Origin of the sequence: Chitinasiproducens palmae, from assembly GCF_900095735.1 — a bacterium.
Classification (GTDB): Bacteria; Pseudomonadota; Gammaproteobacteria; order Burkholderiales; family Burkholderiaceae; genus Chitinasiproducens; species Chitinasiproducens palmae.
Genome location: NZ_FNLO01000012.1, coordinates 120,075 through 176,097, shown reverse-complemented (window position 1 = coordinate 176,097; position 56,023 = coordinate 120,075). Strand labels below are relative to the sequence as shown.

The window sequence follows — 56,023 nt, the reverse complement described above, 5'->3', positions numbered from 1 at the left end:
GCAGCATGCGTGGGCCGCGGTCGGACAGCATCCACGAGCCGGCCGCGCCTTTTTCGACGAGTTCCAGGACGGCGGCGGGGTCGAGGCCGAGCGAGCGCGCCAGGCTGAGCGCTTCCGCGGCCGCCACGATATGCACGGAGCACAGATGCTGGTTGACGACCTTGATCGCCTGACCGTCGCCAAGCGCCGTGCCGACGACGCGGACGCTGCCCATCGCCTCCAGCACCGGGCGCACGGTACGGATCTCCGCATCGGCGCCGGCCGCGAAGATGACGAGCGCGCCGGTCTTCGCGCGGGCGGTGCCGCCGGTGACCGGTGCATCGACGACGCGTGCCCCCGCTGCGGCCAGCCGCTGGCCCTGTTCGCGCACGGCGTCCGGGCCAAGGGTCGACATCAGCACCCAGGTCTGGCCGTCCAGCTTGGTGCCGAGGCTGTCGACCAGCGACGCGAGTTGCTGCGGTGTCGCGACCATCGCGACGACCACGTCCGCGTCGGATGCCGCGGCAAAACTGTCGACCGCGGCCAGGCCGCTATCCTGCGCCAGTTGGCGCGCGCTGCTGGCAAGGTCGACACCGGTCACCTCATGGCCAGCTCCCTTGACCTGCAGGGCCATTGGCAGGCCGATGGCGCCGATGCCGATGAATGTCACTTTCATGTCGCGCTCCTCCTACTTGAGCCAATGCTTGATGCGCTCGACGATCGCTGCCGTCGAGATGCCATAGCGTTCGTGCAGCGTCGGCAACGCACCCGCGTCGAGGAACTGGTCGGGTAGCGCGACCTGGCGGAACTCGGGCATGACGCGGTGGCGCAGCAATGCGCTGGCCACTGCGTCGCCGAGACCACCGATCACGCTGTGATTTTCGGCGACGATCACGAGCCGGCCGTCCTTGCGGCATTGTTCGACGATGGTGGCCTCGTCCAGCGGCTTGATGGTCGGGACATGCAGCACGCCGACACTTGCGCTGCCGTCATCGAGCGCCTGCGCGGCCTCGAGCGCGCGCATGGTCATGATGCCCGACGACACGATCAGCACGTCGCGGCCATCGCGCAGCAGCTTTGCCTTGCCCAGTTCGAACGTGTAGTCGTAGTCGTCGAGCACGGCGGGCACCTTGCCGCGCAGCAGCCGCATGTACACCGGACCATCGTGCGCGGCGATCGCGGCGACGGCCTGTTCGGTGTCGAGCGCATCGCACGGGTCGACGACCGTCATGCCGGGAATCGCACGCATCAACGCCAGGTCTTCGGTGGCTTGATGGCTCGGACCATAGCCGGTCGTCAGCCCGGGCAGCGCGGCGCAGATCTTCACGTTCAGGTGCTCTTCCGCGACGATCTGATGGATGAAGTCGTAAGCGCGGCGCGTCGCAAAAACCGCGTAGGTGGTCGCGAACGGGATGAAACCTTCCTTCGCCATGCCGCCCGCGGCGCCGATCAGCAGCTGCTCGGCCATGCCCATCTGGAAATGCCGCTCGGGAAACGCCTGGCCGAAGATGTGCAGGTCGGTGTACTTCGACAGATCGGCGGTCATGCCGACGATGTTCTGACGCTTCTCCGCCTCGGCGACCAACGCGTGGCCGAAAGGGGCCGGGCGCGTCTTCTGTCCTTCCGCGGCGATCGAGGCGATCATCGCGGACGTTGTCAGGCGGGGCTTCTTGTCGATGACCGCGCTCATGCCACGTCTCCTTGTTGCGCTTGCCGGTGATTGCGGTCGAGTATCGCGATGGCCTGCTGCCATTCCTCGCTGTCGACACGGATGAAGTGATTTTTCTCGCGCGCTTCGAGGAACGGCACTCCGCTGCCCATCAGCGTGTCGAGCAGGATGACGCGTGGCTGCGCTGCCTTCAGTGCACGCGCGCGGTCGAACGCTTCGACCAACGCAGGCAGATCGTTGCCATTCACGCGCTCGACGTGCCAGCCAAACGACGTCCATTTGTCGGCCAGCGGCTCGAAGTTCAGCACGTCGTGCGACGGACCGTCAGCCTGCTGCCGGTTGATGTCGACCAATGTGATCAGGTTGCCGAGCCCGTGATGCGCGGCCGACAACGCCGCCTCCCAGGTTGCACCCTCGTCGAGTTCGCCGTCCGACATCGAGTTGTAGACGAACGCGGGGTTGCCCTTCAGCCGCAAAGCCAGCGCCATGCCGACAGCAATGGTCAGCCCCTGGCCCAGCGAACCGCCCGAAATTTCCATGCCGGGCGTGTAGGTCGCCATGCCCGACATCGGCAGACGGCTGTCATCCGAACCGTAGGTTTCGAGTTCCGCCTCGGGGATGACGCCTGCCTCGATCAATGCCGCGTAGAGCGCGATCGCGTAGTGACCGTGCGAGAGCAGAAAGCGGTCGCGGCCTTCCCACTCCGGTTCACCGGGTCGGATATTCATTGCGTGGCACCAGGCGACAGCCAGCGCGTCGGCCAAGCCAAGCGCCTGGCCGATATAGCCCTGACCCTGCACCTCGCCCATGCGAAGCGCAAAGCGGCGGATGCGATAGGCGTGGTCGGCCAGTTTCGCGAGTTGCGTCGACTTCAAGCCGACTGACGGCTCGGTCTCTGTGATTGTTGTCATGGTGGTTCCTGCTGACGACGGGAGGCCTCGCCACGCTGATCGCCTTACTTGTCTCCGGTTCAGCAATCGGGGCCTGCGAGGACGGGTGAGGGTAATGTATGCTCGTGAAAACGCCGCTGACAAAAGAAAAGTTTGCAACAGATCATGAATCCAGTTCACGAGTGCCGCCGATGAACGACTTTCGCAAGGTTCCGCTTTCGTATATCCGGGTTTACGAGGCCGCAGGCCGCCTGCTTTCGTTTGCCGATGCGGCGCGTGAACTGAGCCTTTCGCCGAGCGCGGTCAGCCACTCTGTTCGCAAGCTGGAAATTCTGCTGGGCCAGCGACTATTCCAGCGGAGCACGCGAGAAGTGCGTCTGACACGCGAGGGCGCGATGCTGATCGAGCACATTCAGCGCGGCATGGAGGAAATCGACCGGGGCCTGGCGCTGCTGACCAGTGAGGCGCGCACGCCGCTGCGCCTGCATACCGCGCCCAGCTTCGCGACCCAGTGGCTGCTGCCGCGGCTGGCCGATTTCGTCCGTGACCACCCGAGCATCGATCTGCGCTTCTCGGCCAGCACCGAGTACGCACGCTTCGATGACGACTTCGATCTCGATATCGTTTACGGCGAGCCGAAGCCGTCGCCGCACGAGCGCATTCCGCTGGCCCGCGAGGGACTTGCGCCGCTCTGTACGCCAGCGCTGGCCGAACACATTCGCAAGCCGGAGGACCTGTACCACTTGCCGCTGATCCAATGCGAGGTGCAGATGTATCAATGGAAGGGGTGGTTCGAGGCCAACCAGCTTCCGCCCCCGACGCATTACGGCTTGCGTTTCGACCGCAGTTCGATGGCGATCGCCGCGGCGGTGGACGGTCTGGGGGTGGTGCTGGAGTCGACGCTGCTATCGGAGCGCGAACTGCGGCGCGGCGAGTTGGTCCGGCCGCTGGCCGGGTCCACACGCGAGGTCGAATACGTCGGACACTACCTCGTCCATCCGCGCCGGCAGCATCGCCATGAAGCGTTCGAGACCTTCAAGGCGTGGCTTTTGCAGGCGCTGGGGAACGATCACGAGAAAGCGAGCCCGGCACTCTCCTGAGCGGACGCCGCGTCCATCGTGCGTCGCCAAGCCCTGCGCGGATGCCAGCGAGCCGGCGGCGCAGACGGCGCTGCCGATCGAGTAGGCTATCGCCTCAGCCACGAGCAACCGACGATGCGCAGATGACCGATTCAGCCGATATCCGTTTCCTCCTCGCGATCGAACAAAGCGGCAGTCTGGCCGGCGCGGCCCGTATGCTGGGCCTGACGCCTTCGGCGGTGTCGCAGCGACTGCAGCAGATGGAGCGGCGGCTGGCGACGCGACTCGTCGAACGTACTGCGCGCAAGCTGGTTTTCACCGAGGAGGGCGCCTTGCTGTGTCGGCGCGGGGCGGAACTGGTTCGCCAGTTCGATGCGCTGGTCGAGGACATCCATTTGCGCCACGGCGGCCTGGTCGGCACGTTGAAGGTCAATGCGCCGCTGGGCTTCGGCCGCCGCCATCTCGCACCGGTGATTGCGGATTTCCAGCGTGACAACCCGGAGGTCGATGTCGCGTTGACGCTGTCCGATCAACCGTTGACCGAAACGGCGGACCGCTTCGATGTGGTGGTGCACATCGGCGAATTGCGTTCTTCCAGCTTGATCGGGCACGCGATTGCACCCAATTCAAGATTCGTCTGTGCCTCGCCGGCATTCGTCAGGCGCTTTGGCAATCCGTCGTCGCCGGACGATCTGGCCGCGCTGCCGTGCATCGTACTGCGCGAGAACAATGAGGATGTGTCGCTCTGGCATTTCGGTAAAGGTCGGATCAGCCGCAGCGTCAGGGTCGCATCCAAGCTGAGTTGCAATGACGGCGACGTGATCCGCCGTTGGGCGTGCGAGGGGCGGGGCGTCATGCTGCGTTCGGAGTGGGACGTCGCGGACGACATACGGCAAGGCGCGTTGGTCCGGCTGCTGCCGACCTGGAAGAGCCCGGATGCCAACGTCATCGCGCTGACCCGCGATCGCGCGGGTTTGCCGCGCAGGACCCGCGACTTCATGCAGTTTCTGCAGATGCGTTTCAAGCCGCTGCCGCCCTGGCGTGTCTGAGCAGCGCAACGGGCATGGTTTCGCCGTGTCGCAGACGCTCGAAGCGTCGTTGTTAAGTCCAATTGAATCATTGGATCAGCCACGCTTAACCGCTAGATGCCGTCGCAAACCTATAATCGGCTTACTGTTCAAACGACGGCCGGCGAGGCCGCTGCCATGGAAACGCCGATACCTGCGCCCCGCTATCCGAAGGCCATCCTTTTCGACCTGCTGACCGGGTTGCTCGACTCCTGGACGTTGTGGAATACGTCGGCCGGGTCGGAGGCACACGGGCGGGCGTGGCGCGCCGAGTATCTGCGCCTGACGTACGGCTGCGGGGCGTACGTCGAGTACGAGGCGCTGGTCAGGCGGGCGGCGCAGCACGTTGGTCGGTCGCCGGATGCGCCGAAGGCGCTGGAGGCGAACTGGTCGCGCCTCCGTCCTTGGGAGGGCGCGCTAAGCGCGTTGCAGCACTTGCAGCCTCACTGCAGGTTGGCGGTGGTCACGAACTGTTCGAGCCGGCTCGGCAATCTGGCGGCCGCGAGCCTTCCAGTCAATTGGGACGTGGTGGTGACCGCGGAACAGGCGGGCTTCTATAAACCGCATCCGTCGCCATACCGACTCGCGCTGGACAAGCTGGGCGTCGAGCCGTGCGAAGCGGCGTTCGTGGCGGGGTCGAGCTACGACCTGTTCGGCACCGCCGTAGTCGGTCTCAAAACGTATTGGCACAACCGGGTCGGCCTGCCGAAAGTCGCGGGTGCCGACGCGCCCGCCATGGAATCCGCTAGCCTCGACGCGCTGCTGCCGTGGGCCCGCGGCTTTGGTGCCAGCCACCTCCCAAGCCGGACAACATCATGATGCTCGACTCACTGGACACGCCTGCCGCGCTCGTTGACATCGCTCGCCTGAAGCGGAACATCGATGCGATGCAGCGGCGCATGAATGCGCTGGGCGTGCGCTTCCGCCCGCATGTGAAGACTAGCAAATGTCTCGACGTGGTGCAGGCGCAGTGCCGCGCCGGCGCCCAGGGCATCACCGTTTCGACATTGAAGGAAGCGGAAGCCTTCTTCGCCGCGGGAATCACCGACATTCTCTATGCGGTCAGCGTGGTGCCCAGCAAGCTGCCGCGGGCCATGGCGCTTATCGAGAAAGGCTGTCGGCTGAAACTCGTCGTCGACAATGTCAACGCTGCGGCAGGCATCGTCGCATTCCGTCAGACTGCCGCCGAACCGCTGGAGGTCTGGATCGAGGTCGACACCGACGGCCATCGGTCTGGCATTACACCCGAGGCCGCTACCTTGCTGGAAGTCGGCCGGACCCTCGCGGCCGGTGGCGTGACGGTTGGCGGCGTGCTGACCCACGCGGGATCCAGCTACGACCTGAACACGCCCGAGGCGCTGACGGCGCTGGCCGAGCAGGAGCGCGCCGGCTGCGTGCGCGCGGCGCAGCGGCTGCGTGAAGCCGGCGTGCCGTGCGAGAACGTGAGCGTCGGATCGACGCCGACCGCGTTGATGGCGACGCATCTGGCAGGCGTCACGGAGGTCCGGGCCGGCGTTTATGCCTTTTTCGACCTGGTCATGCACAACGTCGGCGTCTGCGCGATCGACGACATCGCGCTCAGCGTACTCACGACGGTCATCGGTCATCAACCGGAGAAGGGCTGGGTGATCGTCGATGCCGGTTGGATGGCGATGAGCCGCGACCGCGGTACGGCGAAGCAGGCCCGAGATTTTGGCTATGGACTGCCGGTCTCGAGCGACGGCACGGTAATGGACGGCTATGCGCTGATCGCTGCCAACCAGGAGCACGGCATCGTCGCCAGGACGGGCGGCGTCGGCGCGGAAGCCGGTGCCGGCTCTTCGGAAGACCTGGAACGGCGTTTTCCGATCGGCAGCAAGCTGCGCATCCTGCCGAATCACGCTTGCGCCACAGGCGCGCAATTCCCCGCATACCATGCGGTGGACGCGAACGGCGAAGTCGCGACTTGGGGGCGGTTTCATGGCTGGTGACGCGCCACCGCAATTGCCCGCTCACCCGGCGGTAGCGGGCCTGTCGGGGCCGGGCGGACACTACAGCCACGTTACGGTGGCCAACGGTTTCGTGTTCATCTCGGGGCAGTTGCCGATTACCGCCGACGGCGTGCGACTTGCCGAAAGCGCTTTCCCACAGCAGGTGGCGCAAGTGCTAGGCAATTTGCAGCACGCGCTGGACGCAGCGGGCAGCGGAATCGATCGGCTGGTGCAGGTGCGCGTCTATCTCGACGACATTGCGAATTGGCCGATGTTCGACGAAATCTATGCGCGTTGGGCCGGCAGTGCGAAACCGTCCAGGGCGGTCGTGCCGACGGGGCCATTGCACTTCGGATTGAAGATCGAGATCGAAGCGGTGGCGGTGCGTTGATCGTCGGCATGTATGGACATGTAGGGGAATGTAGCGGCAGGTGGCGAGGGGGGCTCCACCTGCCGCTACATGCCAAAGTATCGAAGGTTTTCCAGAGCTGCGAGACGCGTGGCTGGCGACGCTTCACATGTGATGATCTGCGGATTGCGATCGTGCGCGATTGGCCCTCGCGCTGTCGACCGCCAAGGACCCCGCTTGCCGTGTGCGCAAGATCACGGGTGCGAGTCAGCCGTTGGCCGCCCACGTCGGGCCAGCGCACGACCATCTCGTTTCGATTCCTTACTGAATCATTACGGTCGGCGCAGCGCCATCTCAGTTCGTTTGAGCCTATCGCCGCCTTACGCTGGGAAGTCCGGCGGGACGCCAACGCTGCAATGCGTCGCGCCTGCACCGAGAGCACTGTCCACACGATGCGCCGCGCGGCACAAAGACGCCCCATTCCGGTGCAAGAAGCGCACGCTTCCAAACAATTCGTGAACGAGCAAGACGCGGGATGCAGCGTTTGCGCCACAACGTGCGCGGCAAGCCGCAATCACTTGAGACAGTGTTGCGAATCGATAATAATTCTCATTTTTCAAACTTGGCCTCACTCGCCGCGTCACGATCCGCCTTTCTTGCCGCGGCAATAATTATTAGACCTGAATGGACATGCAACCCTCGAAGATGATCAAGCGAACTCCTGTGTCGCGCGCCGTGCAGCGTTTGCTGATCGGCACTTTGGCCGCTGCCGCGCTGCCGGGTCTCGCCTATGCGCAGGCGGGCAAGGTTTCAACGGGCAGCGCGCGAGGCACGAGCGCCGACGTCCAGGCGGATACCGATGCGCTGCCGGCAGTGTCGGTTGGCGCGAGCAGTCTGCAGGACACGACGACCGCACCATACGCCGGGGGGCAAGTGGCGCGCGGCGGCAGCATCGGTATTCTGGGTACGGCGAAGGTAATCGACCAGCCTTTCAGCACCACTAATTACACGGAAGAATTCATTCAGGACACGCAGGCGCGCACGCTCGGCGACGTTGTCATCAACAACGCATCGGTTCGTACGGAGCAAAGCAGCGGCGGCTTCGGCGACGCATTCCAGATCCGGGGCTTCGACGTGTCGTCCAGCGATGTCGCGCTCAATGGCCTGTACGGCATGGTCTCGGCGGCGCGCATGCCGGTCAACCTGTTTGAGCGTATCGAGGTGCTGCAGGGCCCGGGTTCGCTGATGTACGGGATGGGGCCATCCGGCAGCATCGGCGGCGCGATCAACATCGTCACGAAGCGCGCCGACGACGTGCCGCTGACCCGCCTGACCGCCCTCTACCAATCGAAGGGGCAATTCGGTGCCGAGGTCGATGTTGGCCGTCGTTTCGGCGACCAGGGCCAATGGGGCATTCGCGTCAACGGCATGTACAAGGATGGACAGACGGGGATCGCGCACGGCAACCAGAGCCAGGGCGACGGTTCGATCGCGCTGGATTACCGCGGACAGAAGCTGCGCTGGTCGTTCGACGCGTACAACAGCTCGGACAACACCGACGAGTTCCGCTCGCAGATCGGTTTCGGTGCGGCCACTGCATTGCCAAGCGCGCCGTCGGCCTACAGCAATCTGTACCCCGGCACGAAACTGAAGCTGCGCGACACGGCCGCGATGACAAGGCTCGAATACGACTTCAATGAGTACGTGACGGTGTACGGCGCCGCCGGCGAGCACTACGGCACGTCGAAGCAGAACTTCCCGTACACCAGCGGCGTCGACAATGCGGGCAACTTCGACGTCTACAACGGTTACTACGACGCGTACAACCGGACGCGCAGTGCCGACGTCGGCGCCCGATTCCACTTCGACACCTTTGGCGTCAAGCATACGCTGGTGGCGGGCGTGACCTCGCTGAACCAGGAGCAAGGGTATTTCTATGCGCTGTCGGACACGACGGCGGCGTCGAGCATCTACAACCCGTCGCCGCTGCCGGCTGTATCGGTTGCGCGCGGTGATGCCCAGCGCAACAGCCATCTGCGGCTGTTCAGCGAGCAATTGGTCGATACGCTGTCTTTCTGGAATGGCCGGCTGCTGGTGACCGGTGGCTTCCGTCACCAGACCATCGGCTCGGACAATTACGATCCGACCTCGGGCGATCGCACGTCGAGCTATTCGAAGAGCGCGATCTCCCCGCTCGCCGGCATCGTGTTCAAGCCGGTGTCCAATGTCTCCGTGTATGGCAACTTCACGTCGGGGCTGACCGATGGCGGCAGCGCGCCGTCGTACGCGGCGAATCCGAATCAGGCTTTCGCACCGTACAAGTCGAACCAGTACGAGGCGGGCGTGAAGGCGGATTGGGGACGGGTGATGACCACCGTCTCGGTATTCCAGATCGCGCAGCCGAACTACGTGACGAACGCAGTCACCAACATCTACGGTCAGGAAGGCCAGAAGCGCGTGCGCGGCCTGGAATTGGCGGCCTACGGCAACGTCATCGATCGCGTCCGTGTGATGGCGAGCGCCACCTTCTACGACGCGAAACTGCGTGATGTCAGCGACGGCAGCGCCTATGGCGATCATGCGACGAACGTGCCGTCCTACGCGTTCAACCTGGGCGCCGAATACGATCTGCCGTGGGCGACCGGTCTAAGCCTCAACGGCCGCATCATCCACAACGGCTCGCAATACTACGATGGGGCCGCCGAGTTCCGCATCCCGTCGTGGACGCGCTATGACATCGGCGCACGTTATCGCACGCGGATCTTCGACAAGAACGTGGTGTTCCGCGCCAACGTCGAGAACCTGTTCGGCAGCCGCTACTGGCTGCAACAGGGTACGTACCTGACGACGGCGGCGCCGCGCACCGTGTTCCTGTCCGCGCAGTTCGATTTCTGAGACGAACGCGGCGCTTGAGCGGGCGAGGCTGGCTCTCGCCCGGCGGCGTTGTGTCGAGGGACGCGCGGGTGCTTCGTTCCAGCGCTCGCGTTCGGCACAGGCGCACCGCAGTCCCGGCGCGCGTTCTGGCGGCTTAGATCTGCATGCCGCCGGCCACTTCGATACGCTGCGCATTGACCCACCCGAACTCGTCGGAGAGCAGGCCCGCAATCACCGGGCCGACGTCTTCGGGCAGGCCCGCGCGACCCAGGGCCGTGTGCGAGGCGACCAACTTGTTCACCTCCGGATTGTCTCGCACGACGCCGCCGCTGAAATCCGTCGCGATTGCGCCGGGTGCCACGACGTTCACCGCGATGCGTCGGGCACCCAGTTCCAACGCCATGTAGCGCGTCAGCGCCTCGACCGCCGCCTTCATCGGGCCGTAAATCGCGCGGCCGTTCATCGCGACTCTGGCAAGCCCCGACGACACGTTGACGATGCGGCCGCCGTCGTTGATCAACGGCAGCAGCGTTTGCGTGAGCAGAAACACGCCCTTGAAATGCACGGCGAATTGCCGGTCCAGTTCTGCCGCCGTGCCGTTTTCGAGTGTGGCCGTCGAAGCGATGCCGGCGTTGTTGACCAGATAATCGAAACGATCCGCCCCTGTCTGGGCGAGGACCGCGCGGACGCTGTCTGCAAAGCGGTCGAAGGTACTCGCGTCGCCGGTATCGAGCGGGAGGGCGATCGCTGGGGCACCGGCCTGCGCGGCAAGCGCCGCTGTGTTGTCCGCTGCCGCACGGTTGGCGCGATAGGTGAAGATCGAGCGAACGCCGCGTTTTGCGAGACACAGCACGGTATTGCGCCCGATGCCGCGGCTGCCCCCGGTGACGAGTGCGATCCGGGGTGCGATCTGCGACACGGGCGCTTGCGTGTTTTCCATGGTGTTGGCTTCCCTGTGGCTGGTATGAGGTGGCATTCTGCCGACCTCGAGCCATCGCGGTGAATGGGCGAAACGCGCGGATTCTTGCCTATTCTTGCCTATTCTTGCGCGCGTTCGCTTATAGTCGGAAAGCCAGTCCACAGTGGAGCACCGTCATGGCCGAAACGTTGGCGCAGGTCCTGATGCGCTATACGCAGTCCCGCCCCGCGGTCAGCGTGATCCGAACGGTGGCCGGGGAGATCGGCATCCTGCGGTCGGATCATCCGAAGCCGCCGACGCATCTGTTCTCGAAGCCCTCGATATGTATCGTCGCGCAGGGCGCGAAGTGGGCGACCTTCGGGGAGGGACGTCTGGTCTACCGGGCAGGCGAAGCGCTGGTGGTCGGGGTCGCCACGCCCTCGGTCGGGCGCGTGGTGGAAGCCAGCCCGGACAGTCCGTGCCTGGTCCTGGCCATCGAGCTGGACCTGGCGATCATGCGCAGCTTGATCGAGGAGATGGAGGTACCACCGATGCCCAACGATGGCAGCGAACGCAGCGCGTTCGTGGTCGATATCGCGGGTCCGCTGACCGACTGCGCTATCCGCGTGGTCCGTTTGCTCGATACGCCGGATGCGCTGTCGATCCTCTTTCCGATGCTCGTGCGGGAAATCTGCTACTGGCTGTTGGCCGGGCCGGACGGCGCCAAGCTCGTTCGCATCAGTCACGCCGAAGGCGCATCGCAACGCGTGATCGCCGCCGTTCATCATGTGCGGGAACGCTTCGCTGAAACCGTGCGGCTGGAAGCACTGGCAGCCGTTGCGCGCATGAGCCCGTCCGTGTTGCATCGCCGCTTCAAGGCATTGACCGGCCAGACGCCGCTGCAATACCAGAAGCAATTGCGGCTGTTGGAAGCGCGCCGGCTCATGATTGCCGACGGCGTGAGCGTCGAGTCGGCGGCGTTCGGCGTCGGCTACGAGAGCGCGTCCCAATTCAGCCGCGAGTACTCGCGTATGTTCGGCGCATCGCCGAAGCGCGACACGCGCGGGGACGCGCTCTCCGCCGCGGTCCGCCCACCCGCCGGCGACCCGCGTTCCGCCGAGCATGGCGGGGAGCGGCGCGCCGCCTAGCCTGCGCCCTCGTTGCACCGACTGCGCGAGCCCGTTTGCTGCGTAATGCGTAATGCGTAATGCGTAATGCGTAATGCGTAATGCGTAATGCGTAATGCGTAATGCGCGGTGGTTTGGGCTGCCAGCCGGCTGCCCGGCCGCGTCCATCTCAGTCGATGCCAGGCGAATTCATGCGGGCGGTGCGGTGGGGTCGTCGTTCAGCCAGTCGCTCAGTCCCTCGCGCGCGTTGACCTCGACGAACGCCGGCCGCTGTCGCAAGCGCTTGATGTAGATTGCGAGATTCGGCCAGGAAGTCGCGGGCCGCGGCATGTGGCGCGTCCAGCGCATCAGCACCAGGGCAAGCAGGTCGGCCGTGCTCAGTTGTTCGCCAAGCAAATACTGTCGTCCATCGCTCAGGCGGTCGTCGAGCCGCTGCATGCCGGATTCGATCTGACGCCGCGCGAAATCCCTGACGGCATCGGCGCCGGCCGGGTCGCCATCCTTGTCGGCGTAGAACCAGCCGCGCATTGCCGGCAGCACGGAATTCGCCAGAAAGACCATCGTTTCGAGCCATACCGGACGCGCGGCACTGCCGGGCGCCGGCGCAAGGCCCGCTTCAGGGTGGCGTTCGGCGAGCAGCATCAGCAACGCAGCCGACTCGCCGCGCGGCACGCCGTCGACGACCAGCGTCGGCACGCGCCCCGCGGGATTGAGGCGAAGGTAATCTGCCGAACGCTGCGCGCCGGTGGCGAAGTCGATGAGCCTGGCTTCGAAGGGCACGCCCAGTTCAAGCAACATCCAGTGCACCGGCATGCTCGCGGTGCTCGGACTGTAATAGAGAAGGTAGGACATCGTGGTGTGCGCTCCGCGTTGCGTATGCGTGGCATGCAAGGGCCGTCATCGTAACAACGAATGCGGCCCAATCGTCACTTTCTCGCTTCGCCACTTCGTCACCTCATCACTGCACCGCTGCAACTTCGCGTCGCGTGCCGCTCAGGCCGTGGCTGACGTTCAACCGGCCGGCTCGTGCCCGGTGACCACGATCAGGACCTGGGCGTCCGCACCGACGCTGCGGATCCGATGTCTGACCAATCCGGGAAACTGAGCATAGTCGCCTTCGCGCAGGATCAGCGAGTGGTCCGCCAGTTCGATCTCGATTGCGCCACTCAGAACGAAGAAGATTTCGTCGCCCGGATGGAAGGCCGCTTCGCGCACGACGGCATCGGCGGTCAACCGCAACAGCAGGGCGGTCGGACCGTCGCCACCGTTGGCCCGGCTCAGCGGCGCGTATGCATAACCGCCGTCGCCGTCGCTACGGAAGTGTCGTTGCTCGGTGCGCACCGTGTGCAGCACGCTGCGGTCGGTCTGCTCGCCCAGCAGCGTCGCCACCGAGGTGTCGAGCGCTTGCGCGACGCGCATCAGTGCGGCCAATGACACGGTCTTTTCGCCCCGTTCGAAACGGGAAAGATGGCCCTTCGAGAGGCCCGCGTCGCTCGCCAACTGATCGAGCGTCAGGCCGCGCCGCAAGCGCATTGCGCGCGCCACCTCGCCGGCGGGACGTTGCGCTGTCTCGGGTGGCGCCATCTCTTCACCGCGAGTGGGCGCGGTCTGCCTGTCTGCCGACAAAAGTGGCCTCCTCATCCCGTGGTCGGGTAAATGCCTAATTTTTTTCTTTGTTGCGAGGAATTTTAAGCGATTAGACTGCGGCTGGTTGGACAACAAAGTTGTCCACTAGACGAAAGGTCGGACAAATCGGGATGACGCACGGCATCCACAACGCGGCGGCAGCCGCCACCGGAGAGAAAGCGATGAGCGACGTAGCGCGAGACGCGCCCGGCCTGGCCGCCAGTGGCGCGCCGGCCGATCGGCAGTTGGTGAGGGTAGCGGCGGCCTCGATGGCGGGGACGGCCATCGAAGCATTCGATTTTTTGGTATACGGTACGGCCGCCGCACTGGTGTTCAACAAGCTGTTCTTTCCCAGTCTCGATCCGGCGACCGGCACCCTGGCGGCGTTCAGCGCATTTGCTTCGGGCCTGCTGGCTCGACCGCTGGGTGGCGTGATCTTCGGTCACTTCGGCGACCGCATCGGGCGCAAATCGATTCTGATTCTCAGCCTCGTGCTGATGGGCGTGTGTACGACGCTGATCGGGCTGCTACCCACCTACGATTCGATCGGCATCTGGGCCGCTGTGTTGCTGGTTCTGCTCCGCATCGGACAGGGCATCTCCTTTGGCGGCGAACTGGGTGGCGCGATGCTGATGGCGGTCGAACATGCGCCGCCCCGCGCGAAATCGTTTTTTGGCAGCCTGCCGCAAGCAGGCGCGCCGATCGGCATCCTGATGGCAACAGGCGCCTTCGCGCTAGTCAACATGCTGCCGAATGCCAGCTTCCTCAGCTGGGGCTGGCGCATTCCATTCCTCGCCAGCGCGGCGTTGGTCGTGGTCGGCATCTTCATTCGGCTGAAGGTCGATGAAACACCGGATTTCGCGGCGGTCAAGGCGCAACGTCGCATTGCCGCGGTGCCCGCGCGGGACGTGCTGGCGCACCACAAGCGCCCGCTGCTGCTGGCGATCGGCGGCAAGCTGGCTGAAGTCACGCTGGTCTATACGATCGTCGTTTTCTCGATTTCCTATGCGATCGGCAACCTCGGCTTCACGCGTGGCGACGCCCTGAATGCGATCATGATCGGCTCCGCCTGCCAGATCTTCACGATTCCGCTGTTCGGCTGGATCGGCGACAAGATCGGCGCGCGGCGCCTGTACATCATCGGCACCTTGCTGATGGCCGTGATGGCCGTGCCGTTGTTCCATGCGATGGGCAGTGGCTCGCTGTCATCGTTCACCGGCGCCGCCGTGGTCGCGCTGGCGCTGAACTATCCGATTATCTTCGGCCCGCAGTCGAGCCTGTACAGCGCCCAGTTTCCGCCCGAGCTGCGCTACTCCGGAATCTCGATCGGCATCCAGGTGGCGGCCGCGCTCGGTGGTGGCCTCGCGCCCCTGATCGACGCCACGCTGGTGGCCCGGATGGGCGGCATCGGCTCGGTCGGCATCTATCTCGCCGGCCTTGGTCTGATCGGCGCATTGAGCGCATGGTTGATGAAACCCACGGAGGTGGAATGAACCGGTCCGCACGCATCCTCTACGATCATCCGCTGTCCGGAAACTGCCACAAGGTTCGCCTGCTCCTGTCGATGCTGGCCCTCGACTACCGCAGCGAGTTGGTCGATGTGCCGAATGGCGCCCACCACGCGCCGTGGTTCGGACACTTGAATGCGGCGAGGCAGATCCCCGTCTTCGACGACGCAGGTCATGTCGTATGCGACAGCCAGGCGATCCTGACCTATCTGGCGCACCGCTACGGGTCGCAGTGGTTGGGGGCGGACCCATTCGAGGCAGGCGAGGTGGCGCGCTGGCTGTCGTTCGCCGCAAACGAGATCGGCAACAGCCTGCAGCCGGCACGCGTGCACTATCTGCTTGGCGAGGCCGTCGATATTGGCGCGGCCCAGGCGAAGGGACTGCGTGCGCTGCAAGTGCTGGACGGCGCATTGGCAGGCCGATCCTGGCTGGCGGCGGCACGCCCGACGATCGCGGACCTCGCCTGTTTCCCCTACGTTGGGCTGGCGCGCGAAGGCCGCGTGCCGCTGGACGATTTTGGCAACGTGCTGCATTGGATCGCGCGCGTTGCCGCACTGGACGGATATGTGTCGATGCCCGGTCTGCCACCGGCGACTGGCCGAGCGGCAGGCGACACGATCAATGCAATGGAGAGAGATGATGCTTGACGAAGTGAAACAGGCGGTCACCGACCGCGCCGTGGCCGACATGACGAATCGCCTCGATCTCGGCAGCTGGACCGACATCGAGAAGGTTGTCTTGACGTGCCGGATGCTCGCGCTGGAAGGCCATTCCGAGACGCTTGCCGGTCAGATCAGCGTTCGCTGCGACGACGGCAGCTACCTGACCACGCCGATGGCCGTTGGCTTCGACGAAATCGAGCCGCGCCACGTGATTCGCATGGACGAATCGATGAAGGTGCTCGACGGCCCCGGCATGCCGAATCCGGCAGTCCGCTTCCACATGTGGGTCTATCGGCGCCGGCCCGATGTGCGATGCATTGTCCACACGCATCCGCCCTATGTTTCGACCTTGTCGATGACGGGCCGCCCGCTGCGCGTGGCGCACATGGACGCCACGCCGTTCGCGGACGACTGCGCGTTCCTGAAAGAATGGCCGGGACTGCCGATCGCCGACAACGAAGGCGAAATCATTTCCGGCGCGCTTGGCGATCGGCGCACGATCCTGCTGGCCAATCACGGCTTTCTCGCGGCCACCTCATCGATCGAGGAGACCGCCTACCTGTCGGTACTGATCGAGCGTGCCGCGCGCAACCAGTTGATGGCGGAGACGCTGGGTCCGGTGCAGGAGGTGGATCCCGTGCTCGCCAAGGAGTCGCACGACTTTCTGCTGCAGCCCAGCGTGGTCAAGGCGAGCTTCGCGATGTTCGCGCGGCGCACGCTGCGTCGCGCTCCGGACGCCTTGTCCGTGGCTGCAACCGCGCCACGATAGTCGCCCGACGTCGTGTCACGCGCGCGCGAAGGCGTCGCGCAGGCGCAGCACCAGCGTCGTGGCGTCGGCGCGGCTGGCGATATTCGCGAAGCCGAGCAACAGTCCGCCTGGGGCGGCGGCACACTGCCATGCGCCGAGCGCTTGCACGGCCAGCCCGTCCGCCTGCGCCGCGCCGGCCAGTACGATGTCGGGCCGCTGATCGAGCAGATCGACCAGCAGATGAATGCCGCCGGCTTGCGGACGCACCCGCACTCGTGCGCCGAAGGTCTCGGTCAACGCATCGGCGAGCCACGCGCGGCGCGTCGCGTAGAGCGTGCGCATCTTCCGCAGGTGACGGGCGAAGTGGCCGTCCTCGATGAATGCCGCGACGGTCTGCTGCGGCTGGATCGCACCGGGGCCGGGCAGATGCCGGGCTGCTTGCGCGAAGCGTGGTACCAGCGACGCAGGCGCGACCAGATACGCCAACCGCAAACCTGGAAACAGCACCTTGCTGAAGGTTCCGGCGTAAAGCACGCGCTCGTCTCGATCAAGGCTGCGTAACGCCGGCAACGGCCGCCCGCTGTACCGGAATTCGCTGTCGTAGTCGTCCTCGATGACCCATGCGTCGCGCTCGCGCGCCCACTCCAGCAGCGCCAGCCTGCGTCGAAGGGACAGCGCGCAGCCGGTCGGGCTCTGGTGCGTCGGCGTCACCAGCGCGAAGCGCGCATGCTCCGCGCGTTGCCGGCCGAGTTGTACATTCAAGCCCTCGTCGTCGACCGGCACAGGCGTCAGACGCATTCCCGCCCGCGCCAGGAACGCGCTTGCCAGCGGATAGCCTGGATCTTCGTGCCACCCGAGATCGCCGCCGCGCAGCACGGCATGGCAGATCAAATCCAGAGCGCCACGGTAGCCTGCCGTCACGAAGACCTGAGTGGCGCTGCATGCAAAGCCGCGCGAGACGCCGAGATAGCCGGCGATGGCATGCCTCAGCGATGGCAGGCCGGCAGGGTCCGGGTAACGCAACGCGGCGGTGTCCAGACTGCGCGCGGCGCGGCTCGCCAGTCGTGTCCATGTCTTGCGCGGGAACGCGTCGAGCGCGGGCAGGCCGAGCTGGAACGGCCACGGTGCCGCAGCCGCGGCAACGTCGTCGCTCGCCGCGTCGCGCCACGCCGGGTGTTCGGGCTGCGGTTGCGGTTGCGGCTGCTGCGGCGGCGCGGCGAGGTGGGGAGAGACGACCGTGCCGGCCGGGCCGCGTGCCAGGAAGTAGCCTTCGCTGCCCAGCAGTTGATACGCGACTTCGACTGTTCCACGCGCCACACCTAGCTCGCTTGCGAGGCTGCGAACCGATGGCACCCGCTCACCGGGACGCAGTTCGCCAGCCGCGATGGCATCTCGAAAACGCCGGTAGATCTGCAGATGGAGCGGCGTGCCGCCGTCGCGCGCGGCGGCCAGCGACGCGACGAGCGTCTTTGATGTCCCAGTCATCTTCGGCTTTCTTGACCCTGTGCGTTGGGACGTCATTCTCTTAGAGTGCCTGCACCGAGGCAAGTGAACGTCCCGGCTTGAAACGCTCCTGGAGGAATTTCCGTGACACCATTGCGCCTGTCCTATCGGACCCTGTCGCCGAACGCGTATCAAGGCCTGTTGGCCACCAAGAAAGCACTTGACGAGAGCAGTCTGGGCAAGGACCTCATCGAGCTGGTCTATCTGCGCACGTCGCAGATCAATGGCTGCGCGTTCTGTCTTGAAATGCACGGCGCTTCGCTGCGTGCTCGCGGCGTGGCGGACGCCAAGCTCGACTCGCTGGCCGCGTGGCGCTTGAGCGCCCATTTCAGCGAGCAGGAGCGAGCCGCGCTGGCCTGGACCGAAGCGTTGGTCGACGTGGCGACCACGCACGCGCCGGATGCGGATTACGCACCGTTGCGCGCACATTTCAGCGAAGCCGAGATCGCCGATCTGTGTTTCGCAATCGCGTTGATGAGCGCACTGAATCGGATGGCGATCGGCGCGCGCCAGTAGCGCCAAGGGAGGACGCGTAGGCGAGGGCGCATGGCGCGGAGCGTCGCCAGGTGCACAGTGCGGCGCCCGCCGTGTTGCCGCAACACCATCGACGCAGTGCGCCGCGGTGCGCATCGCGAAGCGCCTGCGCGATCGTTGCGCTTACCAAGCGGCCGCGTCGCTGCCCGGCGGCTTCGATGGTCTCGCGAAGGCTGCCGGCGTGCGTTCGAACATCGCGCTGGGGCGTACGGCCTCGAGCGTACCAAAGCCCGAAGCGTAGGTGTCGAGATAGGGCGTGCGGTCGGGCGGGCCGCTGCACTCGGCCGGCGTGATGCGTGGCAGCCGCCGCAGCCACTGTGCGGTCTGAGCCAGCGACACCTCGACATGCCAACTGCCGCCTTCCAGTCGCTGACGTCGCAGCGCCGTTGCCGCGCCGAACGCGATCAGGAAGCCGGTGGCTTGATCCAGTATCTGCATGGGCAGCGCGCGTGGCTTTGCCTCGCCGAAGGCGGCGCCTTCGGCGACGTTGAAGCCGGTGGCCGTTTGCACCAGCGAGTCGAAGCCGCGTTTCGCGGACCACGGGCCGTGTCTGCCATAAGCGGAAAGCGAAACTTGCACAATGCCCGGCCGAAGTGCGGCGATTTCGTGCGGCGCGAAGCCCAGGTGTGCGAGTGCGCCGGGCCGATAGCCTTGCACGAACACGTGCGCGTCGTGTATCAGCCCGCGCAGCCGGTCGACGCCCGCTGGTGTTTTGAGATCGACGTGCACCGAGCGTTTGCCTCGGCTCGTCTCCGCAATCGCATCGATGTTGGGCAGCGTCGGCGAATTGACCAGCATCACATCCGCGCCGAACGCGGCCAGCGTGCGTGTGCCGACCGGTCCGGCAAGTATGCGGGTCAGATCCAGGACCCGTATCCCGCTGAGTACCGGATCGGTGTCGCCGAGCGCAGGCAGAGAGCGGGGCGCGCCGTCGCCGATACGTTCGATCGTCAGCAACGGCGCGGTCGCGAGCACCTGCCCCTGTGGCATCCCGTCCCAGACCTCGAAGCTCCGCAACGCGGATACGACAAGGCCGCGCTCGGTGGCAGCGCTTTCGAACGCCACCGCCTCCCAGTCGCGCAACGCTGCCTCGGCGTCCGCGCGCGTCGCGGTATCCGGATCGACGCCCAGCAAGCGCAGTGCGCCGTTGCGGTGATGCGCAAAGTTGGCATGGATGCGCACGTAGCCGTCGCGGCACGGATAAAGCCCGGAGAACGCATCCCACAGATCCGGCACCCGGCCGTCGATCGCGAACCAGCCGGCGGCTTCCACCGCGGCATGCGGACTGCTGACTGCGATCCGCTGGCGCGCCGCGCCACGCGTATGCGCGAATTCGCTGGCCGCAAGCGCTGCCGCGGCGACCGTGGTCTGAGCCGCCAGATCGACCGCAAACGACGAGGGGAAAGTCTGTGGATGCGTGTCCAGCGCACAGTACGACAGCGCACCTGCGTCGTGCCCCGCCGCTGTCCAGATTTCCGCCAGATGGTCGATCGCGCGCATGTCGTTTGCTCCGTTGATGATCTCGTCGAATGCCGGACAGGGCGGCGCGCCTTGAACGGATGTTGAACGCGCGTGGTCCCCCGCGAGTCAGTCGTTGCGGTCGCGCGGCTGGCCTGCCGCGCGACCTGGCGACGGCGCGCCGAGGTCATATTAATTCATCCGAGCCGCATTGAAAGTTCGACGTCGGCACCGACTGGGATCGACATGTAGCCGGCATTGCTCGAACGCACCCGCGCGAGATAAGCCGGGCTGTGGTCCGCGTTGTCGGCGACGACAAAGGCACCCGGTCGCAAGCGATCCTCGAGCAGTGCAAGGATTTCGGGATAAAGTGCCTTGGCGCCGTCGAGCAGTACAAGATCGATCGCAGCCGGCAAGTCGGCGGACAGTGTCTGCAGCGCATCGCCAGCCCGCAATTCGACGAGGTCGAGCAGGCGGGCTTCGCTCAAGTTGCGCTGGGCACGCTCGATCTTTGACGGTTCGAATTCGCAACTGATCAGACGTCCGCCGCCGTTGTCGCGGAGCGCGGCGGCGAGATGCAGCGTCGAAACGCCGAACGAGGTTCCGAATTCGACGACGTTCTGCGCCCGCATGCTGCGAGCGAGCATGTACAGCAGCTGGCCGGTCTCGGGCGACACCGCAAGCGGAAAGTCCTTCAGGCGCGTGTAGAAGTCGATGTAGCCGGTCTTGCTGCGCATCTGTCTTTCGAGCTCGTCGTCGGATAAATCGGCAAGGGCCTCAGCGTTGCGTGGGGAGTTCTCCTCCGCCTGGGCAAAAAGCCGGGTCAACAACGGGGCAAGAGGGGCTGTATGCAGGGTGCCGAGGGTCTCTGTGGCAGCGGGAAAATGGCTCATGTCACTCGTGGCTGGAGAAAGGGCGCGATAAGCGAAAGACGTGACTGATCAGTCGCATTCAAGAATACGTGCTGCGTCGCGATCCGACTAATCGCATCCGCGCCGCGCGCCAGTCAGGCCGGGCGCGCCGGCCGGCAGCCCCGCGCGGCAAGACTTTCGTCGTATTGCACAGGCGCTTGCCCGGTGTGCTTCGCGACGCGAGCACGAGAAACATTCGCGTTTTCGGGGGAGGAAAAATACCCAACGCGCGGCAGAGCGCGAACGGAGGGCGATGTCGCCGGGAGGCGGCGCATGGTGCGTCCGTTGCCGCCGATCGTCGAGTCGAGCGCGCATGCGGCGTCAGCCGGCAGGCGCGTCCCGCGCGGCGTCGCTTGCCGAGTGCGGCTTTCTGCATCCGGCCTGAAGCCGGACGGGAGCATCAGCCAGTGCCGCGCGGGCCGCCTAAAGCGACACGTCGTCGAGCGCGGACCAGCGCGCGGGCCAGCCATCGAAATCCGCCGCGCTCCAGATGATTTCGCCCGCAACCGCAAAGAACACGAAGCGCGGCGGATCGGGCCAGCCGTGCCAGAAGCGTTCGCGCACAATCAGACGGCGGCCGTCGCGATCGGCCACGGCGATGGTGTCGTCGCCGAAACGGCCGAACTGCGGATGAGAGTCGATTTCCCTGCGTTCGTCCTCACTGGGGCGACGCCAGACGACCGCGCTCATTCGGTAGCGCCGAAAGCGATGCAGGAAACGGATGTCTTCGAACAGCGTCTGTCCGACGCCTGCGTCGGCATCGGGCTTGGCATCGTAGCGATGCCGTCGAAGCCATCGAAACAACGTCTTCATTGGGCGCATCCAGCACGTCGACGCAACGCTTCGCGCAGCGGATCGGGCGTTGCGGGCAGGGCAGTTGCCCGCAGGCGTGGCACCCAGCGATTTTCGCGACATCGCCGCGGGCGGCGCTCGTCAGGTGCCGGACCGCTGCTCGCGTACCTGTCCGAAGACACCGTATGTGGCGGCGCGCGCGATGTGATCGCGCGTGCGACTATCCGGGCGGGCGGTGTGGCTGCCGCGCGCGCTCGCACACGCATCGCGTGTCAGAAACGCTGGCTTGGCAAGCCGCTGAAGTACTCGCGCGTGCACGTGCCTTCGGCAAGCGTTGCGGTCGAATTCGACCAGCCCATGTAGACATATTCCTTGATCTTGCCGTCGGTGCGCGACAGCGTCGCTTCTGCATCTGCCGGACCGCCGATCGACGCGCGGCTGTCTGGCAGTACGATGGCGTCGGCGCTGATGCTGCCGATCTCGGCGGCCGTCTTGCATGCGCCGCGGCACCAGCGGCGCGCATCCAGATCCACGCGAAAGCGTTCGCTCCATGGTGTGGCTGGCTTGCCGGTGGCCTTTTGTTCCTGGCCTTTGCAGACCAGATCGAACTGGTTCGATGACGCGGCGATGGCGGTGTGCCCAGCGGCACAGCCAGCGAGCAAGGCAAACACCCATGCAGATTTGGACATGGCGCTCCTCGGCAGTTAGGTCGATAACCAGCCTAACATACCGAAAGGTAGCTCGCGTTATCGCGACCCGGTCACCGGCCCGCGTCTTAGCGGACGGACTGCCGCTCGTTGACCGACTGCCGCGCCCAGGTGGTCATCACGCATGATCACGCGTCACGGCGGCGGGGGCAGGATCTCCGCGCAATCCAGTGGATAATCGGCAAACAGCACCGGCAGGTCAGCGGGACGACCCTGTTCGGCCCTGCCTAGCATTTCCGTCAGCCATCCCGCGTAGCGCCAGTCCCTGCCTGCACTGGCGCGCGCGAGCGCGGGAAAGCGCTCGATGAAGCATGTCGCAAGCTCTCGTGCGGTACGCCCGGCCGCGTCGTGCCAGCCGAAGTACGCATCGCCGCTGGCCGACGAATAGCGGACGACCTGACCCGCTTCGCTGCTCACCGGTGTATAGCCATCAGTCATGACATTGCCGGCATGCGTGATCGTGCAACGCCAGTGGACGCCGCTCGGCGCCATGCCCGGAGAGATGCGGAGCCGCTGGTAGCCCGCCTTGTGCAACTCGTGAACCATGCCCAACAAGCGAACGCAGGCCCGTACGGTAGGATCGTCGGCACGCTGGTGCGGCACCTCGCGTGGCGCGGCGTGGCCCTCGGCTGCATTGCGTTCCGGCGACGATGCGGTTCGCAACAAGCCCGACTGCAAGCGTGTCTTCCAACTCATGCCTTTCCTCGATTTGTCCCGCAGGCAAGGTGCTGCACGGTGCGACAGCGTGCAGCGCGTGTGCGACTGTCCGCGCTGGAGCCGTTGCGAGATGTGCGGCGCGGCACCGTCCATATCGCGCGCAGCGTGGCGCAGCGCGCCGCGACCGGTCCGGCGCGACAGCGCCTAACCGCCTAACGCGGGCGACGCCGCGCGCCTGGTGACAGGAGCGGCGGCGTTGTGTCGAGACAGCGTAGCATTCATCTCGCCGGCGCGGATGAAAGGCGCCAGCGCCAGCGCTGCGGGTGTTGGTCGCGGATGGTTGCCGCCCTTGCGGCGAGCGCGTCGCGAGGGCGCTCAGAACCGGTGGCGCAAGCCTATCTGAATCATCGTCTGACTTTTTCCGCTCGACGCCGCGAGACTATAAATCTGCGCGTAGCGTGCGTCGCCGGCGGCGCGCTGATAGACGGCGGTGACGAAGCCGTCGGTGCGCTTGCTGAACGAGTAGAGCGTGCCCACGTCCACCTGATGCCAGCGCGGCTTGTCGCCGCCCGAATATTCGCCGTAGGTGAAGATGTAGGTCGCGCCGATCAGCCAGGAGGGCGTGATGCGCGTGTATGCCGACAACTCGGCATTTTGCAGGCGCAGGCCGGTGGTATCGCTGTAATTGAACAGCACGTTGGTGTAATCGGCGGTGACATTGATGACACCGAAGTCGTAGCCCGCGCCTGCGCCGAAAATGCGTTGCTGATCGGTTCCCGCGCCGCTTTGGCTCAGCACGAAGGGCGAACTGAAGCCCCACCCGGTGCTGTCGACCGCGCCAGCAGTCAGGTTCGCTGGCGTGGCGTTGCTGCGGCGGTTGAACTGTGTCGCCGCGACCCCAAGCTTCAATGGACCGCGCGCGTAGTTGGCGCTGAGACTGAAGCCGTCGTTGTTGGAGAAGGCGGTTGAGTTGGCGAAGGCGAAACTGCTCGCGAACGTCAGACCGTTCAGCGTCGGCGATTGATAGCGCACCGAGTTGTTGAAGCGGTTGGTAAAGAACATGTTGTCGTTGTCGCCGATATGCGCGCCGATTCCGGAGAACACGTTGGCGGACATCGCCCACCACAGCGACGACGTCATCTCCTCATACTGCCTGCCGGCAGTCAGTGTGCCATAGCGGTCGTTGCGCAGCCCCACGAATGCCTGACGTCCAAACATGCCGCCGAGCAGTGCGCCATTGGCGATCGAAAAACCGTTTTCGAGCGTGAAGATGGCATGATTGCCTCCGCCCAGGTCCTCGTCGCCCCGGAAGCCGAAGCGCGGCGGCATCATGCCGCCGTTGGCAAGAGCGAACTGGCGACCGCCGTTGGCATTGCTGACGTACTGTATGCCGGTGGAGATGACGCCGTAGAGTGTCACGGTCTGGGCATGGACGGGGCCCGCGAGCGCGGCCGTGCCCAACAGGGCGGCACGGACAACGCTGCCGGCAAAGCGCGTACGAATCGACATGAGGTCTCCGATCTTTGTTTTTTGTGCGAAAGCGGTGCGACTTGCTCCCGGCCACTGGCGGCACGCGCATGCGATTTGCGCGCACGGACAGGCCCGCACCGCGTGTCAGACGGCAGGCGGGCGCGGCGGCCGTGGCAAAGGGCATGGTTCGACCGGTCGACGCCAGCCGCGCCATGCGCGGCGGCTGTGTCCGGGTTGGACGCTTCACGGCCAAATTTCAGTGGCTGTGTGCGGATTCGGCGTGACTGTCCGTCATGCGCAATGGCCGGGGCGGTCGTGAGGACCAGATGGGGATGGGTAGCAGCTGCAGCGCCGTGGCAGCGATGACCAGGCCGACACGCAAGGTCCAGCCGCCCTCACTGAAGCTCGTGAAGATTGCCGGCGGACCCAGCAGCACGCCAAGATAGGTCGCCTGCGCGACCAGCCCGTTGGTGGCACCGAGCGTCGCCAGGCTTGGCGCGGCCGCCGGCACCAGAGTCCAGATCAGGGCATTGAGGGCGCCGATACCGACAGAGAACACGCAGATCGCGACGATCGCTCCCGCGAACGACGTGGCGGGCAGATAAAGTCCGGCGCCGCCCAGCAAGGACAGCGCGCCTGAGATCAACGCGAGCACGCGGATGTTGTGACCCGCCTTCAGCAATTGGCCTACGCCGATGCATGCCAGCACGACGAACACTTCGGCCATCGTGCCGACGCCCGCCGCCTTGCCGACGCTCACGCCGAAGGTTCGCGCCAGATACACGGTGAGCGCTGCCATGATGCCAGTTTGCACGAACGCCGAAGCCCCGGAAGCGAGCGCCACGCGATACGGAGGCAGGCTGGACAGCACTGTCCAGATGTCGACCAGACGGCGCGGTGCGGCGGCCCCGCGTTTGCCGGGCAGCAGGACCGTGGCGAGCAGCAGGGCGGCCATCAGGACCGCGTGGCCGCCGAAGGCCCAACGCCAACGCTCGCCGTGCTGCGCCAACGGCGCAACGATGCTGAGCGTCATGCCGATGCCGACCGCGGTGTGCGCGGTCCACAGGCCGAGCGCTACGCTGCGCCGTGGGCCGGTTGTCGTGCGCATGATGAGCGTGACCGCGCCGACCGTCAGCGATAGGTAGCCGATGCCCTCGATCAGCCGGCCCGCCAGCAGCATGCCGACGTCGTGCGAGAAGAACACTGCCAGGTTGCCAACGCACGCGCAGGCGGCACCGGCGGCGATGACGCGCCTGTCACCAATGCGGTCCACCAGCCAGCCGCCGAACAACGCGCCAACGGCGGTGATCAGCGAGGGAATCGAGATCACCCAGCCGGCCGCGGCATGGGAGAGATGGAAGTAGCGCGCGATGTCGCCGATCACCGGGACGGCTTGCGTTACGAGCGACGTTGCAACGGTGCCGTAGACGAACAGCAGGATCAGGCACGGCCAACTACCTGGTGTGAACATGATTTGTCTCCGAAATGTCCGCCGGTGCGGGTTGCCCGGCGTGTCGTTTTCGTGGTGGTCTTGGTTGTCGACTGGCGGCCGTGTCAGGGCCAGTCGAGGAGCCGGCACACATTGCCTCCCATGATGCCCTCCAGTTCGTGCTGCGCCAGCCAGGAGAGCGTTTCGCAGAAATGGGTCACGCACTGCCGGTAAGGATGATGAAGCCGCGACAGGTCGCTGCCCCACAGGATACGGTCCGGGCCGAACGCGTCGTACACGCGTCGCAAGGTCGGTGTCAGCGAGCGGAACGGATAGGGGTCGAGCGCATAATCGCCGACGCCGACTGCCTTGACGTACACATTGCGATGGGGCGCCAGCGCGAGCAGGGCCGGCAGATGATCAAATGCGCCCGGGCCGGTGGCGCCGCGCGGCACCCCGAGATGGTCGACGACCAGGCGCAAGTTCGGATGGCGACGCGCGATCTCGTCGACCAGCGGCAGCGCGCCGGGGATCAACAGCGCGACCACCAGCTCGGCCTGCTCCGCAATGGTCCATATCGCGTCGAGCCGTCCTTCGCGCAGCGGCGCGAGACGCTCCGGGGAGTTGAACAGGAAGCGCATGCCGCGCATGCCGCGCATGCCGCGCATGCCGGGCTGACTCTGCCAGCCACGCAGGCATGCGACCGGATCGTCGATGATGCGGGGCAACAGCCCCATCACCGAGAAACGGTTCGGATCCTCTTGCGCGACGCGCAGCGAATAGGCGTTGCCATCCGGGTCCCACAGCGGCGGCACCAGTACCGCTCGCGCAACCCCGGCATCCGCCATCTCGCTTTTCAGAACCTCGGCCGTGATGGGCGCGCGTCGATGATGGCCCGTCGATTCACCGTTCGACCAGGCATGTACTTGAGCGTCTACGATCCGCATGAGAGAAGCCGGTCCTGTGACGAATGAGAAAATTGCGCCGCATCGGCGGCAGGCAGTGTCACGTCGAACAGCCGTCCCGCGTCACGGATGCTGCCACGCCAGCCGGCGAGCGCCAGCACGGCCCAGAGCGCGGCCTGGTTGCTCGTAACGACGGGCACGCCGAGGCTGGCCTCCAGTGGCGCGACGGCTTCGAAGGCGCGGACGTTCGCGCAGGACAACAGCACCGCGCCGATCGCTGCGGCACCGCTGCGTTGTTCGTTGACGCGCGCGTGCACGATGCTGGCCAGTTCGTCGGGCGTCATGCGGGCGGCGACCCGGGCATCGGTGAAATCGAGCGAAACGGTGTTTGCAACGTCGATGCCGCTGCGCGAGAGCGATGCGTGCTCGATGCGGGAAAACGTATCGGTGAACGGGCAGACGTGTAGCACGCGGGTGGCCGACACGGCCCGCAGCGCGGCCTTGATCGCGACCATCGTGTTGGTGGCGGGCACGCCTAGCTGTGCTTCCATGCGTTGCGCCAGCAGCGCGTCGCAGTCGTCCCCATATCCGACGCTCGCGCCGGTACAGTTGAACAGCACTGCGTCGGGCAACAGGTCGGCCACATACTCGCTCTGCTCGATTGCTTCCAGCCAGGCGCGTGCCAGACTCTCCGTGGTGACACGGCCGGCTTCCTTGCGTAGGCGGATGCGATGGACGTGGTAGGCGACCTCGCCAGGGCAGTAGCGCCGGAAATCGTCTTCGGCGATCGTGTTCAGCGAGGGCACGACCATGCCTACGCGCAGTTGCTTCATCGGTTTTCTCTCCTGTCGGATCGTCGCGGCGTTGATTGAGTCTAGTGATGCAATGTGCCCGGTCCCAATCCGAAACACGCACCGGCGATCGGTTTTTGCTGTGCGCCCCGTTCCTCGCGCGGCAGCGTCGCCGCGTGCCAGGCAGATCGCTTTCGGCAGGCGATGCGTGGCAGACGGTGCGGCGCGGGCGGACTTGCCGGACCGTCAGGCGCGATGCCTGCGCCCGTCGTCACGGCCGCGTCGGGCGACGCGCGGTGCGGGTGGCTGGGTTGCGGACCGCGGTGCCGTCGCGAGACGCGCGTGCGCGCCGCGTGTTTCGCTCATTCTCGAAACGCGTGTCGAGCGTTTCCAGCGTTTCGCCGCGCGCCTCGATGCCGATCAACAGATAGGTCAGCCCGCATACGAGCAGACAGAACGCGAGAAACTGGAAGGCCGGCACGATGACATTCAAGGTGGCGCCGGGCATCACGACGCTGCTGGAGCCGGCCACCAGGGCCAAGCCCATCGGCCCCAGCATCTTGCCGACCGAACCCGTCAGACCCGCGAAGCCCGCGCCGCTGCCGCGTAGCCGCGTTGGCCAGATCTCCGTCGAATACACCGCGCATATCGCGAAGCTGCCGTCGGCAAAAACGAAGGCGAGCAGCAGCGGCGCCCAGAACCACGCGGGCGTCAGGAGGTCGCCGTGCCCGACGTAACCGGCCACGAACAGCGCGACCGCCGAGACGATGGCGAAGTAGCCGCCGGTTTTGCGCCTTCCGATGCGGTCGGCCAGCAGCGCCGCGCCGAGACGCGTCCCCATGCCGAGCACGCTGAAGGCGATCATCCACATCGACGCGCGAGCCGGGCTGAGCCGCTGCACCTGTGACAGCAGCGTTGGCGACCACAGCACGATCCCGTAGTAGCCGGAGATCAGCCCCATGTTCACGAGCGTTGCGGTGACGACGCTGCGTGGATAATGGAAGATGTCTCGCCAACGCGGTCTTGCCTGCAACGCCGCGTCGGCGGCGGGTGACGCCGTGGGGGGCGCCGCGGGGGCCGCGACCATGTGCACGGGTTGTGCGAGGGCCCAGGCGACCGCTTCGCGGGCGGCCGCCTGCCGGCCCTGCTGGGCGAGCCAGCGTGGCGATTCGGGAATCAGGAACACGCCTAGCAGTGCGATCAGCGCCGGCGCCGCGCCGAGCCCGAAGGTCCAGCGCCAGCCGAGCGCCGGAATCAGGAAGGCGCCGCTGAAGGCACCCAGCAACAGGCCGCCGGTGGTGATCGCCGACACCACCCCGGTCAAGGTGGCCCGGCGCTGCGGCGGCATGAACTCGTTGACCAGTGCGATCTGGATAAAGTAACCGCCGGTGCAAAAGCCGATCACGATCCGCAGCACGGCCATGTAGATCCAGCCGCCGTCGGGCGTCAGGGCCAGGCCGACGCTCGCCAGCGCAAGCAGGAGCAGGGACGCGACGAAGACCGGCTTGCGGCCAAGCCGGTCCGCGATCGCGCCCCAGACCATGCCGCCGACTACCGCGCCTGCGCCGGACGCGAGCAGCACGGCGCCCATTACGCCATAGGTCAATCCCCACGGCTTGATCAGGAACGCCATGATGAAACCGATCAGGTAGGCGTCCCAGAATTCCAGCATGCTGCCAACGCCGATCAGCACGAGCAGGCCACGCTGCCGGCCTGACAGGACGCGCTGATCTTGAAACGGGCTGCGCCCGCTTTCCGAATGTTGCATGAAGCCTCCGTCTCCCGAGAGCAAGGGTGCGCTCGTCTTTGTCGTCGCTATCGGCGACTTGCCTTCGATCCGACGGAACACGGTTCGTCGAGAATCGGCATGCCGCCGGGCAACGCGAGTTCGCCACTCGATTATAGGAACCGGCTTTTTTAGGAAGGCATAGGAAATCGGCGCGCGACAATCGGATCTTGCTGCGTCGCGTGACCCGAGCTTGTGCGTGCGGCACGCGTTCGAGAATGGCCGATACGCGCGGTCAAGACGGGTCAAGACCCGCGGCCGATACGTACCTTCGATGCGCGAGGCCGCTGCGGGAGGCCGGCACCGTTTGGCGTCCGCGACGGTGTCGGTGGCACAGGTATCGGCACCGCACCGCGCGGACCTTCAACTGGCGTTGATCGCGGCGGCGTTGCGCTGCAGGTTTTCGATGAATGCGGTTTGCAGTTCGTTCGCTTGCCAGCCGTGCCGCGAGGTGATGCCGACCACCGGTCCATTCTCCCAGGGCACGTCCACCTGCAGCGGTGCAAGCAGGCCGAAGCGCCGCTCGCTGAGGACCTCGGTCCAACTGAGCACTGTCAGCATGTCCGAATCGGTCAAGACGATGCGAATCGTCGACAACGAATAGGTTTCGATGCTGGCGGCCGGCGGCAGCCCCTCGGAGAAAACGTGCTCATAGGCCTCGCGCCGCGGCGAACCCTTCGGCGGCAGCACCCACTGATACCGCCGCAAGGTCTCCACGCTGACGTGAGGCGCGCGGGCGAGCGAATGTTCGCGGCTCGCGACCACGCAATAGCGTTCCCGATACAACGGGGTCTCGACGAAATCGAACGCGGCATCGGGCTGCTTGAGCAAGCCAAGCATGAAGTCGATGTCGCCGCGTAGCAGCTTGCTGAGCAGCGCATCGTAGGTGCCGTTGATCACGACCACGCGTGCGTCGGGAAAGGCCTGTCCAAGCTCCCGGATTGCGTTGACGATCAGGATCGTCGGATCGAGCAGCAGAACCCCGAGCGTGACGCATCGGTCTTTCGGCGGTTCGTAGTGCCGCAGGGTGTCGAGCAGCGCGACGATCTGTTCGGAAACCGCGCCTAGTCGCTGCGCGAAGGTCTTGCCGACGTCGGTGGTGGCGACGCCGAGCGCGGTATGGCGGTAGAGCGGCGCGCCGAGATTCTGTTCCAGCGTGCGCGCGGCGCGTTGCAACGAGGCCTCGGTGATGCCCAGCAGCCGCGCCGCGGCGCGGAACGAACCGCACGCCTCGATCGCGATCAGACACCGCATTTGCGTGCGGGTAATGCCGCCGGCCAGTACCGGCGGTGCAACGGAGCGGGTGCTGCCTAGCTCGCCAAGTGCCGATTCCACCGCGTGGAGAATCTTGCGGGTGCGTACAAGTGCGGCAACGCCGGCGGGCGTGAGGTAGGTGCCGGTGGTCGAGCGCTCGAAGAGGGCGATGCCAAGCAGTGTTTCGAGGCTGGCGATGCAGGCGGTGGTGGCGGGCTGGGAACGCAGCAGTTCCTGCGACGCCTGGGTGACGTTCTCGTGTCGCGCGATCGTCTCGAAAACCCTTAGCTGCCAGATGCTCGGCATGCGCGCCGCACCGCCGACGCGCGTGCCGGATGATGCATCGACGCTGGCGGCGGCAGCAGTGGCAGCAGTGGTAGCGGTGGCGGCGAGACGGGGAGCGGCGCGTGACATGGGACGTGGGTCGGCCTGGGCAGGAGAGCAACAGGATTATGCGGTATCGGCCTCGACACGGTTGGCCAGCGTACCGATGCCATCGATCGTGATTTCGCACAGATCGCCTGGCTTCATGAAGACAGGCGGCTTTCGCGAGAAGCCGACGCCGCTCGGAGTGCCGGTGGCCAGCAGGTCGCCGGGACACAGCGGCGCGATCGTCGAGACATACGCGATGAACGCCGGGATCTTGTGAACCATGCTTGCGACGACATCGTCCTGCATCGTCTTGCCGTTGAGCGTGGTGCGGATGCGCAGTGCGTCGACGTCGGCGACGTCACTGCGCGGCACGATCCAAGGGCCGACGGCGCCGCTTCGGAAGAAATTCTTGCCGGGCGTGATCTGACGGGTGTGGAACTGCCAGTCGCGCACGCTGCCTTCGTTCATGATCGTGTAGCCGGCAACATGCGCCATCGCGTCCTCGGCCGCTACCTGGAAGCCGCGCTTGCCAATCACGACGACCAGTTCGCCCTCGAAATCGAACTGTTCGCTGACACCGGGATGGCGTAGCGGCGCGCCGTGCGCGACCAGCGAGTCGCTGGCGCGGGCGAAGAGCGCCGGTGACTTCGGCAGCTCCTGCACGCGTCCGGCGCTTTGCACCTCGGTGTGGTGTTCGACGTAGTTGAGCGCCAGGCACCAGATGTGCACGGGCCGTGCAATCGGCACTTGCCAGGCAATTGCGTCGAGCGGGTAATCGACCGGCTCGGCCGCGGCAGCGGCGACCTCCGCCGGGAAATCGGCTGCCACGAGCGCCTGCAGGTCCGCGAATCGATCGCCGAAGCGTCGCCCGAGGTCGATCACGCCCCGGTCCGTGACAATGCCGTAGCTGGCTTCGCCTTTGATCAGAAAACTTGCGTATCGCACGCTTTTCTCCTTTACACCAGGCCGGCGTAGGAGCCGCCGTCCAGTTGCAGGTTTTGTCCCGAAATGAAGCCGGCCTGGGCGCTGCACAGGAATGCGCACGCATCGCCGAATTCCGACGGCTGGCCCAGCCGCTTGGCGGCGATGGTCGCCGCGATCCGCTGCTTGGCCTCCGCCACCGTGATGCTCTCGCGTTGCGACATGCGATCGGCCATGTAGCGCTGTCGATCGGTGTCGAAGCGCTCGGGCAGCATGTTGTTGATGGTCACGTTGTCAACGACGGAGTCGCGCTGGACCGACTTGCTCAGTGCGGTCAAGCCGGCTCGCACGGCCGCGGACAGACCCATCGTCGCGCTGGGCGACTTGACCATTGCCGAGGTAATGTTGACGATGCGCCCAAAGCGGCGGCTGCGCATGCCCGGCAGGTAAGTCTTGATCAGGAACACCGGGGCGAGCATGTTTGCCTCGACCGCGCCCAACCAGTCTTCCCGTGTCCAGTCCGCGATCTTGCCAGGCTCCGGTCCGGCGTTGTTGTTGACCAGGATGTCGGGTTCCGGGCAGGCTGCGATCAGGGCCGCTCGACCTGCCTCCGTGTTGAGGTCGGCGACGATGCGCTGCACTCGCACGCCGGTGGCATGCTCGATGGCGTGCGCGGCCGCTTCCAGCGCACCCGCGTCGCGGCCATTGATGAAAACGCGACAGCCTTCGCGGGCGAGCGCTGTCGCACATGCCAGCCCCAGGCCGCGCGAGGACGCGCACACCAGGGCGGTCCGGCCAGTGATGCCAAGATCCATCTCGGTATTCTCCTAGATCAGGAAGTGATTCTCGACCGCAGGCCGGGATAGACCTGCATCGCGTTGTTGCAGAAAACGTCCTGTTGATGCGCCGAACAGAGATGGGGCGTGGCTTCGACATAGCGGCGCGTATCGTCGAAGTGATGCCCGGTTTCGGGATCGATGCCCTTGACCGCGCCTATCATTTCGGAACCGAACAGCACGTTGCGATGTGGAATCACGTCGGTCAGCAGGTTGATGCCGGCCTGGTGATAGACACAGGTATCGAAAAAGACATTGTTGAGGATGCCGCCGTCGAGCGCGGCCAGTCCCATATCCTGAGCAAGACCCCGATACCGACCCCAGTGATAGGGGACCGCGCCACCACCATGCGGAATCACGAAGCGCAGCGTCGGAAATGTCTTGAAAAGCTCGGGCGCCAGCAGGAGTTGCATGAAGGCGGAGGTGTCGCCATTCAAGTAGTGCGCCCCGACATGATGGAAGCACGGGTTGCACGAACTGCTCACGTGGATCATCGCCGGCACGTCCAGCTCGACCATCTTTTCGTAGAGCGGGTAGTAGCGGCGGTCGGTGATCGGCGGATCGGTCCAGTAGCCGCCTGATGGGTCCGGGTTCAGATTGCACCCGACGAAGCCCAACTCGCGCACGCAGCGTTCGAGCTCCTCCGCGCAGGCATCGACCGCCTGCCCGGGCGACTGCGGCAGCTGGCAGACCCCGGCGAATCGCGCCGGATACAGCGTGCAGACGCGGTGGATCAGATCGTTGCAGAGCCGCGACCATTCGATGCTCTGGTCCAGCGTGCCGAGATGGTGTCCCATCTGTCCTGCGATCGGGGAGAACAGTGTGAGATCCAGGCCGCGCTCGCGCTGCGCCTTGAGCTGCTGGGTCTCCAGCGCGGCGCGCAGTTCGTCGTCGGAAATGCGCAGCGGTGCGCCGTACCGACGGCCGTGGTGGGCCAATTGTTCGGTGCGCCAGGCGTGCAGCGTCTTGGGCACTGTCGTGAAATGCCCGTGGCAGTCGATGATCATGCCGGATAAGCTCCAGAGGGAACGGATGGAAGCGGACGCGCGTCCGCTTCAGACGTTGGCGGCGACGATCGGCGTGGCCTGCTTGACGAAACGTTCCGATGGACGCTCGCCGGTGTCATGACTCATGCCCTCGCCAATCTTGATGCGGTTGAACTTGCTCTTGGCGTTGAGCTTCTCGTGCGAGATCCAGTGCTCGTGCATCTGTTCGTACGGACTCATCCAATAATTGAAGATCTGGCTGCCGAGCGCATGGCGGCCAATGCCGCGCACATGGCCGTGTTCACGGTCAGTCATGTGATCGAAGCCGAAGAAGATGTCGTCGACGCCTTCGACCTGATAGGACACGTGGTGCATGCCCGCTCGCGGACCGCGCAGCAGGAAGATCACGTGATGATCGACCGGCGCCTCGCCGAGGTCGACGCGGTCGAATTGGCCCAGCACGTTGTCGGGGGTATCGACATACAGCTCGTCGGTGGGGATGACGCCGAGCGCGTCCTGATACCAGGCGATCATCGCCTGCAGATTGGGCGTCGCGTAGGCGGTATGAGCGATCCGCTCGACGCGTGCGGGTCCTTGCACCCGGCTCTCGCCCTCGGCTTCTCTGATCAATACCCTGGGTGTCAGACGCGCGACCGGCTCGCGCGCCGCGACGATTTCAACGCACAGCCCGTTGGGATCGCGCAAGCGCACGCGTCGCCCACCACCGGGCGCGTCGACGTGTTCCAATCCCTGCGCATCGGTGCGCTGCGAGAGAGCGGTCAGCACATCGGGGTCTCGTGCCTCGTAGCCGAACGCGATCACGCCTGGGTCGCCGAGCTCGGTCACGTGCAGAAAGGGGGACTCGCCGACGCCGCGCATGTAAAGCCGTGTCGCGTCGCGATGCACCTTGACCATGCCGAAGTCTTCGAGGAAATGCTCCATCCGGCCCAGGTCCGGGGCGCCCAGTCTGACGTACGACATGCCGCTGATGTTCGATGGCATGATTGTCTCCTCACTTTTTTCTAAACGTGGCGCCGCGCCGGCGCGCTCGGCACGCCGTTGCGACACTGCAAGAACCGGGCATAGCCGGTCGCTCAGGCCAGCGCGCCGCGCACGCTGCCATACAGCTCGCCCAGCGAAAACATCCGCTTGATCAAGCGTTGCTCGTATGCGTAGCGCACGGCCAACGTCAACGCGGGCGCCAGTGCTTCGAAGCCCGTCGGTTGCAGGTCCGGTTGCTGTGCCGGGACGTAGGCGGTATCGCGCGTCCGGCTTTCCAACAGCAGACCATAAAGCTCGCGGACCAGGTCCGGGCGGCCGTCGGCGACCGACTGCCGGATCGTCACGACATGGTTGATCGGAACGATGCCGGTGCGGGCGTACCAGCGGGCCGCGGCGTCCGCCGGGGCATCGAGCAATGGCCGGATGCCGGGTTCCTTGGACAAGCCGCCGCCGGCAATGATGGCGTCGACCTCACCGGTGCGGAGCAGCGTTTCGAGGTCAGTGCCGGGATCGAGGCGGCTCACCCAAGGCGGCTCGTCGTAGCCCTCCACGTGGGCGCCCTCCTGGCTCAGCCAGCGCACTTCCTCAAGACGCATGCCGTACTCGTCGGCGAGCAGGCCGCGCACCCAGGTGGGCGTGGTCTGCGTGTAGGCGCGCATCGCCACGCGTTTGCCGGCCAGATCGGTCGGGCCGAATGTCGCATCGTCACGGCACCACACGCTGCCGTGATGGAAGTTGCCGTTCATCACGAAGGGCAGCAGTAAATACGGCTTGCCCGCTTCGAAGGCTTGCAGATAGGTGATGATGGCCAATTCCGAGACGTCGTACTGCTCGCGCCGCACAACGTCCTTGAAGGCTTTCTGCGCGGTGTCGACCGGTGCGAAAGCCAGTTCCAGAAGCGGCGATTGCAGCGTGCCATCCTTTAATGGACGTGTCTTGCCGTAGGTGCCCATCATGGCGGACAGGCGGGTTCGCGCTGGCGTATCCATGCCTTTCGATTCCTTCATACGGTTAGCGGCGAGGCGATGCCGCGCGGGTCCAGAAAGACGCTGTCGAGCGACGGACGTGTCTCGATCAAACCCTGCTCGTGGGCATAGCGAATCAGTGCTTCGAGCGAGGCTTTGTTTTCCTGCAGGCCGTAGGGCAGCGGGTCGCCGACGAGTTTCGCGAGCTGGCGGTAGCGTCTGTCCTCCGGCGTGTCGGCGCGCCCAGCCCGCACCGCGTCCAGATAGCGCTCCTTGGCGGCGACGAATGCGTCGAACAGTCTGGTGGCGAGCGTCGGATGGCGTGCCAGGACGTCGTTGCGCGCGACGATCACGCCGTGCAGCGGATAGATGCCGGTGCGCTCGAACCAACGCGACTCGCGGGCCGCCGCGTCCTCGACCAGTTCGACCAGCGCGTCGCCGGGATCGGCGCCCAAGCCGGCAAGGCCGCCGAATGCCGCGTCGAGCTGTCCGCGTCGCATGAGGTCAGCGAGGGTTTCGCCGTCCGGTATCCGACGGGCATTGCGTGGCAGCACGAACGTCTCGACGTTCTCGTCCTCCTCGGTCAGCCACTCGATGCGTTTCAGGTCCACGCCGTAGTCGTCGGCCAGAATGCCCCGGGTCCACACGGCCGCACTCACGGCATAGGTGCGGCTGCCTACCGTGCGGCCTTCCAGATCGGTCGGCTGCCTGATGTCGCTGTCGCGCCGGCGCTGCAGACCGGCGTGCCGAAACCGGCGCGTCATCGGCAGTGGCAGGGCGGTGATCGGCGCGCCGGCCGCGACCGCCATCAGGTAGGAGGTCGGCGCCATCTCGCAGATGTCGTAGGGCTGCTGGCGAGCCATCGCGCGATAGGCGTCGGGCATGCGCTTGACGTCGACGAAGTCGAGCGCATAGCCATCGACGCGCACGCTGCCATCGCGCAGTGCCCGCACTTGACCGTGCTGGCCGAGAACGATCGATAAGGGTTCGCTCATGACTGGTATCCGTTGGCAGTTCGAGTTGCGTCGCTCATGTGCGTCCGCTCAGTTCAAGCCCTTTGCGCAGGGCCGAGAAGTCGCGCTGCGGGAAGGTCATCAGGAAGCGATACCCCTGCGCGATAACATCGGCGATGTTGTGCGCGTTCACATGCGGGTGACCGACTGGAATGTTGTAGGCCTTGCCGATTTCGACGGCATGCGCCATCAAGCGCAGCAGCTCTGGATTGTCGTACTGACGAGGACAGCCCAGTTCCTGCGTGAGATCGCCTTCGCCGATCAACAAGACGCCGATGCCGGCCACCCGTTTGACGATGTCCTCCAGGTTGTCGAATGCGGCGACGTCCTCGATCATCATCACGCTGAGAATCTCGCCTTCGGGCGCCAGCGGCCACACGTCCGCCTTGCGGTAGTACGCCTGCTGTTCCTGCCCCCAATAGCGCGCCGCAGGCATCGGCGCGTCGCCGCGCAGCCCGGCGGGTTCGTAGTCGGGGCGCGACGGCAGACGTGGATAGCGGCAGGCGGCCACGGCGTTGTAGGCCTGTTCGGCGGTACTGATGCGGGGCCAGACGATGCCGTAGGCGCCCAGGTCCAGTGCCTGCTTGGCGAACCACTGATTCATCTCGCTGCCACTCGCCGGAACCCGGACCAGCGGCGTCATCGTGCAGGCGGCGGAGCCGGCCTGCACGATCCGCTGCCGCAGCAACAGGAACTGCATTGCGACGCGCAGCGCGGCGATGTCCCACGGCGTGTGTTCCAGCTCGAAGACCACGCCGTCGTTCGCTGACTGAGCGAAGCTGACCGCGCTCTCGATTTCGGCCTGTACGAAAGATGTGAAGGCAATGCCGCTACCGCTTTCGAGGGCGCGAATGACGCCGTTCAGACGTTGTGTCATCGATCCGCTCCGTTCAGAGAATCGCGCCGCAGAATGCGTCGCCGGCATTGGCTGGCAACTGCTTTTCCGTCCAGGAGCGGGCGCCGTCCGTGGTGTAGAAGATTTGTCCGCCACGCGTGACCGTGATGATGCCGTTCGGATCGGTGACATGGGCGCCAAAGCCCATCATCGTGCTGCGCGGTGTTACCGCGGCGTCGGCGCGCCGCCAGTTGTCGCCCAGATCGTCGCTCACGTAGAGCGCGCCTGCGTTGCTGCGCGAAGAGATGCTGAAACATGCATACAGCTTGCGCGGCGCGCCGGGCACGAAGCGGCAGTCGCGGGTGTAGGAAAACGGCGCCTGTTTGCCGACCTCCAGGTCGCGGAAATGTTTGCCGCGATCGTGGCTGACGAAGATGCCGAGGCGGCAGATGTAGAACACGGCGTCGGGGTCGGCGGTCGTCGTGCACACCGAATGCGCGTCGAACATGCCCTCGGCGTCGTCGTCCGTTTCGAGCTTGCTTTTGAGATGCGGCAACTGCGACAGCGCCAGGATGCCTTCGTGCTCGCCGCGCCAGGTCTCGCCGCCGTCCTCGCTGATCAGGAAGCCGTTGATCTCGGCGATCGCGTACATCACGCGCGGGTCGGTGGGATGGAACGCGATCCGCATCACACGCGATGCGCCGAAGGAAATCTTGAAACGTTCCGGATAGTCGGCTCGGCATTGACGCCAGGTCTCGCCGCCGTCGTCGCTGCGATGGAAGCCGACCGGCGCGGTGCCCGCGAAAAGCACATCCGGCTGTTGGGGATGCACGACGACTGTCCAGAACTGCACGGGCTCGTCGGTGACCTGCAAGCGGTGCCAACGCCGCGCGCCATCGGTCGAGCGGAACACCCCTTTGCGCGTGGCCGCGTAGACGACGTCTGGACGACTCGGATGCGGCGTGATCGCCTGGACCGCGGCGTCGGTCGGGATGCCATCCGCCAATTGCCAGTCGCCGCCGTCCTCGAGTGTAAACAGACCGCCGACCGCTTCGGGCCGCGTCACTGCCGTGCCGACCAGCTTCAGGTTCTGCATCATGCCTCCTTTTCGTATTGTGCGGGGCCGCCGCCTTGGGCCGACCGCCGCAGCCCTTGTTCGGACCGATGGGATGCAGTGTAGGAGGCGCTCGAATGCCTTTGTTATTGGAAATCCGCCGCGGGCATAGATTTTTGCTAAGCTGTCTGGCTGCCTGCCGGCAGGCCCGGAAGCGCGCGGCGGAGCGCTTCTTTTCGTGAGCCGGATGCGGCGAGGGCAATCCGTCGATTTCGTATTACGATCGCGAGCCGGCCAGGACTTGTACTGTTCGGTTGGCAATGCGGGCGGCGCGCGACGACACCGGCGCTGGCGGCCGGCAACGACACAGTGGCTGCAGGGCAGTGGCATCCGGTTGCGACGTGGCGCGCGACCACGCCGACCGGCAACAGAACGGATCGCTGGCGTTACCTAGAACAAGTATCGCGGCATGGCGTCACGCATCGCGTTGGCGGCGCGGGCGCGGCATAACGGGGAAGGAAGGCATGGAAAGGCTGACGCAAAACTGGGTGTATGGCGGGTTCCTTGCGGGCATCTTGCTGCTTGCCATCGCGCCGGTCGTCGTTGCGGGCTGGCCGCCATCGCTCGCCATGGGCTACCTGTTCCTGCCCATTTATATGATTCACCAGTACGAAGAGCACGACCGCGACCGCTTCAGGCTGTTCCTGAACGAGAAGATCGGTGGCGGCGCGGAAGTCATGTCGCGGCTGGCCGTGTTCATCGTCAACGTCCCGGGCGTATGGGGCGTGTTGGCGGTGTCGCTGACGTTGGCCGTCTGTATCGATACCGGCTATGGGCTGATTGCCGTCTATCTGGTCCTGGTCAACGCGCTCGTGCATATCCTGCAAGGCGTGCGGATGCGTATGTACAACCCTGGCCTGGTCACGGCGCTTGTGCTTTTTCTGCCGGCCGGCCTATATGGGTTGCGGGCCATCCAGGCTGACGGTGGCGGACGGGGCAGCATGCATGCGCTCGGGCTGGCGATCGCCGTCGCGATACACGTGGCGATCGCGCTGCATGTCAAAGCGCGTTTGCGCCGACCGTCTTGAACCCCTCAGCACGCCGCCGGCTACAGCGGCGTTGCGCTGTACGGCGTCGTGCCGGCTCAGCGGCGTCCGACCAGGTACTGCACGCCGTCGGCGCCGTAACGTTCCTCGTGCCGCTGGCCCGCCGCCAGGCGAAACACCTCGCCCGTGCGGTAGGTGCGACGCTGTCCGTCCACCACGATCTCGATGTCACCCGACAGGATCAAGGCTCTGGCCTCGAAGGGGTGCGCATGATCCGGCAACAGGCCGGCTGCGCGGGTCACCACCACGCGCTGTGTAAAGCCGTCGTGGTCCAGCTCGTCGAGAAAAGTCTCTTTATCCATCGCAAATAGTCCCAACCTCGACGTGCTCCGGTGCCGTGCATGCATGATCCCGCACTTTCGTTCGGTCTGCTTGCGGCAGGGGCATTCCGAAGATGGTCGGCGTCAGGCATCGCGCTGGCATGGCAACGGTCGACAAGTCATCGGACGACCACGCTTTCATCCCGATATTGCAGTTGAATCGATCGCATTCCAATCGATTGCATCCCTCTGCGATTTTTGTGTGGTTATTCTGCGTGCGTCGGAACGCGTTTCGCCGCCCGGCACGTCGACAGGAGACACGCATGAACGACCCTCAGCGCTTGATCCTTGCATTGCGCGACGCGCTAGGTGACAGCGCGGTGCTGAGCACGCCACACGACATGGAAGGGTTCATCGAGGACTGGCGCGGTCGGTACAAGGCGCCGGCGACCTGCGTCGTACAACCGTCCACGGTGCAGGACGTTGCGCTGGCCGTGCGCATCTGCGCCGAGCATGGCGTGCCGATTCTGCCGCAGGGCGGCAATACCAGTCTGTGTGGCGGCGCGACGCCGGCCGCGGGCGGGGTGCCCCCGGTCATCATCAGCCTGTCGCGCATGCGTCGGATCCGGTCGATCGATGCCGCCAACGGTTCCATGGTGGTCGAGGCAGGGTGCGTGCTGCAGACCGTTCAAGAGGCGGCCGCCGCATTGCAGCGGTTGTATCCGGTGAGTCTCGGCGCGGAAGGATCGTGTCAGATTGGCGGGACGTTGTCCACGAATGCAGGCGGTACGTCGGTGCTGCGCTATGGCAACACGCGCGAGAACGTCCTGGGGCTCGAAGTGGTGCTGGCGGACGGTACGGTGGTTGATGGCTTGCGGGCGCTGCGCAAGGACAACACGGGGCTCGACCTCAAACATCTGTTCATTGGCACCGAGGGTACGCTCGGCATCATCACGGCGGCGGCGCTCAAGCTCCATCCGCTGCCGACCCATCGCGCGGTCGCCTGGTTCGCGCCGACCGGCCCGGCCGCGGCGCTCGAGATCCTCGGCATGTTCCAGGCCCGGTGCGGCGCGCGCCTCTCGGCATTCGAGTTGATGAATGCGGCGCAACTGCAGATGGTGCTGGACCATGTCGCACAACGACGCAATCCGCTCGACGCAATGCATGAGTGGCATGTGCTGGTCGAGCTGGCCGATACCGGCGGCAGTGACGAAATGAATGGTCTGCTGGAAGAGGTGTTGTCGGCCGCGGTGGAAGGCGGTTTGATGGTCGACGCGGTGATCGCGAACAGCGAGGGCCAGCGTCACGCACTGTGGGAAATTCGTCACAGCGTATCGGAGGCAAACAAGAAGGGCGGCATGGGATTGACCACCGACTGCGCGGTACCGGTGTCGGCCGTGCCGGCGTTCATCGAGAGCGCGACGCGCGCCGTGCACGAGATCGTGCCGGGGCTGCCGACCGTCATCGTCGCGCACTTCGGGGACGGCAATGTGCATTTCATCCCGTTCTTCTCGTTCGACGCATGGCGGCAGATCGATGATCAGGCGGCGATGGCGGCTCGCATGCGCCACTGCGTCAATCAGGCGGCCGCCACGCTCGGCGGCACGTTCAGCGCGGAGCACGGTGTCGGCCAAAGCGGCCTGCCGGAGATGGCGTATTTCAAGACGCCCGTCGAGCTCGCTGTCATGCGCGCCGTCAAGCACGCACTCGATCCCAGGCAGTTGCTTAATCCCGGCCGTCTGTTGCCGGCCTTGCAGTAGTCCGCCGTTCGACATCGCCGGTGCCGGGCGCGAGCGCCGGGCGCCCGACGTCGGTCGCCGCGCCACCGAGCGCCACCGAGCGCCACTAAGCGCCAGTAAGCGCCAATAAGCGCAGCAGCCGTGCGCACGGCAGTGTCTCCCATCACGCGCCCTGGCGCGGTCTCAAACTCGACAGAGAAGGAGTCTTCATGAAGAAGCAAGCCGAAGTCAGCGACGTGTTGCACGCCGGCCGCCGCCGCGCACTCAAGACCGTCACGGCCGGTGCCGCCGCCGTGGCTTTCCCGTTCGTCTGGACGCCGTCGCGTGCCGCCAGCAAGCGCATTGTCGTGCGCGACGACGGCGGCATCTACAGCAAGGCATACGGCGCCGTCTACTACCGGCCGTTTACCGAGAAGACCGGCATTCAGGTGGTCAGCGCGCAGGCCAATGCGGAGCCGACCGCGCAGATCAAGAGCATGGTCGAGACCGGCGCCTATACGTGGGACATGGCCAAGATCAGCCAGCCGGCAGTGCTCACCCTGACGGCCGGACCGAAGCAGTATCTCGAGAAGCACGGCCTGGGCGCGGACCCCACCATCGCGAAGATCCCGAAGCAATACATGTCGGACTACGCGGTGGGCACGAATGTGTACACCACCGTGCTGGCGTATCGCACCGATGCCTTCAAGGGCCGCAAGGCGCCGACCTCGTGGGCCGACATGTGGAACGTCAAGGATTTTCCGGGGCGTCGCGGCTTGCGGAAGTTTCCGTTCGATACGGTCGAGGAAGCCTTGCTTGCCTCCGGCGTGCCGGTGTCGCAAGTCTATCCGTGCAATCTGGACAAGGCTTTCGCCAGCCTCGACAAGATCGCCAAGCACGTCGACGTGTGGTGGACCACGGGCGCCCAGGTCGAACAGATGCTGGCGTCCGGCGAAGTCGACATGATCGCCACCTGGGTTTCGCGTGCGCAGTCGGCCATTGCAAACGGCGCACCGGTGCAGATCGTCTGGGATCAGAACATCTGGAGCTGCGACAACTGGGCGATCCTGAAAGGCACGCCAAACGCCGACGCCTGTCGCGAATTCATCAAGTTCGCCTCGGATCCGAAGCGGCAGGCAGCGTTGATGGAGTACTTCCCGGCCGGTTTGACGCAGCCGGAAGCATTCAACTACGTTAAGCCGGAGCAGGCCAAAAGTTCGCCTTCCTTCCCGGCGAACATGAAAACGGCGCTCCACATCGACCCGAAATACTGGCTGGACAACCAAAGCGTGGCCCTGGAGCGTTTCAACCGCTGGGTCCTGAGCTGAACGCAGCGTCAACCGGATCGTCGACATGCCCGCTTCCAACCTCTCCATCGCCGGCCTGACCAAGCGCTATGGCGACTTCGTCGCGCTCGCGCCGACCGATCTCGATGTGGCGCCAGGCGAATTCCTGACGCTGCTCGGACCCAGCGGCTCGGGCAAGACCACCTTGCTTACGCTGATTGCCGGATTGGGACAGCCGGATGGTGGCTCGATCCGGATCAACGGAACCGACGTGACCTACGGTGCGCCGTACGAACGGGACATCGGCATGGTGTTCCAGAACTACGCGCTGTTCCCGCACATGACAGTGGCGGAGAACATCGCGTTTCCGCTGCGCATGCGGAAGGAGCCGGCGGCGTCGATACGCACGCGGGTGATGCAGGCACTGGAGATGGTCCATCTGCCGCACGTCGCGGATCGCTATCCGAAAGCGCTGTCGGGCGGCCAGCAACAACGTATCGCGCTGGCCCGCTGCATGGTGTACCGGCCCTCGATCATTCTGATGGACGAGCCGCTGGGCGCGCTCGACAAGAAGCTGCGTGACCACATGCAGCTGGAAATCAAGCGCATCCATCGCGAACTGGGCACGACGATCGTCTACGTGACGCACGACCAGGAAGAGGCGATGACGATGTCGGATCGCATCTGTTTGATGAACGCGGGCAGCATTGCGCAGCTCGGCACGCCGGCCGATCTTTATTTCCGTCCGTCGAGCGTGTTCGTCGCGGATTTCCTGGGCGAGTCGAATCTGTTGGCCGGGCAGGCGGGCCCGCGTGTCGGCGAACAGATCGGCGTGCGGCTGAACGACGGCTCCGAAAGCCGGGCGATGGTCTACGACCCGCACGTCGGCGCCGGCAATGCGGTCAGCGTGATGGTGCGGCCGCAGAACCTGACGGTACGCACGCCGGACACCGGCGCCCACGGTGCCGACGGCGGCATGGTGTCCGCGCGGCTCAGCGACGTGATGGTGACGGGCGGCATGACCAAGCTCTATTTCGAGTCGCCGTTTGCCGCGGATGCGTCGCTGGTGGCAGCGTTTCCGACCAACCGTTCGAGCAGCGACTATGCGATCGGCCAGACGCTGCAACTGTCTTGGCACGCCGCTGACGCGGTCGCCATCGGAGGCTAGCCGATGAAACACGCGTCCCTGGAGGCAATGCGGGATCCGGGCCCGGAGGGCAGGCCGGGCGGCCGTGCATCGCCGCGCAGGCCGAGGCTGCGGCGCGGCGTGCGGCTTGCCGCGATGGCCTTGCCGCTGGTGGTGCTGTTCGCAATTCTGCTGGTCTATCCGGTCGGGCAGCTCCTGTTCATGAGCGTGCGCGATGGCGACGGTTTCTCGCTGGCCGAATACCGCCGCCTGTTCGCGTCGTCGGTGTACGTGGACGTGCTGCTGATCACGTTGAAGGTGGCCGGTTGGACGACGCTGTATTCGGTCTTGGCCGCCTACCCGGTGGCCTACCTGATCTCGGTGGCGACGAAAGCGCGCAAGAACCGTCTCGTCTTCTGGGTGCTGCTGTCCTTCTGGACCAGCTTCCTCGTGCGAACCTTCGCCTGGGTGATCCTGCTCGGACGTCGCGGCGTCGTGAATCAGTTCCTGCTGTGGACCGGCTTGATCGACGCGCCGCTGAACCTGCTTTACAACCTGTCCGCGGTCGTGATCGGGATGGTGCACGCGCTGATGCCACTGGCGGTGCTGACGATGCTGTCGGTCATGGAGAACATCGATCGTCGTCTCCCGACTGCCGCCGCCACCCTGGGTGCTCGGCCAGGCACGGCTTTCTGGAAGATCTACTTTCCGTTGTCGCTGCCGGGGGTCGCGGCCAGCGCGTTGATGGTCTTCGTCACCGCGATCGGCTTCTTCATCACGCCAGCGCTGCTCGGCGGGCGCGGTCAGACGATGATCACGCAGTTGATCATCGATCAGGTGATGCAAGCGTTGAACTGGCGCTTCGCAGGCGCGATTTCGGTCCTGCTGCTGGCGGTCGTGCTCGTCGTGTTTTTCGTCTACGACCGCCTCGTCGGTCTCTCGACCATGACGGGTGGCGGCGGGCACGGACGCAGTGGCGGCGCGCTCGGCCGCGTTGGACGCCAAGCGGGTGACGCACTGCTCGGTGTGCTCGGGGCCGTCACCGACGTGCTGCTGCGCGTCTTGCCGAAGCGGCGCGGTGAAGCCGGCGAAGGGCGGGGCTGGCTGCTGCGCACGGTGGTCGGTATCTTGATCGTTTTCCTGAGCGCGCCGGCTTTCCTGATGATCCCGTTGTCGCTCAACGGCGGTGCCGGACTTGCGTGGCCGCCGCAAGGCATCTCGCTGCAGTGGTATCAGCAGTTCCTCGCTTCGCCCGTGTGGGTCGACGCGATCCAGCGTTCGATCTGGATCGGACTCGGCACCGGCTTGTTGTCGATGCTGATCGGTACGCCAGCGGCGTTCCTGCTGGTGCGCGGCGGCTTGCGCGGCAACGCCGGTCTGCTGGCGTTCGTGCTCGCACCGGTGGTGATACCGCGCATGATCATCGCGGTCGGCGTATTTTACTTCTTCGCGAAGATCGGTCTGGTCGGCTCCTCGGTCGGACTGGTATTCGCGCACACGGTCGTGGCTGTGCCGTATGTGGTGATCACGATGATGGCGGTGCTGCGCAACTACGATACGCGGCTCGACCAGGCGGCGCAGACGCTCGGCGCTGGCCCGCTCGCAACCTTGCGCCGCGTCACGTTCCCGATCCTCGGCGCAGGGCTGCTGTCGTCCTTCCTGTTCGCCTTTGCGACCTCGTTCGACGAATTGACCATCGCGCTGTTCTCCTCGGGCGGCTTGAGCACGACGCTACCCAAGCAGTTCTGGGATCAGATCACGATGGACATGTCGCCGGTCGTCGCCGCGGTGTCGACCTGCCTGTTCGTGTTCATCGCCGCGCTCATCTGGATCGCCGAGCGCCTGCGGCGACGCAGCCTGGCCTGAGTCACAACCGGGACGCGGCGGCAGCCCTGCCGCGTCCTCGCTGGTGGCCGCAGCAACACGTGGCTGCAGCAACATGTGGCGGCGAGCGATGCGTGCCACCCGCCAGATCCGTTTTCCGCTCCGTTCCTGTACTCGTCCAGAAAAGACATGCTGACTTCAGACCGACTGCACGGCATCCTGCCGGCCATTCCGACGCCCGTCCACTCGGACGACACCATCCATGTCGAAGCGACGCAGACCTTGGTGCGCTACCTGCGCGCGCAGGGCGTCGACGGTTTCGTGCCGCTGGGTGGTACCGGCGAATACGGCGCGCTCGATCATGCGCAGCGCATCCGCATGGTGGAACTGCTCGCCAGCGAGGTAAAGAACGAATTGCCGATCATAGCGGGCGTGCTTGATCCGGGATACCACGATGCGATGCGTGCGGCGCGGGACTTTTCCGCCGCGGGCGCCGACGCATTGCTGGTGCTCACGCCGTACTACACCAATCCGACGCAGGAAGGCATTCGCGATTACTACCTGCGTTATGCGGATCAGTCGCCGGTGCCGATCCTGATTTACGAAATTCCGTATCGCACCCGCATCTCGATCGCGCCGGAAGTGTTGCACGAGCTGTCGCGCCACGAGCGCATCATCGGGATGAAGGCCTGCAACACCGACATGTGGCACTTCCTGCGCACGGTTGCCGGCGTCGATCCGTCTTTCACGGTGCTGAGCGGTGAAGACACCCTGTTCCCGATGCACGTCGCTGCGGGCGCGCGAGGCGGCATCCTGGTGACTGCCTCGCTGCTGCCGGCCGCCTGGCGCCGTATTCACGCCTTGGCATCGTCCGGCGAGCTGCAGCAGGCGCTTGCGCTGCACCGGCAATTGATTCCGTTGATGTCGATGGCCTTCGCCGAAACCAATCCGGGACCGATGAAGGCAGTCATGGACCTGATCGGTGTCGACGCGCCGGACATGCTTGCGCCGCTGCGCCAACCCGATCCGGTTCTGGCCGGCAACCTGCGACGTGAACTGGCGAAGCAGCTCGAAGCGTTCGGAGCAAAGTGACGGAGCACTGCCGCCGGGCCGTCCGGCTGCAGTGGATGTTCCGTTGAGCGAGCGGTCGTCAGCGTCGTAGCGCCGACAGCCGCGATTTCGAGATCGAAGTCGCGGCTACCTGCACGTGCTGCGCGAGTTCCGCCTCGGCACGCTTGAGCGTCCAGCGCGACGTAGGCACGGAGATGTTGATCGCGGCCACGCCGATGCCACCGTAGTCGGTGACCGGAGCAGCAATCGAGATGTCGCCAAACACTGTCTCGTTTTCCGCGACCGCATAGCCGCGCCGAGCGACCTTGCGGATGCGCTCGAGCAGCCGCTGCGGGTCGGTTTCGGTGAACGGCGTCAACGGCTCAAGGCGCGTTTGCGCGAGGATCGCCTTGACGCGCTCCTCCGAGAGGCGTGACATGATTGCGATGCCGGCGGCCGTGAACATCGCGGGCAGGCGTGCGCCGACGACGATGTCCATGTTGACCAGGTGCTGGCCGGGAAAGCGCGCGACGAACACGATTTCGTTCGCGTCGAGCTCCAGCAAGTTGGTCGTTTCGCCTAGCCGGCGGCTCATGTCCAGCAGGTAGGGCGATGCCTTCTCGATCAGTTCGTTCGCGCGCAGATAGTTATACGAGAACTGCAGGACCTTGGTGGTCAGGCCGTACATGCGCGTGTCAGGGATGCGATGCAGGTAGCCGAGCGCCTCGAGCGTGTGCACCACCCGTTGCGTGCTGCTGCGGTCGAGCCCTGTGGTGCGTGCGATGTCGATCAACGTCAGATGGCGCGCGGGACCGTCGAACGCATGCAACACGCGAAACGTCTTGTCCGTCGAACCGATGAAAAGAGAAGATCGTGTATGCGTTTCCGTGGTTGTGGGCTGGGACATGGCCTGTTCTATCGTCTCGCGACATGCGTCGCGCGTGCGTGACAGTATAGTCATTCACGGAGCGTAGTAAATGCACGTTGCAGGGAATCGATAGGTGGAATCGAGGTGGTGGGCGAGAGGCGAACGCCGATCATGCGCTGGCGATGCGCTGACGATGCGACCCGACGACCGCGCCGGGCATGCTGGAGCCCACGCATGTCAGACATGTTGCGCGCGCTCGATGTGTTCGATGCGCGAGGCAACTGGCGACACGTTGAAAAAACGACCGGTGGCGCGGCGTGGTCACGACCCCATGAGATTCATAGGACAACGAATTCTGCGTGTTGTCATGCGGCGCGTACTGGCGACGCCGCCTACGTACCGGCGATGGGCAGGCGGGCAAACCAAAGGGCTGTCTCGCCCGCAGCCGGCACCGAGGTAACGGCGTTCGGACGACGCAGCGTCGAGCCATGCTGAATTAAAGCAAAGCGCTTGTACCGAGCGGGCGGAGGCGTCCCGCGTCGGCGTGGCCGACACTTGTCGTGCCGGAAAGGGCACAGGGCATGGCTTGTATGTGAGATGGGCACGCTGCGCCCACGGCGATGGCGCGCGTCGGTAGAGCGTCGCGTCGGATCGATCGCGGCTCGTCGATGGCGAGCCCAATCGGTGATTGAGATGGATCAGTGCGATGGATAAGTGCGTGGAGCGAATGCGTGCAGCGATTGAGTCGGCGTTCGTCGCGGGCGCTGTTTTTGCGGAGGCGCGAGCGACGTCGCGCAGGGCAGTTGGCGGGCGCTGCGATGCACGTCCGATGCGCGACGTGTTATCGTCGGGCCGGTCTCCATCTTACTTCCGCTGGCGCGACGCGGTGCGCCGCCGGCGGCATCCTTTCCAGCCCATGAGTCTCGACAGCGTACGCGCCTTCCTTGCCAGCCACGCACCCGACATCGACATCATTGAAGCGGGCAGCAGCACCGCCACCGTCGCCGAAGCCGCAGCCGTGCACGGCGTGGCGCCGGGCCAGATAGCGAAGACCCTGTCGTTGCGCGTCGGCGAGCGCGTCGTGCTGATCGTCGCGCGCGGCGATGCGCGTCTGGACAACGCCAAACTCAAGCAGGCGCTTGGTGTCAAGGCGAAGATGCTGGAAGCCGAAACGGTCGAGACGTTGACCGGCCACCCGGTGGGCGGCGTCTGCCCATTCGGCCTTGCACAGCCGTTGCCGGTGTATTGCGACGAGTCATTGCGCGCCTTCGATATCGTACTGCCGGCGGCCGGTGCCCGACATGCGGCGATTCGCATCGCGCCGGAGCGCCTTGCGGCGCTTACCGGCGCGACCTGGATCGACGTCGCGCGAGTCGAGGCGTCCTGAGGTCGGACGACACCTGCGGTATGCCGGGCAACGCCACGGCTGGGCGGCAAGCCAAGCCGCGCATCGGTGGCCGACACGACGAAATCGTGCCGGCGCCTGTCGTGTCACTCGCCGGTGCTGTCGGTGACGACGGGGCGGGGGACGTCGTCGTGCCGCCGGGCTTCCTGCAATTGCAGCGCGCGTTTTCGATCGACGCCCCAACGATAACCGGACAGTCCGCCGTCCTGCCGCACCACGCGGTGACACGGTATCGCGACGGCCAGTAGATTGGCCGCGCAAGCGCCGGCCACGGCGCGCACCGCGGCCGGGGCGCCGACACGACGCGCCAGCTCCGTGTAACTGACCGTCGTGCCGGCCGGGATGTCGCGCAGGGCGCGCCAGACCCGTTCCTGAAACGCCGTGCCGCGCACGTCGAGCGGCAGCGCGAGGCCGAGCCACGGCGCCTCGACGAGCCCTGCGACCTGCGCGACGCGTTGCTCGAAATCGACGTCGTTGCCGTGCAGGACGGCATTCGGGAAGCGGGCGTGCAAATCGTGCAGCAGTGCCTCGGGCTCGTCGCCGAGCAGAATCGCGCAAATGCCGCGTTCGCTCTCCGCGACAAGCAGCGCACCCAGCGTACATTGGCCGATCGCGAAACGGATCGCGGTCCGCAGGCCGCCGCGCCGGTAGTTGCCTGCGGCCATGCCGAGGCGGTCGGCCTCGTAGAAACGGCTGCTCGAACCAAAGCCCGCCGCGTACAGCGCGTCGGTGACCGACCTGGCACTGCCCATCTCGGCGTGCAGCCGTCGCGCTCGACAGGCATCGCCATACGCCTTCGGCGTCAATCCCGTGAGGCGCCGGAACAGGCGGTGGAGATAGCCGGTACTCACGCCGGTCCGCAGCGCGAGTTCGGCAAGCGGCACCGGTCCGCCGGCCGCTTCGATCAGACGGCAGGCGTCCGTGACGCGGGCCGCGGCGCGCCCATCGGCATCGTCTTGGGGCGCGGAGGTCCCCGGCAGCGCGTCGCGCATCGTCGCAACGGCGGGCTCGGACTGGGTGCGCTGGCTGGGCTTGGAGGCGGTGGCTCGGTTCATGGGGCAACTGTAGTGAGATTGCCGCGCGCGCGCACTCCGTTTCTTGCACTGCGCTCGCTGCATTCTGTCTGTCGCATTCGGCTGGCTATATTCGGCTGGCTGTATCGGCGCGCTGGCTTCGGCTTGCTGGCTTCGTCTTGTCTGGCGTCATGTCTGGCTTCGTCATGTCTGGCCTCGATGCCGGGGCGCGCCGTCGCCGGCGCGTGGTCAGCCGGCTCTGCGGAAGGTCAGGTTGAAGCGCCGCTCGCCAACGCGTGGATGCGGGACAGCCTTCAGCGGCAGGATGCCGTGGAAGCGCAGCCGGTCGACGCCGCCCCATACCGCCACGTCGCCGTGCAGCAGCGGGATACGCGTCGCCCGGTCGGCCCGCGCGTGGCCGCCGAACAGGAAGATGGCCGGCATCCCGAGCGAAACCGAAACGATGGGCGCGCCCATGTCGCGTTCGTTGCGATCCTGGTGCAGCGACATGCGGGCGCCGGGCATATAACGGTTAATCAGACAGGCGTCCGGCACGAAGCCGTCGAAGCCGGCCGCGGCGGCGGCTTCGCGTGCCAGCCGTTCGAAGGCGGCCGGCAGGGCAGGCCAGTCGCGACCGGTCAGTGGATCGCGGGCGACGTAACGGTAGCCGGCGCGGTCGCTGACCCAGCCGAGCCGGCCGCAGTTGCTGGTCGACACGGACATCGGCAAACCGCCCGGCGTGTGCATCTGGCGCAGCGGTGCCGCCAACAACACTGCCTTCACGCCGGCAAGCAGTGCCTCGATGTCGGGCAGTGCGAAGCCGCGCAGCACCCACGCGTGCTCGCCGAGGCGCTGCCGGCCGCGTCCGCCGCCCAGCGTCTCGTCCGCCTCGTCATCGAACAGTCCGCGCGTCTGCGCCATTGCCGCTCCCGCCCATGCGCGCGGGCGACCCGCGCGCTCCAGGCGGCAATGATCGCATGCCAGGCGCGTCAGTAGGCGAAGCAGATCGATTTCGACTCCGTGTACGCATCGATCGCGGCGCGGCCGTGCTCGCGGCCGATGCCCGACTGCTTGAAGCCGCCGAACGGCATCGCCGGGTCGACGATGTTGTGGGCGTTGAGCCATACGTTGCCGGCCTCGAGGCGGTCGGCAACGCGCATCGCCCGGCTGATGTCCTGTGTCCAGACACTGGCGCCGAGCCCGTAGATCGTGTCGTTGGCCGCCCGTATCACTTCGTCGAGATCGTCGTAGGGCATGGCCACCAGCACGGGTCCGAAGACTTCCTCGCGGACCAGTGTCAGTGGCGCCTTCGAAGGGTTCGCGAACACGGTCGGACGCACGAAGTAGCCGTCGCGCTCGGGCGCGGCGCCACCGGCGACCAACTCCGCGCCTTCCTGCCGACCGGTGTCGATCAGGCCGAGCACGCGCTCGCGGTGGCGTTGCGAGACCAGCGGTCCCAACATCTTGTCCGCCTCGAAGCCGGAACCCAGCGTGGCGGCTTCCGCTGCCTCGGCCAGGCCGGCGACCGCCGGTTCGTACAAGCGCTTCGGCAGATAGATCCGCGAGCCGGCCGTGCAGATCTGGCCGCTGTTCGCGAAAATGGCGGCGCTTGCGCCGGCCACCGCGCGGTCGAGGTCACAGTCGTCGAGCACGATGACCGGACTCTTGCCGCCCAGTTCGAGCGCGACGCGCCGGATGTCGCCGCCGCAGCGCGCGCCGATCAGCTTGCCCACTTCGGTCGAGCCGGTGAAGGTGATCTTGTCGACCCCGGCGTGCGAGACCAGCGCCGCGCCGGCCTGTTCACCGCTGCCGGTGACGACGTTCAGCACGCCGCGTGGCACGCCTGCCGCCAGCGCGAGTTCGGCCAGCAGCAGCGCACTGAGCGGCGTTTCCTCGGCGGGCTTCAGGACGACCGTGCAGCCGCATGCCAGCGCGGGCGCGATCTTCCACATTGCCATCGCCGCCGGGAAGTTCCACGGCACGATGGCGCCGACGACGCCGACCGGCACGCGCGTGACCATCGCGCGATAACGGGTGCCCGGCGGGAACGGCACGGACAGCTCGACATTGCTGCCGTCAATCTTGGTGGCCCAGCCGGCCATGTAGCGCAACCACTGGGCGCTGCCGCCCGCCTCGACCGCGCGCGCGAGCGCCAGCGGCTTGCCCTGGTTCAGCGTTTCGAGCGCGGCGAGCGAGTCCGCGTGGGCGTCGATCAGATCCGCGAAGCGCAACAGCAGGCGTTCTCGCGCGGCCGGCAGCATGTCGCGCCATTCCGCCCGTTGGAGCGCGGCGCGCGCGGCCCGCACGGCGAGGTCGACGTCGGTGGCATTGCCAGCCGGCACGCGTGCGATCTCGCTACCCGTGGCGGGATCGAAGACCGCGAAGGTGCCGCCATCGGCGGCGCTCCGCCATTCGCCGTCGATGAGCATCCTGTCTCGAATGGCCTGGCGGGCGATGTCCTGCATCGGAACTGCGTTCATCGGTGTTTCTCCTGGAAATTTCCGGGCGGTGCGCGCGTCTCGAATGGACGCCGCGCACGACCGGCTTGCGCTAGCGGTCGTCACACACCGAGGTAGGCGTCGCGTACCGCCGGATCGTCGAGCAGGGCGCGCGCGGTGCCGGTGTGGACGATGCGTCCGGTCTCCAGCACATAGCCGCGGTCGGCGATGCCGAGGGCGACCGCGATGTTCTGTTCGACGACCAGTACCGTGATGCCTTTCTCCTTGAGCGAGGCGACGATGCCGAAGATCTGGTCGATGATCAGCGGCGCCAGGCCCAGCGACGGTTCGTCGAGCAGCAGCAGACGGGGCCGCGACAGCAGCGCGCGTCCGATCGCAAGCATCTGTTGCTGGCCGCCGGAAAGCGCCGAAGCGATCCGCTTGCGCATCTCGCCGAGCACCGGGAACAAGGCGTAGACCTCGTCCGTGTCCCGTGCGATGTCCCGGTCGCGGCGACGATAGGCACCCAGGCGCAGGTTGTCCTCGACGCTCAGCGACTTGAACACCTGCCGTCCCTCCGGAGACTGCGCGATGCCGAGGTCGACGCGCGTGTGCGGCTTGCTGCGCTCGATCGGCTTGCCGTCGAGCAGGATGCGCCCGCGTCGCGCTGGATGCACGCCGGACAACGTACGTAGCAGGGTTGTCTTGCCGGCGCCGTTGGCGCCCAGCAGCGCGACGATTTCTCCCTCGTCGACTTCGAGCGAGACGTCCTGCAGCGCGGTCACGCGCCCATACGCGGCCGACAGGCCGTCAATCCGCAGCATGATTGGCCTCCGAGGCGGTTGAACGTGTCTGCACCTCGTCGGCATGCGTGCCGAGATAGGCGGCGACCACGCGCGGATCGCGGCGGATATCGGCCGGCAGGCCTGTCGCCAGCACGCGTCCCTGGTCCAGAACGAGGATGCGGTCGGAGATCCGCATGACCATCTTCATGTCGTGCTCGATCAGCACGATGGCCGTGCCGCTGTCGGCAATCGCGCGCACCAGCCGGTCGATCTCCGCGGTTTCCACCGCATTGCAGCCGGCGGCCGGCTCGTCGAGCAGCAGCACTTCGGGTTCGGTGGCCAATGCGCGGGCGATCTCGAGGCGCTTGAGGGCCCCGTACGACAGGTTGCCGGCGATGCGCTCGGCGTCTTCCGCGAGACCGACCCGCGTCAGGCAGCGCAGCGCGGCCTCGCGCGTCGCGGCATTCTGGCGCCGGACCGACGGCAGCATCAGCAGGTCCGACAGCACATGGGTCTTCTCCCAGCGCGCCCGACCGATCATCACGTTTTCCAGTACGGTGAGCCGGAAAAACACCTGCAGGTTCTGGAACGTGCGCGACATGCCGCGTCGCGCCAGTTCGAAGGGCCGCCTGCCGTTGACGTCTTCGCCGTGCAGGCGCAGATGGCCCGCATCCGGCCGGTACACGCCGGACACCATGTTGAACAGCGTCGTCTTGCCGGCGCCGTTCGGTCCGATCACCGCCAGCACTTCGCCGGCATGCACGTGGAACGACACGTCCTGCACGGCGGCCAAGCCGCCAAAGCGAATCGACAGGCCTTCGACCTGCAGGCGCGGCGCTTCCGGATTCCGGGCGACCGCGAGGGATGCGATTGCGTTCATCGTTGCCGCCACACGCGCGCGAGCGCCGGAATGATGCCATTGGGAAGGAAGATCATCGAGAGCATGATGATCAGGCCGATCACGACGTCCTGGTATTCGGGCACCGTCGCCAGCGCCTGCGGCAGCAGCGACAGGATGGCGGCGCCCGCCACGGCGCCGAGCGGCGAGCTGACGCCGCCGACCACGACCATCGCGACGAACTCGACCGAGTTCATGAAGCTGGCCACGTCCGGGGTCAGGAAGCCGTTCATCAGGGCCAGCGCGGCGCCGGCAACGGCGGCGTACACCGCTGCAATCACAAACGCCTGCAGCTTCCGTCGGGCGATGTCGATGCCCATGCCCGCGGCGGCGACCTCACTGTCGACCAGGCCGCACAGCGCCCGTCCGGTCGGGCTGTGCCGCAGGCAAATCGCCAGCGCGATGCCGATCAGCAACAGGCCGCCGCTGATCCAGTACCAGATCCGCGTGCCGGTCACGCTCAGCTCGCCTATCGTGAGCGGCAGCACGCTGGTGCCGTCAGGCCCACCGGTGAGCGCGCCCTCGTTGGTGATGACCAACGCCACGAGCAGGCTGAGGCCAAGCGTCGCGATCGCGAGATAGTGGCCGCGCAGGCGCAGGATCGGCTTGCCGATGATGAACGCGAGCAGGCCGCAGGCGAGCACCGCCACTGCGACGGCGAGCAGTGGCGGCACGTTGTAACGGGCCGGCAGGATCGCCACCACGTAGGCGCTGATGCCGAAGAAGCCGGCATGCCCGAGACTCACCTGGCCGGCCATGCCGGTCAGCACGTGCAGGCCGAGCGCGGCCAGCGACATGATCCAGATCAGCGCGGCCAGGCGCAGCAGGTAGACGGACTGCATGACGAAGGGCAGGGCGGCGATCAGCACGGCCAGGACGAGCAGGCCGGTCCAGTGCCTGAGGTGCCAGGCGCGACGTGGCGCGCCAGCGTTCGAATCGAGTGCGGTCGGAGGCGGATGCATGTGCGCTCTTGTGATATGGGGAAGGAACATGCCGTCGCGGGCATGACGGAAACGTCGGTGGCGCGCGCGCCGCCGACGATCTTTCAGACGCGTTCGACGGCCTTGCTGCCCAGCAGACCACCCGGCATCGTCAGCAATACGAGGATCAGCGCCACGAAGGCCACGCCATCCTTGTAGACGGAGGTCAGATAGCCCGCCGCCAGCGATTCGAGCAGGCCCAGCAGCAGACCGCCAAGCACCGCGCCGAGCGGATTGCCGATCCCGCCCAGCAGCGCCGCGGAGAAGCCCTTCATCGCGAGCAGCACACCGATGTCGTAGCGCGTCAGCGTGATCGGCGTGACCAGCACGCCAGCGAGTGCGCCCAGTGCCGCCGACAGGCCATACGCGAGGCACAGCGACAACGAGATGTTGATCCCGACCAGCTTGGCGGCCAGTCGGTTCGATGCGCACGCCCGCAGGCCCTTGCCGGTCACGGTCCGTTGCAGGAACAGGTAGAGGCCAGCGAACATCGCGAGCGTGCTGCCCAGCACCCAGAGGCTCTGCGTGGTGATCGACGCGCCGAGCATGTGGACCGTCGGGCGCGAAGAGATCGGCGGCAGCGAATGGAACTGCTTGTCGAAGACCAGCTCGGCCACGCCGCGAATGAAGATCGACGCG

At 65.9% G+C, this 56,023-nt stretch carries 53 protein-coding genes (2 of these 53 only partly in view); 18 read left to right on the top strand and 35 right to left on the bottom strand.

All coding sequences use genetic code 11. The features are described 5' to 3' along the window. The 3 genes in view from BLU54_RS18625 to BLU54_RS18615 are tightly spaced (at most 12 nt apart) and all read right to left on the bottom strand, a layout consistent with a single transcriptional unit that may run on beyond the window. Positions 1 to 655 carry the 5' portion of an NAD(P)-dependent oxidoreductase gene (locus BLU54_RS18625; RefSeq protein ID WP_091911749.1) on the bottom strand. 191 nt of this gene lie to the left of the window's left edge, so only the first 655 of its 846 coding nucleotides appear in the window; the start codon lies at positions 653 to 655; its stop codon lies off the left edge, out of view. Positions 656 to 667: 12 nt separating this feature from the next. After that, complete coding sequence (locus tag BLU54_RS18620; protein ID WP_091911747.1) at positions 668 to 1,669, bottom strand: transketolase family protein; 1,002 nt, start codon at positions 1,667 to 1,669, stop codon at positions 668 to 670. Beyond that, positions 1,666 to 2,559, bottom strand: coding sequence for a transketolase (locus tag BLU54_RS18615; protein ID WP_091911744.1), 894 nt, complete (start codon positions 2,557 to 2,559; stop codon positions 1,666 to 1,668). Before BLU54_RS18615 ends, BLU54_RS18620 begins: the two co-directional genes overlap by 4 nt. 170 nt (positions 2,560 to 2,729) lie before the next feature. Here BLU54_RS18615 and BLU54_RS18610 point away from each other — a divergent pair, with 170 nt between their 5' ends. The 6 genes from BLU54_RS18610 (at position 2,730) to BLU54_RS18585 (ending at position 9,898) form a co-directional block, all read left to right on the top strand. After that, positions 2,730 to 3,638, top strand: coding sequence for a LysR substrate-binding domain-containing protein (locus BLU54_RS18610; protein WP_091911742.1), 909 nt, complete (start codon positions 2,730 to 2,732; stop codon positions 3,636 to 3,638). A gap of 122 nt (positions 3,639 to 3,760) precedes the next feature. Further along, on the top strand, positions 3,761 to 4,666 hold the full coding sequence (locus BLU54_RS18605; protein ID WP_091911739.1) for a LysR family transcriptional regulator: 906 nt from the start codon (positions 3,761 to 3,763) through the stop codon (positions 4,664 to 4,666). A 156-nt stretch (positions 4,667 to 4,822) separates the two neighbouring features. Continuing rightward, complete coding sequence (locus BLU54_RS18600; RefSeq protein ID WP_091911737.1) at positions 4,823 to 5,503, top strand: HAD family hydrolase; 681 nt, start codon at positions 4,823 to 4,825, stop codon at positions 5,501 to 5,503. Continuing rightward, positions 5,500 to 6,654 (top strand): DSD1 family PLP-dependent enzyme, encoded by a 1,155-nt coding sequence (locus BLU54_RS18595; RefSeq protein WP_091911735.1) that lies wholly within the window; start codon positions 5,500 to 5,502, stop codon positions 6,652 to 6,654. Before BLU54_RS18600 ends, BLU54_RS18595 begins: the two co-directional genes overlap by 4 nt. Then, entirely contained in the window at positions 6,644 to 7,045 is a 402-nt protein-coding gene (locus tag BLU54_RS18590; protein WP_091911733.1) for a RidA family protein, read from the top strand. Before BLU54_RS18595 ends, BLU54_RS18590 begins: the two co-directional genes overlap by 11 nt. 642 nt (positions 7,046 to 7,687) lie before the next feature. Next, positions 7,688 to 9,898, top strand: coding sequence for a TonB-dependent receptor (locus BLU54_RS18585; RefSeq protein ID WP_091911731.1), 2,211 nt, complete (start codon positions 7,688 to 7,690; stop codon positions 9,896 to 9,898). A 133-nt stretch (positions 9,899 to 10,031) separates the two neighbouring features. On the opposite strand, the gene BLU54_RS18580 is transcribed toward BLU54_RS18585, so the two are convergent. Beyond that, complete coding sequence (locus BLU54_RS18580; protein ID WP_091911729.1) at positions 10,032 to 10,817, bottom strand: SDR family NAD(P)-dependent oxidoreductase; 786 nt, start codon at positions 10,815 to 10,817, stop codon at positions 10,032 to 10,034. A 155-nt stretch (positions 10,818 to 10,972) separates the two neighbouring features. Here BLU54_RS18580 and BLU54_RS18575 point away from each other — a divergent pair, with 155 nt between their 5' ends. Further along, entirely contained in the window at positions 10,973 to 11,923 is a 951-nt protein-coding gene (locus BLU54_RS18575) for an AraC family transcriptional regulator (protein ID WP_091911727.1), read from the top strand. A gap of 168 nt (positions 11,924 to 12,091) precedes the next feature. Here BLU54_RS18575 and BLU54_RS18570 read toward each other — a convergent pair whose 3' ends face one another. Together BLU54_RS18570 and BLU54_RS18565 are read right to left on the bottom strand one after the other, a co-directional pair. Next, entirely contained in the window at positions 12,092 to 12,754 is a 663-nt protein-coding gene (locus BLU54_RS18570) for a glutathione S-transferase family protein (RefSeq protein ID WP_091911814.1), read from the bottom strand. Positions 12,755 to 12,913: 159 nt separating this feature from the next. Next, positions 12,914 to 13,486 carry a helix-turn-helix domain-containing protein gene (locus BLU54_RS18565; RefSeq protein ID WP_170845217.1) on the bottom strand — a complete coding sequence of 191 codons (573 nt, stop codon included), beginning with the start codon at positions 13,484 to 13,486 and terminating at the stop codon, positions 12,914 to 12,916. Between the two features lie 224 nt (positions 13,487 to 13,710). On the opposite strand from BLU54_RS18565, the gene BLU54_RS18560 reads away from it, so the two are divergent. From BLU54_RS18560 to BLU54_RS18550, 3 genes are read left to right on the top strand one after another with little or no spacing between them, the layout of a single operon-like run. Further along, positions 13,711 to 15,021, top strand: a complete 1,311-nt coding sequence (locus BLU54_RS18560) for an MFS transporter (protein ID WP_211435377.1) — start codon at positions 13,711 to 13,713, stop codon at positions 15,019 to 15,021. After that, the gene (locus tag BLU54_RS18555) at positions 15,018 to 15,683 is read left to right on the top strand and encodes a glutathione S-transferase family protein (protein ID WP_091911723.1); all 666 of its coding nucleotides are present in this window, start codon (positions 15,018 to 15,020) and stop codon (positions 15,681 to 15,683) included. The genes BLU54_RS18560 and BLU54_RS18555 overlap by 4 nt, the downstream gene beginning before the upstream one ends. Further along, the gene (locus BLU54_RS18550; RefSeq protein WP_091911810.1) at positions 15,676 to 16,467 is read left to right on the top strand and encodes an aldolase; all 792 of its coding nucleotides are present in this window, start codon (positions 15,676 to 15,678) and stop codon (positions 16,465 to 16,467) included. Before BLU54_RS18555 ends, BLU54_RS18550 begins: the two co-directional genes overlap by 8 nt. 15 nt (positions 16,468 to 16,482) lie before the next feature. Here BLU54_RS18550 and pdxR read toward each other — a convergent pair whose 3' ends face one another. Next, positions 16,483 to 17,931 carry a MocR-like pyridoxine biosynthesis transcription factor PdxR gene (gene pdxR / locus BLU54_RS18545; protein ID WP_091911721.1) on the bottom strand — a complete coding sequence of 483 codons (1,449 nt, stop codon included), beginning with the start codon at positions 17,929 to 17,931 and terminating at the stop codon, positions 16,483 to 16,485. 102 nt (positions 17,932 to 18,033) lie between these two features. Here pdxR and BLU54_RS18540 point away from each other — a divergent pair, with 102 nt between their 5' ends. Further along, a complete protein-coding gene (locus BLU54_RS18540; RefSeq protein ID WP_091911719.1) occupies positions 18,034 to 18,465 on the top strand; it encodes a carboxymuconolactone decarboxylase family protein in 432 nt (143 codons plus the stop codon). A gap of 141 nt (positions 18,466 to 18,606) precedes the next feature. Here the strand turns inward: BLU54_RS18540 and BLU54_RS18535 are convergent, their stop codons facing one another. The 19 genes from BLU54_RS18535 to BLU54_RS18445 form a co-directional block, all read right to left on the bottom strand. Next, the gene (locus BLU54_RS18535; RefSeq protein WP_091911717.1) at positions 18,607 to 19,983 is read right to left on the bottom strand and encodes a CoA transferase; all 1,377 of its coding nucleotides are present in this window, start codon (positions 19,981 to 19,983) and stop codon (positions 18,607 to 18,609) included. Positions 19,984 to 20,138: 155 nt separating this feature from the next. Beyond that, positions 20,139 to 20,834, bottom strand: a complete 696-nt coding sequence (locus BLU54_RS18530) for an O-methyltransferase (RefSeq protein WP_091911715.1) — start codon at positions 20,832 to 20,834, stop codon at positions 20,139 to 20,141. A gap of 441 nt (positions 20,835 to 21,275) precedes the next feature. After that, on the bottom strand, positions 21,276 to 21,665 hold the full coding sequence (locus tag BLU54_RS18525; RefSeq protein WP_211435376.1) for a hypothetical protein: 390 nt from the start codon (positions 21,663 to 21,665) through the stop codon (positions 21,276 to 21,278). 251 nt (positions 21,666 to 21,916) lie between these two features. Beyond that, on the bottom strand, positions 21,917 to 22,333 hold the full coding sequence (locus BLU54_RS18520; RefSeq protein ID WP_091911713.1) for a hypothetical protein: 417 nt from the start codon (positions 22,331 to 22,333) through the stop codon (positions 21,917 to 21,919). 153 nt (positions 22,334 to 22,486) lie between these two features. Further along, entirely contained in the window at positions 22,487 to 23,047 is a 561-nt protein-coding gene (locus tag BLU54_RS18515; protein WP_139169753.1) for a hypothetical protein, read from the bottom strand. Positions 23,048 to 23,383: 336 nt separating this feature from the next. Next, the gene (locus tag BLU54_RS18510) at positions 23,384 to 24,517 is read right to left on the bottom strand and encodes a porin (RefSeq protein ID WP_091911709.1); all 1,134 of its coding nucleotides are present in this window, start codon (positions 24,515 to 24,517) and stop codon (positions 23,384 to 23,386) included. Positions 24,518 to 24,734: 217 nt separating this feature from the next. Further along, on the bottom strand, positions 24,735 to 25,949 hold the full coding sequence (locus BLU54_RS18505; protein WP_091911707.1) for an MFS transporter: 1,215 nt from the start codon (positions 25,947 to 25,949) through the stop codon (positions 24,735 to 24,737). Positions 25,950 to 26,032: 83 nt separating this feature from the next. Further along, positions 26,033 to 26,854 carry an amidohydrolase family protein gene (locus BLU54_RS18500; protein ID WP_091911705.1) on the bottom strand — a complete coding sequence of 274 codons (822 nt, stop codon included), beginning with the start codon at positions 26,852 to 26,854 and terminating at the stop codon, positions 26,033 to 26,035. After that, on the bottom strand, positions 26,842 to 27,645 hold the full coding sequence (locus BLU54_RS18495; protein WP_091911704.1) for a maleate cis-trans isomerase family protein: 804 nt from the start codon (positions 27,643 to 27,645) through the stop codon (positions 26,842 to 26,844). Before BLU54_RS18495 ends, BLU54_RS18500 begins: the two co-directional genes overlap by 13 nt. A gap of 229 nt (positions 27,646 to 27,874) precedes the next feature. Further along, positions 27,875 to 29,371, bottom strand: coding sequence for an MFS transporter (locus BLU54_RS18490; RefSeq protein ID WP_091911701.1), 1,497 nt, complete (start codon positions 29,369 to 29,371; stop codon positions 27,875 to 27,877). A 381-nt stretch (positions 29,372 to 29,752) separates the two neighbouring features. Further along, positions 29,753 to 31,057, bottom strand: coding sequence for a LysR family transcriptional regulator (locus BLU54_RS18485; protein ID WP_091911699.1), 1,305 nt, complete (start codon positions 31,055 to 31,057; stop codon positions 29,753 to 29,755). 36 nt (positions 31,058 to 31,093) lie between these two features. Then, positions 31,094 to 31,960 carry a fumarylacetoacetate hydrolase family protein gene (locus BLU54_RS18480; protein ID WP_091911696.1) on the bottom strand — a complete coding sequence of 289 codons (867 nt, stop codon included), beginning with the start codon at positions 31,958 to 31,960 and terminating at the stop codon, positions 31,094 to 31,096. Positions 31,961 to 31,971: 11 nt separating this feature from the next. Continuing rightward, entirely contained in the window at positions 31,972 to 32,751 is a 780-nt protein-coding gene (locus BLU54_RS18475) for an SDR family oxidoreductase (protein ID WP_091911693.1), read from the bottom strand. A 17-nt stretch (positions 32,752 to 32,768) separates the two neighbouring features. Beyond that, on the bottom strand, positions 32,769 to 33,779 hold the full coding sequence (locus tag BLU54_RS18470; RefSeq protein ID WP_091911690.1) for an amidohydrolase family protein: 1,011 nt from the start codon (positions 33,777 to 33,779) through the stop codon (positions 32,769 to 32,771). A gap of 48 nt (positions 33,780 to 33,827) precedes the next feature. Continuing rightward, the gene (locus tag BLU54_RS18465; RefSeq protein ID WP_091911688.1) at positions 33,828 to 34,760 is read right to left on the bottom strand and encodes a VOC family protein; all 933 of its coding nucleotides are present in this window, start codon (positions 34,758 to 34,760) and stop codon (positions 33,828 to 33,830) included. 92 nt (positions 34,761 to 34,852) lie between these two features. Further along, complete coding sequence (locus BLU54_RS18460) at positions 34,853 to 35,767, bottom strand: substrate-binding domain-containing protein (protein WP_091911686.1); 915 nt, start codon at positions 35,765 to 35,767, stop codon at positions 34,853 to 34,855. Next, the gene (locus BLU54_RS18455; protein ID WP_091911684.1) at positions 35,764 to 36,720 is read right to left on the bottom strand and encodes an ABC transporter substrate-binding protein; all 957 of its coding nucleotides are present in this window, start codon (positions 36,718 to 36,720) and stop codon (positions 35,764 to 35,766) included. The genes BLU54_RS18460 and BLU54_RS18455 overlap by 4 nt, the downstream gene beginning before the upstream one ends. A gap of 34 nt (positions 36,721 to 36,754) precedes the next feature. Further along, complete coding sequence (locus BLU54_RS18450; protein ID WP_091911682.1) at positions 36,755 to 37,615, bottom strand: HpcH/HpaI aldolase family protein; 861 nt, start codon at positions 37,613 to 37,615, stop codon at positions 36,755 to 36,757. A 13-nt stretch (positions 37,616 to 37,628) separates the two neighbouring features. Next, positions 37,629 to 38,669: a WD40/YVTN/BNR-like repeat-containing protein gene (locus BLU54_RS18445; RefSeq protein ID WP_139169752.1), complete on the bottom strand. Its 1,041-nt coding sequence runs from the start codon at positions 38,667 to 38,669 to the stop codon at positions 37,629 to 37,631. A gap of 482 nt (positions 38,670 to 39,151) precedes the next feature. Here BLU54_RS18445 and BLU54_RS18440 point away from each other — a divergent pair, with 482 nt between their 5' ends. Further along, on the top strand, positions 39,152 to 39,715 hold the full coding sequence (locus BLU54_RS18440; protein WP_091911678.1) for an HXXEE domain-containing protein: 564 nt from the start codon (positions 39,152 to 39,154) through the stop codon (positions 39,713 to 39,715). 56 nt (positions 39,716 to 39,771) lie between these two features. Here the strand turns inward: BLU54_RS18440 and BLU54_RS18435 are convergent, their stop codons facing one another. Continuing rightward, positions 39,772 to 40,035, bottom strand: coding sequence for a cupin domain-containing protein (locus tag BLU54_RS18435; RefSeq protein ID WP_091911676.1), 264 nt, complete (start codon positions 40,033 to 40,035; stop codon positions 39,772 to 39,774). Positions 40,036 to 40,316: 281 nt separating this feature from the next. Between BLU54_RS18435 and BLU54_RS18430 the strand changes: the two genes are divergently transcribed. From BLU54_RS18430 to BLU54_RS18410, 5 genes are all read left to right on the top strand, one after another. Beyond that, positions 40,317 to 41,753, top strand: a complete 1,437-nt coding sequence (locus BLU54_RS18430) for an FAD-binding oxidoreductase (protein ID WP_091911806.1) — start codon at positions 40,317 to 40,319, stop codon at positions 41,751 to 41,753. Between the two features lie 188 nt (positions 41,754 to 41,941). Beyond that, a complete protein-coding gene (locus BLU54_RS18425; RefSeq protein ID WP_091911674.1) occupies positions 41,942 to 43,039 on the top strand; it encodes an ABC transporter substrate-binding protein in 1,098 nt (365 codons plus the stop codon). A 25-nt stretch (positions 43,040 to 43,064) separates the two neighbouring features. After that, positions 43,065 to 44,165, top strand: coding sequence for an ABC transporter ATP-binding protein (locus BLU54_RS18420; protein ID WP_091911672.1), 1,101 nt, complete (start codon positions 43,065 to 43,067; stop codon positions 44,163 to 44,165). 114 nt (positions 44,166 to 44,279) lie between these two features. After that, a complete protein-coding gene (locus tag BLU54_RS18415) occupies positions 44,280 to 45,989 on the top strand; it encodes an ABC transporter permease subunit (RefSeq protein WP_091911804.1) in 1,710 nt (569 codons plus the stop codon). A gap of 147 nt (positions 45,990 to 46,136) precedes the next feature. After that, a complete protein-coding gene (locus BLU54_RS18410; protein WP_091911670.1) occupies positions 46,137 to 47,039 on the top strand; it encodes a dihydrodipicolinate synthase family protein in 903 nt (300 codons plus the stop codon). A gap of 58 nt (positions 47,040 to 47,097) precedes the next feature. Here the strand turns inward: BLU54_RS18410 and BLU54_RS18405 are convergent, their stop codons facing one another. Further along, complete coding sequence (locus tag BLU54_RS18405) at positions 47,098 to 47,904, bottom strand: IclR family transcriptional regulator (protein ID WP_091911802.1); 807 nt, start codon at positions 47,902 to 47,904, stop codon at positions 47,098 to 47,100. A gap of 877 nt (positions 47,905 to 48,781) precedes the next feature. Here BLU54_RS18405 and BLU54_RS18400 point away from each other — a divergent pair. Further along, positions 48,782 to 49,252: a YbaK/EbsC family protein gene (locus BLU54_RS18400; RefSeq protein WP_091911800.1), complete on the top strand. Its 471-nt coding sequence runs from the start codon at positions 48,782 to 48,784 to the stop codon at positions 49,250 to 49,252. A gap of 104 nt (positions 49,253 to 49,356) precedes the next feature. On the opposite strand, the gene BLU54_RS18395 is transcribed toward BLU54_RS18400, so the two are convergent. From BLU54_RS18395 to BLU54_RS18365, 7 genes are all read right to left on the bottom strand, one after another. Then, positions 49,357 to 50,325, bottom strand: a complete 969-nt coding sequence (locus tag BLU54_RS18395) for a methylated-DNA--[protein]-cysteine S-methyltransferase (protein ID WP_235838023.1) — start codon at positions 50,323 to 50,325, stop codon at positions 49,357 to 49,359. A gap of 207 nt (positions 50,326 to 50,532) precedes the next feature. Next, positions 50,533 to 51,204: a DNA oxidative demethylase AlkB gene (gene alkB / locus BLU54_RS18390; protein WP_091911666.1), complete on the bottom strand. Its 672-nt coding sequence runs from the start codon at positions 51,202 to 51,204 to the stop codon at positions 50,533 to 50,535. A 68-nt stretch (positions 51,205 to 51,272) separates the two neighbouring features. Next, positions 51,273 to 52,763 (bottom strand): aldehyde dehydrogenase family protein, encoded by a 1,491-nt coding sequence (locus BLU54_RS18385; protein ID WP_091911664.1) that lies wholly within the window; start codon positions 52,761 to 52,763, stop codon positions 51,273 to 51,275. Positions 52,764 to 52,843: 80 nt separating this feature from the next. Continuing rightward, positions 52,844 to 53,545 carry an ABC transporter ATP-binding protein gene (locus tag BLU54_RS18380; protein WP_091911662.1) on the bottom strand — a complete coding sequence of 234 codons (702 nt, stop codon included), beginning with the start codon at positions 53,543 to 53,545 and terminating at the stop codon, positions 52,844 to 52,846. Then, complete coding sequence (locus tag BLU54_RS18375) at positions 53,532 to 54,386, bottom strand: ABC transporter ATP-binding protein (protein ID WP_091911660.1); 855 nt, start codon at positions 54,384 to 54,386, stop codon at positions 53,532 to 53,534. The genes BLU54_RS18380 and BLU54_RS18375 overlap by 14 nt, the downstream gene beginning before the upstream one ends. Continuing rightward, on the bottom strand, positions 54,383 to 55,366 hold the full coding sequence (locus BLU54_RS18370; protein WP_091911658.1) for a branched-chain amino acid ABC transporter permease: 984 nt from the start codon (positions 55,364 to 55,366) through the stop codon (positions 54,383 to 54,385). The genes BLU54_RS18375 and BLU54_RS18370 overlap by 4 nt, the downstream gene beginning before the upstream one ends. A gap of 83 nt (positions 55,367 to 55,449) precedes the next feature. Beyond that, positions 55,450 to 56,023 carry the 3' portion of a branched-chain amino acid ABC transporter permease gene (locus BLU54_RS18365; protein WP_091911656.1) on the bottom strand. 299 nt of this gene lie beyond the right edge of the window, so only the last 574 of its 873 coding nucleotides appear in the window; its start codon lies beyond the right edge, outside the window; the stop codon is at positions 55,450 to 55,452.

Excerpts from the sequence above, each read along its gene's own strand:
- BLU54_RS18405 (WP_091911802.1), bottom strand. The coding sequence starts at position 47,904 with ATGTCCCAGCCCACAACCACGGAAACGCATACACGATCTTCTCTTTTC.
- BLU54_RS18415 (WP_091911804.1), top strand. The coding sequence starts at position 44,280 with ATGGCCTTGCCGCTGGTGGTGCTGTTCGCAATTCTGCTGGTCTATCCG.
- BLU54_RS18585 (WP_091911731.1), top strand. The coding sequence starts at position 7,688 with ATGGACATGCAACCCTCGAAGATGATCAAGCGAACTCCTGTGTCGCGC.
- BLU54_RS18525 (WP_211435376.1), bottom strand. The coding sequence starts at position 21,665 with ATGAAGACGTTGTTTCGATGGCTTCGACGGCATCGCTACGATGCCAAG.
- BLU54_RS18395 (WP_235838023.1), bottom strand. The coding sequence starts at position 50,325 with ATGAACCGAGCCACCGCCTCCAAGCCCAGCCAGCGCACCCAGTCCGAG.
- BLU54_RS18420 (WP_091911672.1), top strand. The coding sequence starts at position 43,065 with ATGCCCGCTTCCAACCTCTCCATCGCCGGCCTGACCAAGCGCTATGGC.
- BLU54_RS18435 (WP_091911676.1), bottom strand. The coding sequence starts at position 40,035 with ATGGATAAAGAGACTTTTCTCGACGAGCTGGACCACGACGGCTTTACA.
- BLU54_RS18490 (WP_091911701.1), bottom strand. The coding sequence starts at position 29,371 with ATGCAACATTCGGAAAGCGGGCGCAGCCCGTTTCAAGATCAGCGCGTC.
- BLU54_RS18410 (WP_091911670.1), top strand. The coding sequence starts at position 46,137 with ATGCTGACTTCAGACCGACTGCACGGCATCCTGCCGGCCATTCCGACG.
- BLU54_RS18520 (WP_091911713.1), bottom strand. The coding sequence starts at position 22,333 with ATGTCCAAATCTGCATGGGTGTTTGCCTTGCTCGCTGGCTGTGCCGCT.
- BLU54_RS18600 (WP_091911737.1), top strand. The coding sequence starts at position 4,823 with ATGGAAACGCCGATACCTGCGCCCCGCTATCCGAAGGCCATCCTTTTC.
- BLU54_RS18605 (WP_091911739.1), top strand. The coding sequence starts at position 3,761 with ATGACCGATTCAGCCGATATCCGTTTCCTCCTCGCGATCGAACAAAGC.
- BLU54_RS18450 (WP_091911682.1), bottom strand. The coding sequence starts at position 37,615 with ATGACACAACGTCTGAACGGCGTCATTCGCGCCCTCGAAAGCGGTAGC.
- BLU54_RS18620 (WP_091911747.1), bottom strand. The coding sequence starts at position 1,669 with ATGAGCGCGGTCATCGACAAGAAGCCCCGCCTGACAACGTCCGCGATG.
- BLU54_RS18535 (WP_091911717.1), bottom strand. The coding sequence starts at position 19,983 with ATGCGCGCGATCGACCATCTGGCGGAAATCTGGACAGCGGCGGGGCAC.
- BLU54_RS18595 (WP_091911735.1), top strand. The coding sequence starts at position 5,500 with ATGATGCTCGACTCACTGGACACGCCTGCCGCGCTCGTTGACATCGCT.
- alkB (WP_091911666.1), bottom strand. The coding sequence starts at position 51,204 with ATGGCGCAGACGCGCGGACTGTTCGATGACGAGGCGGACGAGACGCTG.
- BLU54_RS18460 (WP_091911686.1), bottom strand. The coding sequence starts at position 35,767 with ATGAAGGAATCGAAAGGCATGGATACGCCAGCGCGAACCCGCCTGTCC.
- BLU54_RS18505 (WP_091911707.1), bottom strand. The coding sequence starts at position 25,949 with ATGTTCACACCAGGTAGTTGGCCGTGCCTGATCCTGCTGTTCGTCTAC.
- BLU54_RS18385 (WP_091911664.1), bottom strand. The coding sequence starts at position 52,763 with ATGAACGCAGTTCCGATGCAGGACATCGCCCGCCAGGCCATTCGAGAC.
- BLU54_RS18485 (WP_091911699.1), bottom strand. The coding sequence starts at position 31,057 with ATGTCACGCGCCGCTCCCCGTCTCGCCGCCACCGCTACCACTGCTGCC.
- BLU54_RS18590 (WP_091911733.1), top strand. The coding sequence starts at position 6,644 with ATGGCTGGTGACGCGCCACCGCAATTGCCCGCTCACCCGGCGGTAGCG.
- BLU54_RS18470 (WP_091911690.1), bottom strand. The coding sequence starts at position 33,779 with ATGATCATCGACTGCCACGGGCATTTCACGACAGTGCCCAAGACGCTG.
- BLU54_RS18565 (WP_170845217.1), bottom strand. The coding sequence starts at position 13,486 with ATGGCGCCACCCGAGACAGCGCAACGTCCCGCCGGCGAGGTGGCGCGC.
- BLU54_RS18400 (WP_091911800.1), top strand. The coding sequence starts at position 48,782 with ATGAGTCTCGACAGCGTACGCGCCTTCCTTGCCAGCCACGCACCCGAC.
- BLU54_RS18475 (WP_091911693.1), bottom strand. The coding sequence starts at position 32,751 with ATGGATCTTGGCATCACTGGCCGGACCGCCCTGGTGTGCGCGTCCTCG.
- BLU54_RS18425 (WP_091911674.1), top strand. The coding sequence starts at position 41,942 with ATGAAGAAGCAAGCCGAAGTCAGCGACGTGTTGCACGCCGGCCGCCGC.
- BLU54_RS18550 (WP_091911810.1), top strand. The coding sequence starts at position 15,676 with ATGCTTGACGAAGTGAAACAGGCGGTCACCGACCGCGCCGTGGCCGAC.
- BLU54_RS18615 (WP_091911744.1), bottom strand. The coding sequence starts at position 2,559 with ATGACAACAATCACAGAGACCGAGCCGTCAGTCGGCTTGAAGTCGACG.
- BLU54_RS18380 (WP_091911662.1), bottom strand. The coding sequence starts at position 53,545 with ATGCTGCGGATTGACGGCCTGTCGGCCGCGTATGGGCGCGTGACCGCG.
- BLU54_RS18530 (WP_091911715.1), bottom strand. The coding sequence starts at position 20,834 with ATGAGCCATTTTCCCGCTGCCACAGAGACCCTCGGCACCCTGCATACA.
- BLU54_RS18560 (WP_211435377.1), top strand. The coding sequence starts at position 13,711 with ATGAGCGACGTAGCGCGAGACGCGCCCGGCCTGGCCGCCAGTGGCGCG.
- BLU54_RS18570 (WP_091911814.1), bottom strand. The coding sequence starts at position 12,754 with ATGTCCTACCTTCTCTATTACAGTCCGAGCACCGCGAGCATGCCGGTG.
- BLU54_RS18500 (WP_091911705.1), bottom strand. The coding sequence starts at position 26,854 with ATGCGGATCGTAGACGCTCAAGTACATGCCTGGTCGAACGGTGAATCG.
- BLU54_RS18580 (WP_091911729.1), bottom strand. The coding sequence starts at position 10,817 with ATGGAAAACACGCAAGCGCCCGTGTCGCAGATCGCACCCCGGATCGCA.
- BLU54_RS18610 (WP_091911742.1), top strand. The coding sequence starts at position 2,730 with ATGAACGACTTTCGCAAGGTTCCGCTTTCGTATATCCGGGTTTACGAG.
- pdxR (WP_091911721.1), bottom strand. The coding sequence starts at position 17,931 with ATGACTGGGACATCAAAGACGCTCGTCGCGTCGCTGGCCGCCGCGCGC.
- BLU54_RS18495 (WP_091911704.1), bottom strand. The coding sequence starts at position 27,645 with ATGAAGCAACTGCGCGTAGGCATGGTCGTGCCCTCGCTGAACACGATC.
- BLU54_RS18575 (WP_091911727.1), top strand. The coding sequence starts at position 10,973 with ATGGCCGAAACGTTGGCGCAGGTCCTGATGCGCTATACGCAGTCCCGC.
- BLU54_RS18510 (WP_091911709.1), bottom strand. The coding sequence starts at position 24,517 with ATGTCGATTCGTACGCGCTTTGCCGGCAGCGTTGTCCGTGCCGCCCTG.
- BLU54_RS18370 (WP_091911658.1), bottom strand. The coding sequence starts at position 55,366 with ATGCATCCGCCTCCGACCGCACTCGATTCGAACGCTGGCGCGCCACGT.
- BLU54_RS18455 (WP_091911684.1), bottom strand. The coding sequence starts at position 36,720 with ATGAGCGAACCCTTATCGATCGTTCTCGGCCAGCACGGTCAAGTGCGG.
- BLU54_RS18375 (WP_091911660.1), bottom strand. The coding sequence starts at position 54,386 with ATGAACGCAATCGCATCCCTCGCGGTCGCCCGGAATCCGGAAGCGCCG.
- BLU54_RS18430 (WP_091911806.1), top strand. The coding sequence starts at position 40,317 with ATGAACGACCCTCAGCGCTTGATCCTTGCATTGCGCGACGCGCTAGGT.
- BLU54_RS18440 (WP_091911678.1), top strand. The coding sequence starts at position 39,152 with ATGGAAAGGCTGACGCAAAACTGGGTGTATGGCGGGTTCCTTGCGGGC.
- BLU54_RS18555 (WP_091911723.1), top strand. The coding sequence starts at position 15,018 with ATGAACCGGTCCGCACGCATCCTCTACGATCATCCGCTGTCCGGAAAC.
- BLU54_RS18465 (WP_091911688.1), bottom strand. The coding sequence starts at position 34,760 with ATGCCATCGAACATCAGCGGCATGTCGTACGTCAGACTGGGCGCCCCG.
- BLU54_RS18445 (WP_139169752.1), bottom strand. The coding sequence starts at position 38,669 with ATGCAGAACCTGAAGCTGGTCGGCACGGCAGTGACGCGGCCCGAAGCG.
- BLU54_RS18515 (WP_139169753.1), bottom strand. The coding sequence starts at position 23,047 with ATGAGTTGGAAGACACGCTTGCAGTCGGGCTTGTTGCGAACCGCATCG.